General features: G+C 63.0%; 46 protein-coding genes and 3 pseudogenes (1 of these 49 running past the window's edge). 23 read left to right on the forward strand and 26 right to left on the reverse strand.

The genetic code is table 11. The features are described from left to right. Window positions 1–312 precede the first annotated feature (312 nt). The 3 genes from AC07OK_RS25710 (at window position 313) to AC07OK_RS25720 (ending at window position 3,780) form a co-directional block, all read left to right on the forward strand. Entirely contained in the window at window positions 313–1,671 is a 1,359-nt protein-coding gene (locus AC07OK_RS25710; RefSeq protein ID WP_494692924.1) for a sensor histidine kinase, read from the forward strand. Between the two features lie 81 nt (window positions 1,672–1,752). Next, window positions 1,753–2,520 (forward strand): LytR/AlgR family response regulator transcription factor, encoded by a 768-nt coding sequence (locus tag AC07OK_RS25715; protein WP_026335193.1) that lies wholly within the window; start codon window positions 1,753–1,755, stop codon window positions 2,518–2,520. Window positions 2,521–2,619: 99 nt separating this feature from the next. Continuing rightward, a complete protein-coding gene (locus tag AC07OK_RS25720; protein ID WP_494692925.1) occupies window positions 2,620–3,780 on the forward strand; it encodes a sensor histidine kinase in 1,161 nt (386 codons plus the stop codon). A gap of 6 nt (window positions 3,781–3,786) precedes the next feature. Here the strand turns inward: AC07OK_RS25720 and AC07OK_RS25725 are convergent, their stop codons facing one another. The 3 genes from AC07OK_RS25725 to AC07OK_RS25735 form a co-directional block, all read right to left on the reverse strand. Beyond that, a complete protein-coding gene (locus AC07OK_RS25725) occupies window positions 3,787–4,878 on the reverse strand; it encodes a porin (protein ID WP_494692926.1) in 1,092 nt (363 codons plus the stop codon). Window positions 4,879–5,034: 156 nt separating this feature from the next. Further along, complete coding sequence (locus AC07OK_RS25730) at window positions 5,035–5,688, reverse strand: class I SAM-dependent methyltransferase (RefSeq protein ID WP_217940532.1); 654 nt, start codon at window positions 5,686–5,688, stop codon at window positions 5,035–5,037. 15 nt (window positions 5,689–5,703) lie between these two features. Continuing rightward, window positions 5,704–6,645: a CysB family HTH-type transcriptional regulator gene (locus AC07OK_RS25735; RefSeq protein ID WP_492931788.1), complete on the reverse strand. Its 942-nt coding sequence runs from the start codon at window positions 6,643–6,645 to the stop codon at window positions 5,704–5,706. A 150-nt stretch (window positions 6,646–6,795) separates the two neighbouring features. Between AC07OK_RS25735 and AC07OK_RS25740 the strand changes: the two genes are divergently transcribed. From AC07OK_RS25740 to AC07OK_RS25775, 8 genes are read left to right on the forward strand one after another with little or no spacing between them, the layout of a single operon-like run. After that, a complete protein-coding gene (locus tag AC07OK_RS25740; protein ID WP_492931786.1) occupies window positions 6,796–8,487 on the forward strand; it encodes a nitrite/sulfite reductase in 1,692 nt (563 codons plus the stop codon). Beyond that, a complete protein-coding gene (locus AC07OK_RS25745) occupies window positions 8,480–9,076 on the forward strand; it encodes a DUF934 domain-containing protein (RefSeq protein WP_494692927.1) in 597 nt (198 codons plus the stop codon). Before AC07OK_RS25740 ends, AC07OK_RS25745 begins: the two co-directional genes overlap by 8 nt. An 11-nt stretch (window positions 9,077–9,087) precedes the next feature. Next, window positions 9,088–9,807, forward strand: a complete 720-nt coding sequence (locus tag AC07OK_RS25750) for a phosphoadenylyl-sulfate reductase (protein ID WP_494692928.1) — start codon at window positions 9,088–9,090, stop codon at window positions 9,805–9,807. Window positions 9,808–9,837: 30 nt separating this feature from the next. Then, on the forward strand, window positions 9,838–10,770 hold the full coding sequence (gene cysD / locus AC07OK_RS25755) for a sulfate adenylyltransferase subunit CysD (protein ID WP_026335191.1): 933 nt from the start codon (window positions 9,838–9,840) through the stop codon (window positions 10,768–10,770). Further along, a complete protein-coding gene (locus AC07OK_RS25760) occupies window positions 10,770–12,086 on the forward strand; it encodes a sulfate adenylyltransferase subunit 1 (RefSeq protein WP_494692929.1) in 1,317 nt (438 codons plus the stop codon). Before cysD ends, AC07OK_RS25760 begins: the two co-directional genes overlap by 1 nt. 12 nt (window positions 12,087–12,098) lie before the next feature. Beyond that, a complete protein-coding gene (cobA, locus tag AC07OK_RS25765; protein WP_494692930.1) occupies window positions 12,099–12,860 on the forward strand; it encodes a uroporphyrinogen-III C-methyltransferase in 762 nt (253 codons plus the stop codon). Window positions 12,861–12,899: 39 nt separating this feature from the next. Continuing rightward, on the forward strand, window positions 12,900–13,637 hold the full coding sequence (locus tag AC07OK_RS25770) for a hypothetical protein (protein ID WP_494692931.1): 738 nt from the start codon (window positions 12,900–12,902) through the stop codon (window positions 13,635–13,637). Beyond that, window positions 13,637–14,416, forward strand: coding sequence for a glutaminyl-peptide cyclotransferase (locus tag AC07OK_RS25775; protein ID WP_494692932.1), 780 nt, complete (start codon window positions 13,637–13,639; stop codon window positions 14,414–14,416). Before AC07OK_RS25770 ends, AC07OK_RS25775 begins: the two co-directional genes overlap by 1 nt. Before the next feature lie 6 nt (window positions 14,417–14,422). On the opposite strand, the gene AC07OK_RS25780 is transcribed toward AC07OK_RS25775, so the two are convergent. Then, window positions 14,423–15,523, reverse strand: coding sequence for a GGDEF domain-containing response regulator (locus AC07OK_RS25780; RefSeq protein WP_494692933.1), 1,101 nt, complete (start codon window positions 15,521–15,523; stop codon window positions 14,423–14,425). A 150-nt stretch (window positions 15,524–15,673) separates the two neighbouring features. Between AC07OK_RS25780 and AC07OK_RS25785 the strand changes: the two genes are divergently transcribed. Beyond that, a complete protein-coding gene (locus AC07OK_RS25785; RefSeq protein ID WP_494692934.1) occupies window positions 15,674–16,996 on the forward strand; it encodes a hybrid sensor histidine kinase/response regulator in 1,323 nt (440 codons plus the stop codon). Here AC07OK_RS25785 and AC07OK_RS25790 read toward each other — a convergent pair. Beyond that, complete coding sequence (locus tag AC07OK_RS25790; protein WP_494692935.1) at window positions 16,993–17,850, reverse strand: LysR family transcriptional regulator; 858 nt, start codon at window positions 17,848–17,850, stop codon at window positions 16,993–16,995. The genes AC07OK_RS25785 and AC07OK_RS25790 overlap by 4 nt on opposite strands. Window positions 17,851–17,944: 94 nt before the next feature. Between AC07OK_RS25790 and AC07OK_RS25795 the strand changes: the two genes are divergently transcribed. Continuing rightward, the gene (locus AC07OK_RS25795) at window positions 17,945–18,436 is read left to right on the forward strand and encodes a lipocalin-like domain-containing protein (RefSeq protein ID WP_494692936.1); all 492 of its coding nucleotides are present in this window, start codon (window positions 17,945–17,947) and stop codon (window positions 18,434–18,436) included. Here AC07OK_RS25795 and AC07OK_RS25800 read toward each other — a convergent pair. The 3 genes from AC07OK_RS25800 to lptF are packed head-to-tail and all read right to left on the reverse strand — an operon-like array spanning window position 18,413 to window position 21,111. After that, window positions 18,413–18,808, reverse strand: coding sequence for a sirohydrochlorin chelatase (locus AC07OK_RS25800; RefSeq protein ID WP_494692937.1), 396 nt, complete (start codon window positions 18,806–18,808; stop codon window positions 18,413–18,415). The two genes, AC07OK_RS25795 and AC07OK_RS25800, sit on opposite strands and share 24 nt — an antisense overlap. Further along, a complete protein-coding gene (lptG, locus tag AC07OK_RS25805; protein WP_494692938.1) occupies window positions 18,809–19,978 on the reverse strand; it encodes an LPS export ABC transporter permease LptG in 1,170 nt (389 codons plus the stop codon). Beyond that, window positions 19,975–21,111 (reverse strand): LPS export ABC transporter permease LptF, encoded by a 1,137-nt coding sequence (gene lptF / locus AC07OK_RS25810; RefSeq protein ID WP_494692939.1) that lies wholly within the window; start codon window positions 21,109–21,111, stop codon window positions 19,975–19,977. Before lptF ends, lptG begins: the two co-directional genes overlap by 4 nt. Window positions 21,112–21,211: 100 nt before the next feature. On the opposite strand from lptF, the gene AC07OK_RS25815 reads away from it, so the two are divergent. After that, on the forward strand, window positions 21,212–22,705 hold the full coding sequence (locus tag AC07OK_RS25815) for a leucyl aminopeptidase (protein ID WP_494692940.1): 1,494 nt from the start codon (window positions 21,212–21,214) through the stop codon (window positions 22,703–22,705). A 10-nt stretch (window positions 22,706–22,715) separates the two neighbouring features. Here the strand turns inward: AC07OK_RS25815 and AC07OK_RS25820 are convergent, their stop codons facing one another. The 3 genes from AC07OK_RS25820 to AC07OK_RS25830 are packed head-to-tail and all read right to left on the reverse strand — an operon-like array spanning window position 22,716 to window position 23,821. Then, window positions 22,716–23,159, reverse strand: a complete 444-nt coding sequence (locus tag AC07OK_RS25820) for a hypothetical protein (RefSeq protein WP_494692941.1) — start codon at window positions 23,157–23,159, stop codon at window positions 22,716–22,718. 60 nt (window positions 23,160–23,219) lie between these two features. Next, window positions 23,220–23,408 carry a DUF1653 domain-containing protein gene (locus AC07OK_RS25825; protein WP_494692942.1) on the reverse strand — a complete coding sequence of 63 codons (189 nt, stop codon included), beginning with the start codon at window positions 23,406–23,408 and terminating at the stop codon, window positions 23,220–23,222. A 5-nt stretch (window positions 23,409–23,413) separates the two neighbouring features. Next, window positions 23,414–23,821 (reverse strand): phiTE_015 family protein, encoded by a 408-nt coding sequence (locus AC07OK_RS25830; protein WP_494692943.1) that lies wholly within the window; start codon window positions 23,819–23,821, stop codon window positions 23,414–23,416. Window positions 23,822–24,239: 418 nt separating this feature from the next. On the opposite strand from AC07OK_RS25830, the gene xth reads away from it, so the two are divergent. Continuing rightward, on the forward strand, window positions 24,240–25,004 hold the full coding sequence (gene xth, locus AC07OK_RS25835; RefSeq protein ID WP_494692944.1) for an exodeoxyribonuclease III: 765 nt from the start codon (window positions 24,240–24,242) through the stop codon (window positions 25,002–25,004). Here xth and AC07OK_RS25840 read toward each other — a convergent pair whose 3' ends face one another. From AC07OK_RS25840 to prpB, 8 genes and pseudogenes are all read right to left on the reverse strand, one after another. Beyond that, complete coding sequence (locus tag AC07OK_RS25840; protein WP_494692945.1) at window positions 25,005–28,643, reverse strand: sensor domain-containing protein; 3,639 nt, start codon at window positions 28,641–28,643, stop codon at window positions 25,005–25,007. A gap of 178 nt (window positions 28,644–28,821) precedes the next feature. After that, window positions 28,822–29,480 (reverse strand): annotated as a pseudogene (locus AC07OK_RS25845) (sodium:solute symporter family transporter); the annotation flags it as partial. 49 nt (window positions 29,481–29,529) lie between these two features. Further along, window positions 29,530–29,616, reverse strand: a pseudogene (locus tag AC07OK_RS25850) (hypothetical protein); the annotation flags it as partial. A gap of 4 nt (window positions 29,617–29,620) precedes the next feature. Then, window positions 29,621–29,845, reverse strand: a pseudogene (locus AC07OK_RS25855) (AMP-binding protein); the annotation flags it as partial. A gap of 90 nt (window positions 29,846–29,935) precedes the next feature. After that, the gene (gene prpF, locus AC07OK_RS25860) at window positions 29,936–31,126 is read right to left on the reverse strand and encodes a 2-methylaconitate cis-trans isomerase PrpF (RefSeq protein ID WP_494692946.1); all 1,191 of its coding nucleotides are present in this window, start codon (window positions 31,124–31,126) and stop codon (window positions 29,936–29,938) included. A 2-nt stretch (window positions 31,127–31,128) separates the two neighbouring features. Beyond that, entirely contained in the window at window positions 31,129–33,726 is a 2,598-nt protein-coding gene (gene acnD, locus AC07OK_RS25865) for a Fe/S-dependent 2-methylisocitrate dehydratase AcnD (protein WP_494692947.1), read from the reverse strand. Continuing rightward, complete coding sequence (gene prpC / locus AC07OK_RS25870) at window positions 33,726–34,871, reverse strand: bifunctional 2-methylcitrate synthase/citrate synthase (protein WP_494692948.1); 1,146 nt, start codon at window positions 34,869–34,871, stop codon at window positions 33,726–33,728. The genes acnD and prpC overlap by 1 nt, the downstream gene beginning before the upstream one ends. A 16-nt stretch (window positions 34,872–34,887) precedes the next feature. Beyond that, window positions 34,888–35,787, reverse strand: a complete 900-nt coding sequence (gene prpB, locus AC07OK_RS25875) for a methylisocitrate lyase (RefSeq protein WP_494692949.1) — start codon at window positions 35,785–35,787, stop codon at window positions 34,888–34,890. A gap of 152 nt (window positions 35,788–35,939) precedes the next feature. On the opposite strand from prpB, the gene prpR reads away from it, so the two are divergent. The 5 genes from prpR (at window position 35,940) to AC07OK_RS25900 (ending at window position 42,265) form a co-directional block, all read left to right on the forward strand. Continuing rightward, window positions 35,940–37,607, forward strand: coding sequence for a propionate catabolism operon regulatory protein PrpR (gene prpR, locus AC07OK_RS25880; RefSeq protein WP_494692950.1), 1,668 nt, complete (start codon window positions 35,940–35,942; stop codon window positions 37,605–37,607). Window positions 37,608–37,738: 131 nt separating this feature from the next. Continuing rightward, window positions 37,739–38,635 (forward strand): alpha/beta fold hydrolase, encoded by an 897-nt coding sequence (locus AC07OK_RS25885; RefSeq protein WP_494692951.1) that lies wholly within the window; start codon window positions 37,739–37,741, stop codon window positions 38,633–38,635. A 7-nt stretch (window positions 38,636–38,642) separates the two neighbouring features. Further along, window positions 38,643–39,683, forward strand: a complete 1,041-nt coding sequence (locus AC07OK_RS25890; RefSeq protein WP_494692952.1) for a sensor histidine kinase — start codon at window positions 38,643–38,645, stop codon at window positions 39,681–39,683. Further along, the gene (locus AC07OK_RS25895) at window positions 39,683–40,411 is read left to right on the forward strand and encodes a LytR/AlgR family response regulator transcription factor (RefSeq protein ID WP_494692953.1); all 729 of its coding nucleotides are present in this window, start codon (window positions 39,683–39,685) and stop codon (window positions 40,409–40,411) included. Before AC07OK_RS25890 ends, AC07OK_RS25895 begins: the two co-directional genes overlap by 1 nt. A gap of 138 nt (window positions 40,412–40,549) precedes the next feature. Continuing rightward, window positions 40,550–42,265, forward strand: coding sequence for an isochorismate synthase (locus AC07OK_RS25900; RefSeq protein WP_494692954.1), 1,716 nt, complete (start codon window positions 40,550–40,552; stop codon window positions 42,263–42,265). 93 nt (window positions 42,266–42,358) lie between these two features. On the opposite strand, the gene AC07OK_RS25905 is transcribed toward AC07OK_RS25900, so the two are convergent. The 6 genes from AC07OK_RS25905 to clpS all read right to left on the reverse strand — a co-directional run bounded on the left by AC07OK_RS25905 (window position 42,359) and on the right by clpS (window position 55,579). Continuing rightward, window positions 42,359–43,276 carry an EDSAP-1 family PEP-CTERM protein gene (locus AC07OK_RS25905; RefSeq protein ID WP_494692955.1) on the reverse strand — a complete coding sequence of 306 codons (918 nt, stop codon included), beginning with the start codon at window positions 43,274–43,276 and terminating at the stop codon, window positions 42,359–42,361. A gap of 333 nt (window positions 43,277–43,609) precedes the next feature. After that, window positions 43,610–46,054 (reverse strand): ABC transporter permease, encoded by a 2,445-nt coding sequence (locus AC07OK_RS25910; protein WP_494692956.1) that lies wholly within the window; start codon window positions 46,052–46,054, stop codon window positions 43,610–43,612. A gap of 140 nt (window positions 46,055–46,194) precedes the next feature. Then, window positions 46,195–49,506: a S41 family peptidase gene (locus tag AC07OK_RS25915; RefSeq protein ID WP_494692957.1), complete on the reverse strand. Its 3,312-nt coding sequence runs from the start codon at window positions 49,504–49,506 to the stop codon at window positions 46,195–46,197. 9 nt (window positions 49,507–49,515) lie between these two features. Continuing rightward, on the reverse strand, window positions 49,516–52,860 hold the full coding sequence (locus AC07OK_RS25920; protein WP_494692958.1) for a S41 family peptidase: 3,345 nt from the start codon (window positions 52,858–52,860) through the stop codon (window positions 49,516–49,518). A gap of 113 nt (window positions 52,861–52,973) precedes the next feature. Next, window positions 52,974–55,280: an ATP-dependent Clp protease ATP-binding subunit ClpA gene (clpA, locus tag AC07OK_RS25925; protein ID WP_494692959.1), complete on the reverse strand. Its 2,307-nt coding sequence runs from the start codon at window positions 55,278–55,280 to the stop codon at window positions 52,974–52,976. Next, window positions 55,277–55,579, reverse strand: a complete 303-nt coding sequence (gene clpS, locus AC07OK_RS25930) for an ATP-dependent Clp protease adapter ClpS (RefSeq protein ID WP_008446470.1) — start codon at window positions 55,577–55,579, stop codon at window positions 55,277–55,279. The genes clpA and clpS overlap by 4 nt, the downstream gene beginning before the upstream one ends. A gap of 324 nt (window positions 55,580–55,903) precedes the next feature. On the opposite strand from clpS, the gene cspE reads away from it, so the two are divergent. The 3 genes from cspE (at window position 55,904) to AC07OK_RS25945 (ending at window position 56,992) form a co-directional block, all read left to right on the forward strand. Continuing rightward, window positions 55,904–56,107 (forward strand): transcription antiterminator/RNA stability regulator CspE, encoded by a 204-nt coding sequence (cspE, locus tag AC07OK_RS25935; RefSeq protein ID WP_008446468.1) that lies wholly within the window; start codon window positions 55,904–55,906, stop codon window positions 56,105–56,107. 221 nt (window positions 56,108–56,328) lie between these two features. Then, window positions 56,329–56,736, forward strand: coding sequence for a glutaredoxin family protein (locus tag AC07OK_RS25940; RefSeq protein ID WP_494692960.1), 408 nt, complete (start codon window positions 56,329–56,331; stop codon window positions 56,734–56,736). A gap of 82 nt (window positions 56,737–56,818) precedes the next feature. Then, entirely contained in the window at window positions 56,819–56,992 is a 174-nt protein-coding gene (locus AC07OK_RS25945) for a hypothetical protein (protein WP_494692961.1), read from the forward strand. 52 nt (window positions 56,993–57,044) lie between these two features. Here the strand turns inward: AC07OK_RS25945 and chrA are convergent, their stop codons facing one another. Continuing rightward, a protein-coding gene (chrA, locus tag AC07OK_RS25950; protein ID WP_494692962.1) for a chromate efflux transporter crosses the window boundary here: on the reverse strand, window positions 57,045–57,671 show its 3' end. The gene runs 711 nt beyond the window's last position; the window shows 627 of its 1,338 coding nt (coding positions 712–1,338); the start codon falls outside the window, past its right edge; the stop codon is at window positions 57,045–57,047.

The following is a 57,671-nucleotide window of genomic DNA, read 5'->3' on the forward strand; positions in this document are numbered from 1 at the left end:
TTGCTGCGGAGCGTTGTGTCCGTCAGCGAAGAAGAAAGAGTATGAAGCGTTTAGATCGTTTCGTCAACCCCTACTTTCTCCAACTCCCCGCGCTTCTCTGCATTTGCATGCACCGTTTTGCAGGGAGGCGAACTATAGCAAGGCGCCCACAGGATTGGCAAGGCCTATTTATCTATTCCCTGTCTCACACCGTCCAATCCCCATTTCTTGCAGACTGTCGCAATAGCTTGGCGCGTGGCCGCACCTATAGGTACAGTTGCATCATCAAAAAATTAGTTACACTTGCTTCGTGCACAAGAGTGAAAGTCTTACATGTTTCCTATGCCTAAAACGCAAGATACCTTGAAAACCGCCGGCGCCTGGCTGCACCGCGGCTTCGACTCTACCGCCACCTGGGTCACTCAGCTGTCGTGGTGGAAGTTCCTGGTCTTCGCGGTGTTGACGTTGATCGCCGGCTCCATCCTGCAGGACGAGCTGTTCTCGTCCAGCCCGGACGAAGAAGTCGTGATCAAGAACGACAAGCATCCCAAACGCAAAAACGGCGACACCAATATTCTGATCGACGACAGCGGCATCCACTTCAACCCGCGCGGCAAGATCCGCAACAAGGATGCCGACAAGGCCGATAAAAGCGATTCCTCCGATTCCAGCAACGACGACAATAGCTCGCCGCACGTTCCGCCGGTAGCGCCGCCAGCCGAGCCGGCCAATGCGGCACCTGCAGCGCCCCCAGCACCAGCGGCCCCGGCAGCCCCGCCCGCCAAGATAGGTAAGCCGGGCGCAGCATCCCTCCCCGCCCTCCCCGCCTTGCCGGGCGAAGAAGTCCATATCGACCTGCCGCCGCAAATCGGCGAAGAGCTGTCGAACGCGATTGAAGAAGCTGTCGACGACGCCGCCGAGCAAAAAGTCACCCGTTACCATCGCCAAGCCTCGACCTGGTTCAAGAGCTTCGTCTCGCTGCTGGTGCTCGCGCTGTTCGGCACCAAGGCGCTGATGGGCGGCAAAAAGCGCGCCGAAGCCGAAACCCTGACCGCCAACGCCGCCGTCGAACGCGAATCCATGCAGCGCCAGCTCAGCGAGGCGAAGATGCAGATGATGCAGGCCCAGGTCGAGCCGCACTTCCTGTTCAACACCCTGGCCTCGGTCGAGCACCTGATCGAAACCGACCCGCCGCGCGCTTCCGCCATGCAGCGCAGCCTGATCAAATACCTGCGCGCGGTGCTGCCGCAAATGCGCGACAACGCCCTGATCACCAACCTGGGCCGCGAGGCCGACATGGTGCTAGCCTACCTGAACCTGCTGAAGATGCGCATGGAAGAACGCCTGACCGTGGACTTCGACATCCCCGACGGCCTGCGCACCGCCGCCTTCCCGCCGATGATGCTGCAATCGATGGTGGAAAACGCCATCAAGCACGGCCTGGAAGCCAAACCCGAAGGCGGCACGCTGAAAGTGCGCGCCGACGTGGCCCACAACAAGCTGCGCGTGATCGTCACCGACAACGGCCTCGGCTTCGGTGCCGTGCCCAGCGACGGCACCGGCCTGGGCCTGATGACCATCCGCGAACGCCTGAAACTACTGCATGGCGAACAAGGCCAGTTGCTGATCGCCGCCAACAGCCCAAGCGGCGTGATCGCCACGATCGAAGTCCCGTACCAGCTGTCCAAATAAGAACGATTGATTATTACGACGATTCGTTGAATAATCCCTTGAATAACTAACTAAATAATTAACACTACACACCCTACCACGATGCCTACTGCGATTATTGCCGACGACGAAAGACTGATGCGCGACCAACTGCGCATGCGCCTGGGCCAGGTCTGGCCCGAGCTGGAAATTATTGGCGAAGCCAAGAACGGCGACGAAGCGATCGAACTGGTCGACCAGCTCAAGCCGGACTTCACCTTCCTCGATATCCGCATGCCCGGCAAGACCGGCATGGAAGCCGCCTCGGTGATCGGCAACAAGAGCCACATCGTGTTCGTGACCGCCTACGACGCCTACGCGGTGGAAGCGTTCGAGCGCGGCGCGGTGGACTACGTGCTCAAACCGCCCGAGCAGGAACGCCTGCAAATCACGGTCGACCGTCTCAAGACCCGCATGAGCAAGCCGGCCGCGGCCGCCGACGTCAACGCCAGCGTGACGGCCATGCTGTCGCAACTGGCGGAAAAGATCGCAACGCCGAAACCCGCCTACCTGCAATGGATACAGGCCAGCATCGGCCAGGACCTGCGCATGATCCCGGTCGAGGAAATCCTGTTCTTCCGTTCCGACGAAAAATACACCTGCGTGCAGACCGAACGCTACGAAGCGCTGATCCGCAAGCCGGTGCGCGACCTGGCCGAGGAGCTCGATCCCGCACTGTTCTGGCAGATCCACCGCGCCACGCTGGTCAACGTCAACGCCATCGAAGGCGTGACGCGCGACATCCGTGGCCGCCATCTCGTCATGATCAAGGGCAAGCCGGACAAGCTGGAAGTGAGCCGCAGCTTCCTGCACCTGTTCAAACAGATGTAATCCCGCCACAGACGCCGACCGCGTCTGAGGCAGATCAAGCCCCTGCCCTGCACTTACTTTAGTGTGTACCCACGCGGCCCCTGCCGCATGGGGAAGCGCATGGCCCGTATCCGATCACTGTTGATGCTCAGCGGCGCTATCGCGCTGGCCGGCCGCCTGTCCTGGCGCATGGGCTGGCAATGCGCGCGCACAGCCATCGCGCACAAGCGCAGCCGCGGCATCATCCAGCATGCCAGCGATGCCATCATTTCCACCGATGAACACCAGATCATCCTGCAAGCCAACCCCTCGGCCGCCACCATGTTCGGCACCACGGTGCAGGCCATGGAGGGCTCGCCCTTGCAGCAATTCATCCCGCGCGACCAGCGCCTGAGCAACGAGCCGGCCAGCACCCGCTACTTCGGCAACACCGGCATCCGCCTGCGCATGAAGGGCCGGCGCGCCAGCGACTATGCCGTGACCGGCCAGAAAGCCAGCGGCCAGCACTTTCCATTGGAAGGGTCGATCTCGTCGCTGGCGGAAAACGGCCACCGCATCCACACCATCATCCTGCGCGACATTACCGAACGCAAACAGGTGCAGGAACAGCTGGAACAATCGTATTCCCAACTGCGCGAACTGTCGGCAGCGCTGCAAACGATACGGGAAGAGGAACGCAAGCACATCGCCCGCGAGCTGCACGACGACCTCGGCCAGCTGCTGGCGACGCTGCGCGTGGACCTGGCGCTGCTGCAGCAACAGCACAACAACGACGTGGCGGCCCGCAAGCTACAGGCGGGCATGGATGAGCTGCTGATGTCGGCGATCACGTCGCTGCGGCGCATCGCCAGCAACCTGCGGCCGCGCGCGCTCGATGAGGGAGGCTTGTATTTTGCGCTGGAGAGCTTGCGCCAGGAATTCGTCGCGCGCTACGGCATCGCCTGCACGCTGGACGCGAATGAAGAGGATTTGATACTGGACGACGCCTACAGCACAGCCATCTTCCGCATTGCGCAGGAAGCGCTGACCAACATCACCCGCCACGCCGAAGCGCGCAAGGTCTTGTTGTCGCTGTACCGCACCGACGGTCTGCTGCAAGTCACCATCCATGACGACGGCCGCGGTATCGCCGAAAAGGACATGGACAAAGCATCGTCCTTCGGCCTGATCGGGATGCGCGAACGCGTCTGGGCACTGCATGGCGACATCGCCATCGTCAGCGACGGCGGCACCCGGATCATGATCCGGCTGCCGCTGCCGCCTCAGGAAAACGCCGCCTGATCCTGCTTAGAACGCGTGACGCATGCCGACGTTGAAGGCCTTGTCGCCGCTACCAGCTTCGTTGTTGTTACCAACGGTGTAGCCGGCGCCGTTCTTGTTCTTGATCTTGGCGTAGGCGACATACACGCCGGTACGCTTCGACAGCGAGTGCAGGTAACCCAGCGCCCACTGGTCGGCGTCCTGGTTGTTGACGGTCTTGTCGTTCTTGCGGATGTACGAAGCCATGATGGTGCCGCTAGGAGCGACTGGCACTTGCACGCCGATCAGCAGGTCGTTGCTGTCCAGGCTGGCCTTAGGCGCCACGGTGTAGCCGTAGGCGTTAGCCGATGGCAGGGCCGCGCTGTTCACGCCCTTGTCCGCGCCATAGGCGAAGAAGGCTTTGGCAACCACGAAATCATAGTTGATCGCGAACAGGGTGTTGCGGCCGCTGTCTTGCAGCTTGGCCGGGGTGGCGCCGACGGCGGCGGTGTCGTTGTTGCGGTTGTTGTACACCAGGCGCGCGTTCAGCGGGCCGTTGGCGAAGTTCAGGCCGAAGCCGAACTGGCGGCCGGCGGTCGAGCTGCCAGCCTGCTCGCCCAGCGAGTACAGGCCGTCGGCGCTGAAGCCTTCCATCACCGGGGTCGAGTAGACCAGGGCGTTGCTGGTGCGGGTGTTCGCGCCGGCTGCCGGGAACAAGTTCTTGATGCTGCCTGCGTAACCGGCGCCGAATGGATCGGCAACCTGGCTCATGGCGTTGTACAGCATGGTGTATTGGCGACCGATGGTCAGGGTGCCGGCTTCCTTGCTTTTCAGGCCGACATACGATTGACGGTTGAACAGGGCACTGTTGGCGTTGTCCAGCGCGCCATCGTCCACTTTCAAGCCGGTTTCCAGGGTGAAGATGGCCGACAGGCCGTTGCCCAGGTCTTCGGTACCGCGGAAGCCCAGACGCGACTGGCCACCGATACCGCTGGTGACTTTGGTCACGCTGCCTGCCGCGCCGCCGCGCTCGCTGACCAGGCCGGCATCAACCAGGCCATAGATCGTGACATTCGATTGAGCTTGGGCTTGCGCTGCGAAACCGCCGATGATCATTGCTACCAGAGTAAGTTTTTTCACTTGATGTTCTCTACTTAAGGTTGGAAGAAGTAACTGCATGTAATCAATCTACGGGGCGAATCATGCCTATCAATTACTTCAACAATGTGACATCAACCATTTGTTGTAAATCGGCATCACAATGAACAAAGCCGCGAAACGCGGCTTTTTGGGAGGTTATTTCAAGCGACAGTTGAGCAGGTAGTAGTACTCCAGCCGCTCGATGCGGATCTGCCGCGCCGACGTCGCGAAACGCTTGCGCAGCGTGCTGTCGGTCAGGTAGTTCTTCATCACTTCGTAGCGCTGCTCGTCGTCGGCGGTCAGGATCTGGAAAGTATTGCCTTCCAGATCGGTACGGGCGAACACCATGCTGTCGCCATCGACATAGGTCTCGTCCAGCAGCACCAGCAGCACGTCCTTGCCCAGCTTGGCGCGCAGGGTCTTCAGGTATTTCTCCTGGTCTTCGCGCTTGACGTGGGTCCACAGGCCGGCCGCGAACACCGCCGTGTACTTGCCTTCCAGCCCGTCCGGCAGGTTGAAGGCGTCCATCACGCCGAAGGTCACCACATCCTCGTCCAGGCCGCGGGTCTCGGCCAACGCGATCATTTCCGGCACCAGGTCGGTGGCGTGCACCGATTCCGCCACTTCGGCGATCAGGTCGGTCCAGTACGCGGTGCCGCAGGCCAGTTCCAGCACCTTGTGGCCCTGGAACAGCTCGGCGACCATTTCCTGCAAGTCGTCCAGATCGTCGAAGCGCTCTTCCCGCGCGTAGATCTGGTCGTAGTTATCGGCGTTGACGGCATAAAATTGTGCCAACTGGTTGGTAATCATGTCTTACTTTCTAATTTACAGTTCGTAGTGTTCTTTTGCACCGCTCATGGCCTGCTCGATCAATTTACGGTTGAGCGTAGGCGCCAGCAGTTCGATAAAGGTGTAGATATAGCTGCGCAGATATGCCCCCTGCTTGACCGCCACCCGCGACACATTCATGCCGAACAGGTGGCCCGCAGGAATGGCGCGCAGCGATTTGTCGCGCTCGGCATCGAAGGCCATGCCCGCTATGATACCAATCCCCATGCCCAACTCCACATAAGTCTTGATCACGTCGGCGTCTATGGCTTCCAGCAACACGTCCAGCTTCAACCCGCGCAGGGAGAAGGCATGGTCGATCTTGCTGCGGCCGGCAAAGGCAGCATCGTAAGTGATAATCGGGAAAGCGGCAATTTCTTCCAGCGTAATCTGCTTAGATTTCAGCAATGGATGGTCTGGCGCCACCACCACCACATGTTCCCATTGATAACATGGCAAAGTTATCAAACCGGTCACGCCGGCGATGGATTCGGTGGCGATGGCCAGGTCGGCCTGGTCGCGCTGGACCATTTCGGCGATTTGCTGCGGATTGCCTTGCAATAAAGACAAGCGCACCTTGGGGAACTTCAGCATGAAGGCCTGCACCACTTTCGGCAGCGTGTAGCGGGCCTGCGTGTGTGTGGTGGCGATGGTAAAACTGCCACTGTCCTGGGCCGCATATTCCTTGCCGATGCGCTTGAGGCTGTCAATTTCCTGCATAATTAACTCCACCGATTCCAGCACCAGCCGCCCTGGTTCGGTCAGGCCACGGATACGCTTGCCGTGCCGGGTGAAGATATCGACGCCCAGCTCCTCCTCCAGCTCGATAATCGCCTTGGACACGCCCGGCTGCGACGTAAACAGCGCCTTGGCGGCGTCGGTCAGGTTGTAGTTCTGGCGTACAGCTTCGCGCACGAAGCGCAGTTGGTGAAGGTTCATTGCAGGTCCAGGCCCATCAAAAATTATTAAGCTTGCTTATACCCGATACGTATATAAGCAAATAAAGACTAAGTCGTATGGAATAAAGACGAAGTTTATTACTATTAGCGCTAGTTTGGGGGTTCTAGCAAGCGACTATCTAGGAAGAATATGTATCAATACGACCAATATGACCATCTCATCGTCCGCGAACGCATCGCCCAATACCGGGATCAAGTGCGCCGTCGCCTGTCCGATGAGCTGACCGAAGCAGAATTCCTGCCGCTGCGCCTGCAAAATGGCCTGTATATGCAGCGGCACGCCTATATGCTGCGCATCGCCGTCCCATACGGCTTGCTGGCATCGAAGCAAATGCGCATGTTTGCGCACATCGCCCGCAAGTACGACCGCGGCTATGGCCACTTCACCACCCGCCAGAACATCCAGTTCAACTGGATCGAGCTGGAGCAGACCCCGGACATCCTGGCCGACCTGGCCTCGGTGGAGATGCACGCCATCCAGACCTCGGGCAACTGCATCCGCAACACCACCTCCGATCCCTACGCCGGCGTCGCCGCCGACGAGATCATCGATCCGCGCCCGTACGCCGAGGTGCTGCGCCAGTGGTCCACCTTCCACCCTGAATTCATCGCCCTGCCGCGCAAGTTCAAGGTCGCCATCAACGGCGCCGTCGAAGACCGCGCCGCCATCGCCGTGCACGACATCGGCCTGACCGTGGTGCGCAACGACGCCGGCGAGATCGGCTTCAAGTTCATGGCCGGCGGCGGCATGGGCCGCACCCCGATCCTGGGCAGCGTGATCCGCGACTTCCTGCCATGGCAGCATCTGCTGACCTACACCGAAGCCGTGATGCGCGTGTATAACCAGTACGGCCGCCGCGACAACAAGTACAAGGCCCGCATCAAGATCCTGCTGAAGGCCATCGGCGTCGAAGAGTTCACCCGCCAGGTCGAAGCCGAATGGGTGGACCTGAAAGACGGCCCGGAAACGCTGACCGTCGAAGAGATGCAGCGCGTGATCGACTACTTCCAGCCGCCGGCCTACAAGCAGCTCGACGACAGCGACGTGGTCGCCGCCCACGCCGGCAACAAGGCCTTCGCCAACTGGGTCAACCGCAACGTCAAGCCGCACAAGCAGCCAGGCTACGCCGCCGTGGTGCTGTCGCTGAAGAAGACCGGCGTGCCGCCGGGCGACGCCACCGCCGAGCAGATCGACTTCATGGCCGACCTGTCGGACCGCTACAGCTTCGGCGAACTGCGCGTCACGCACGAGCAGAACATCGTGTTGGCCGACGTCGAGCAGTCGCAGTTGTTCACGCTGTGGGAGCAAGTCAAGGCCAAGGGCCTGGCGACGCCCAACATCGGCCTGCTGACCGACATGATCTGCTGCCCTGGCGGCGATTTCTGCTCGCTGGCCAATGCGAAATCGCTGCCGATCGCCGCCGCCATCGCGGAGCGCTTCGACAATATCGACTTCCAGCACGACATCGGCGAGATCGAACTCAATATCTCGGGCTGCATCAACGCCTGCGGCCACCACCACGTCGGCAGCATCGGCGTGCTCGGTGTCGACAAGGACGGCAGCGAATGGTACCAGGTGTCGATCGGCGGCTCGCAAGGCAACAACGCCGCCATCGGCAAGATCATCGGACCATCGTTCTCCGCGCTGCAAATGCCGGAAGTGATAGGCCGCCTGCTGCAAGTGTATGTGCGCGACCGCTACGAAGACGAATCGTTCGCCGACTGCGCGCAGCGCCTGGGCGTCGCGCCGTTCAAGGAATTTGTGTACGCCACGCCGATCGTCGAAGCCGGTCGCCTGGTTGGAGAGGATGAATATGTCTGAAGCCGTGAAAAACCTGATCATCAAAGGCCGTGTAGTGGTCGAAGACACCTGGCACGTGCTGCGCGCGCCGGAAGCGGCCGACGGCGGCGTGGCCCCGGAAGCCGACGCCATCGCCGCCCTGCCCGTCCCGGCGGGCAAGGTGATCGTGCCGGTCGCCGTCTGGAACGCCCAGCGCGACACGCTGCTGGCGCGCGCCGCCGCCGGCGAGATCGGCGTCTGGATCGCCAGCGACGAACGCCCGGAAGCACTAAAGGACGACCTGTCCCAGTTCGCCCTGGTCGCCGTCGACTTCCCTAAATTCACCGATGGCCGCGGCTATTCGATCGCCTACAACCTGCGCACCCGCCTGGGCTGGACCGGCGAACTGCGCGCCATCGGCGACGTGCTGCGCGATCAACTGTTCTCGATGCAGCGCGTCGGCTTCGACGCCTACGCCACGCGCCCGGACCGCAACATCCACGACGCGCTGAAAGGCCTGTCCGATTTCTCCGAGACCTACCAGGCATCGGTGGACCAGAAGGCGCCGCTGTTCCGCCGCCACGCCCGCAACGTCGGCGTCAACCCCGGCGACGCCGGCTACGGCATCTGATCGGAGCAGCCATGAGTGACCTGAACAAGCTGATTGCCGACACCAACGCCACGCTGGCGCGCATCGTCAAGGACCACAGCCCGGCGGTCTTCGCCTCCAGCCTGGCGGCCGAAGACATGGTGCTGACCGACTTGATCTTGAAGGGCAAGCTGGAAATCGGCATCTTCTCGCTCGAAACCGGACGCCTGCATCCAGAAACGCTGGCCATGCTGGACCGCGTCAAGGAACACTACGACGGCTACCAGATCGCGCTGTACAAGCCGCAGACCGAAGCGGTCGACGCCTACGTCGCGCAGAACGGCCTGAACGCCTTCTACGACAGCGTCGAGATGCGCCGCGAGTGCTGCCGCATCCGCAAGGTCGAACCGCTGGGCCGCGCCCTGGCCGGCAACAAGGCCTGGGTCACCGGCCAGCGCCGCGCGCAGTCGGCCACCCGCACCTCGCTGATGGTGGAAGAAGACGATCCGGCCCATCTCATGACCAAGTTCAATCCACTGGCCGACTGGTCGGAGGCGGACATCTGGAACTACATCCGCGACAACGGCGTGCCGTACAACGCGCTGCACGACCAGGGCTATCCATCGATCGGCTGCGCACCCTGCACGCGCGCCATCGAACCGGGTGAGGATGTCCGCGCCGGCCGCTGGTGGTGGGAGAACCCGGATTCGAAAGAGTGCGGCCTGCACATGGTCGACGGCAAACTGATACGCATTAAATCCGTGGCGGCGTAAGCGCGCCACCCAAAAGAATAGGCATAGTCCATGAACGCTTTAGTTGAAAACCACGCCGCGCACGTGAATTCGCGCCACCTCGACGCTTTGGAATCGGAAGCGATCCACATCATGCGCGAAGTCGCGGCCGAGTGCAGCAACCCTGCGCTGCTGTTCTCGGGCGGTAAAGACTCGGTGGTCTTGCTGCGCATCGCGGAGAAGGCTTTCCGTCCCGGCAAATTCCCGTTCCCGCTGGTGCACGTCGACACCGGCCATAACTTCGCCGAAGTGATCACCTTCCGCGACAAGCGCGTGGCCGAACTGGGCGAGCGCCTGATCGTCGGCTCGGTTGAAGAGTCGATCAAAAAAGGCACGGTGCGCCTGCGTAATCCGCTGACCGATTCGCGCAACGCCGCGCAGGCGGTCACGCTGCTGGAAACCATCGCCGAACACGGCTTCGACGCCTGCATCGGCGGCGCCCGCCGCGACGAAGAGAAGGCCCGCGCCAAGGAGCGCATCTTCTCCTTCCGCGACGAATTCGGCCAGTGGGATCCAAAGTCGCAGCGCCCGGAACTGTGGGACCTGTATAACACCCGCGTCCATCCGGGCGAGAACATGCGCGTGTTCCCGATCTCGAACTGGACCGAGCTCGATGTGTGGATGTACATCGCCCGTGAAAAGCTGGAACTGCCGCCGATCTACTTCGCCCACGAACGCCAGGTCATTCCGCGCAACGGCCTGCTGGTGCCGCTGACCGACCTGACCCCGGCGCGCGAAGGCGAGACCGTCGAAACGCAGGTGGTGCGCTTCCGCACCGTCGGCGACATCTCCTGCACCTGCCCGGTGTCGTCGGATGCGGCCACGGTGGACCAGATCATCGCCGAAACCGCAGTCACGCAAATCACCGAACGCGGCGCCACCCGGATGGACGACCAGACCTCCGAGGCTTCGATGGAAAAACGTAAAAAAGCAGGATACTTCTGATGAACGCACTCACCGACCACCACGAACAAAAAACTGAACGCGGCCTGCTGCGCTTCATCACCGCCGGCTCCGTCGATGACGGCAAGTCCACCCTGATCGGCCGCCTGCTGTTCGACAGCAAAGGCATCTTCGCCGACCAGCTGGACGCCATGTCGCGCTCCAAGCACAAGCGCACCGTCGGCGACGCCGTCGACCTGTCGCTGCTGACCGACGGCCTGGAAGCCGAACGCGAACAAGGCATCACCATCGACGTGGCCTACCGCTACTTCGCCACGCCCAAGCGCAAGTTCATCATCGCCGACACGCCGGGCCATGAGCAGTACACCCGCAACATGGTCACCGGCGCTTCGACCGCCGATGCCGTCATCATCCTGATCGACGTCTCGAAAGTGAAGCTGCACGAAGACGGCGGTGTGGACCTGCTGATCCAGACCAAGCGCCACTCGACCATCGCCCACCTGCTGCAGATCGAGCACGTGGTGGTCGCCGTCAACAAGATGGACCTGGTGAACTACGACCAGGCGATCTACGACCGCATCGTCAAGGCCTACCGCGAGTTCGCCGAAACGCTGGGCCTGAAGGACATCACGCCGATCCCGCTGTCCGCCCTGACCGGCGACAACGTCGTCAGCGCCAGCGAAAAACTGAGCTGGTACAAGGGCCCGACCTTGATCGAGCTGCTGGAATCGCTGTCGGTGTACGACGAATCGCACAATGCGCCGTTCCGCTTCCCGGTGCAGCTGGTGGCCCGCCACAACGGCCACGAAGCCAACGACTTCCGCGGCTACATGGGCCGCATCGAGGCCGGCAAGGTCTCGGTCGGCGACACGCTGGTGGTGCAGCCATCCGGCCAGACCGCGACCGTCAAGGACATCGTCACGCTGGAAGGCTCGCATCAATCGGCGGTGGTCGGTCAATCGATCACGCTGCTGCTGAACGAATACCTGGACATCTCGCGCGGCGACCTGCTGGCCGGCGCCAGCCAGCCCGCGACCCTGCTCAAGCAGTTGAAGGCGGACGTCTGCTGGATGTCCGACGAGCCGCTGGACCAGCGCCGCAAGTACTGGATCAAGCACGGCACCAAGCAGACCTCGGCCAAGATCACCGGCATCGACTCGCTGTTGGACATCAACACCCAGCAGCGCCACAGCGCCGAAGGCTTGAAGCTGAACGATATCGCCCGCATCGGCCTGACCGTGCAGCAGCCGCTGGCGGCCGACGCCTACGCCGACATCCGCGCCACCGGCGCCTTCATCCTGATCGATGAAGTCACGCACCAGACCGTCGCCGCGGGCATGATCCGCCTCGGCGAATAAGAGGAAACGGCAATGGCAACTCGCGGAAAAGTCTACCTGATCGGCGCCGGCCCAGGCGCCCAGGACCTGATCACCCTGCGCGGCGCGCGCCTGCTGGCGCAAGCCGACGTGGTGCTGCACGACGCCCTGGTGACCGACGAGATGCTGGAGCTGTGCCCTCGAGCCGAGAAAATCCCGGTCGGCAAGCGCTGCGGCCAGCTGTCGACCGCGCAGCAGTTCATCAACAAGCAGATGATAGACAACGCCCACAAGTTCCCGCTGGTGGTGCGGCTCAAGGGCGGCGACCCGATGCTGTTCGGCCGCGCCGACGAGGAACTGCGCGCGCTGGAAGAAGCAGGCATCGAGGTGGAAGTCGTCCCCGGCATCACCACCGCGCTGGCCGCGGCGGCCGCCAGCAAGCAGCCGCTGACCAAGCGCGGCGTGGCGCGCAGCGTCGCCTTTTTCACCTCCTCCACCGCGCCGGAACACACCGAACACGACGCCATCCCCGACACCGACACCCTGGTGCAGTACATGGGCGGCCGCGAAGCCATCGCCACGGCGGAACGCCTGCTGGCGCAGGGCCGCCGTCCGGACACGCCGGTGGTCGTCATCGAAAATTGCAGCCGCCCGGACCAGCATATCCGCCGCCTGACCATCGCCTCGCTGGCGCAAGGCCTGGGCGCGGCCCACGGCCCGGTGCTGGTGATGCTGGGCGACGCGATGAAAACCCGCGCCCACCAGCACCGCGACGAAGCACAACTCCCTTCAGCAGTACAGCTACTGAGCGCCTGATCCGTAATAGAATGTCCATTCATACCAAACGAGGTAGCAATGGACACTGTTCACGAAGTGCTGGAACGCGCATGGAAGGCCCACTCCGACGGCGCTTTCGATAGCGCGCTCAAAGACTATATCTGGCTGTTCGACGCCAGCGCCGCCGACGCGGAGACCGCGCCGCTGCGCCTGTCCTATGTGCTGGGCGCCTGGGCCAAGCTGGCGGAGGAACACCTGCCGGCGCGCCGCGCACTGGTCGATCTGCGCGACCGCGACAGCCAGCGCCTGCTGGCCCAGGCCGACGGCGATGCCGCCGAGGTCCTGTTCAACGACATCCGCGCCATCAACGACAAGCTGGGCGACCTGCAAAACACCTACCATCTGTTCCAGCAACTGCCGCCAGCGTTGGCGCGGCAATGCGCCCGCTCCGCAATGCCGGCGATGATGGCCTGCGGCGACTACGCGCTGGCCGGCAGCCACCTGCCGCAGCCGATGCAGCACCTGGCGCAGGCGGCGGCCCTGCTCAACGAGCGGCGCGCCGGCTTCAATGTGCTGACCACCGCCGGCATCTCCGCCCTGCTGGCCGAGGTGTACAACTACATCAACGAACTGGCGCTGGTGCTGGACTTGCTGAACGGCTGCGGCGATACTGCTGCAGCGGAAGCGGCGCGCGCCCAGGCGGTGACGCTGGTGCAGTCGCCGGAAGCGCGCGCCTGCGTCCAGGCGGAACTCGACACCCCCGGCACGACGCTCGAAGCCATGATCGAACTCGAAAACTCCTCTGCGAACGAATAGTGAAAACGAACTACGCCCAGACCCTGCTCCTTTTTGCCCTGCTGCCTGCCGCCGCCAGCGCTGGCGCCGCCATCCCGACTTACGATTTCAAGGTCGTCCACGCCTACCCGCACGATCCGCAAGCCTTCACCGAAGGACTGCTGTACCGCGACGGCTTCCTGTACGAAAGCACCGGCCTGAATGGCAAATCGTCGATCCGCAAAGTGAATCTGGAGACCGGCAAGGTCCTGCAGAGCAAGGACATCCCGCCGCAGTACTTTGGCGAAGGCCTGGCGGTATGGAAGGACACGCTGGTCGGCCTGACCTGGCAGACCCAGACCGGCTTCGTGTTCGACCTGGCCACCTTCGAGATGCGCAGCCAGTTCGCCTACCCCGGCGAAGGCTGGGGCCTGACGCAAAACGGCAAGGAACTGATCATGAGCGACGGCACCGCCACGCTGCGCTTCCTCGATCCCAAGACCTTCCTCGAAGTGCGCCGCGTGAAGGTGACGGCGGACGGCATCCCGGTCGACCAGGTCAACGAGCTGGAAGTGGTGGGCGACGAGATCTTCGCCAACCTGTGGCACACCAACACCATTGCGCGCATCGACCCGGCCAACGGCAAGATCACCGGCTGGATCGACCTGGGCAAGCTGTTTCCCGGCGCCGGCAAAGGCCTCAACGGCGAAAACGTCATGAATGGCATCGCCTGGGACGCCGAGAAAAAGCGCCTGTTCGTCACCGGGAAATTGTGGCCCAAGCTGTACGAGATTAAGCTGGTGCCGCGCGCGGGGCACTAGACGGCACTAGGCGGCGACGCTGCCCACGTCGGACTCGCCGGGCAGTTCGGCGGTCACCACGCAGTTGCGCCCGCCCTGCTTGGCCGAATACAGCGCGCCGTCGGCCCGCGCCAGCACAGTCTCCAGCCGTTCGCCCGCCATCAGCAGCGTGACGCCGAAGCTCGATGTCACCGGAATCTCCCCCTGTTCGATTTCAAATGGCGAGCAGTGGATGCAGCGGCGTATCCGCTCGCACACCCGGCCTGCATCGTCCATGCCGGTGCCGGGCAACAGCAGCACGAACTCCTCGCCGCCGATGCGCGCCATGAAGTCGCGCGGCCGCAACTCCCCCTGCACCAGGCTGACCAGGCTGCGCAACACCGCATCGCCCGCCGCATGGCTCCAGGTATCGTTGATCTGCTTGAAGTGATCGATATCGAGCATCACCACCGCCAGCGGACCACCATTGCGCTCGCTGTCGGCGATTTCCACGGCGGCCCGCTGATCGAGATGGCGGCGGTTGCCGGCCCCCGTGAGCGGGTCCAGCATGGCCAGCTTTTCCAATTCTGCGGTACGCATCTGCACCCGCATCTCCAGCTCCGCATTGAGCTGGTTGAGACGGGTGATGTAGTCGTGGGCGCGCAAGGAAGCGATGACGCAGGTGGTCAGCTTCTGCGCCGAGAGCTCGGTCTTGGCCTTGTAATCATCGATTTCGTAGGCCAGCACCACGTCCTGCTCCGGCACGTCGCCCGGCTGGCCGGTGCGCAGCACGATGCGCATGGCGCGCTCGCCCAACTCGTCGCGGATATGGCGCACCAGGTCAAGTCCGGCCGTGCGCGTCTCCATGATCACGTCCAGCAGCGCGAACGCGATGTCGCGGTGCTCTTGCAGCACCGCGCGCGCCTCCAGGCCCGAGGTGGCGTGCAGCAGCAGCACGCCGCGCCCGAGAAAATTCAGGCTGCGCAGCACCAGGTCGGTCACCTGCTGCACCTGCGGGTCGTCATCGACGATCAGCAGCTTCCACGGCGGCAGCGAGGCATCGGGCAAACATGGGCCTGGGCTATCCTCGACTATCCAGCTGATGTTGTCGAGTAGAGACATCGAAGAAGGCAGTTCATCATCCTGCATATTCAGGCTCCACTTGACGACCACGGAAAACACTCGTACCGTTGCAAGAACAATTTTAAGGCAGAAGGTAGTAAAAAACCATTTCTTTATTGCAAACTACCACGGACTGTTGTTCACAATGTCCGGGACAATCCAGCCAGGAGAGCCGCGTTGACTACCACCTCCGATAGCACAAGCCAGGCCGCAGCGGCGCCGGTGGTACTGGTGACGGACGATTCCGCCAGCACCGTCATGGTGTTGCGCGAGATGCTGGAGCTGTCCGGGATGCGGGTGATCGTGGCCCGCGACGGCGGCGCGGCGTTGGCGCTGGCGGCGCAGCAGCCGCCGGACCTGATCCTGCTCGACGTGATCATGCCCGGCATGGACGGCCACACCGCCTGCCGCCGCCTCAAGGCGAGCCAAAAGCTGCGCAATATCCCGGTGATCTTCATGACCAGCCTGACCGACGAAAAGTCCAAGCTCGAATGCTTCGACGCGGGCGGCGTCGACTACATCGCCAAGCCGCTGCATCTGCAGGAAGTGTTGGCGCGCGTGCAGACACACCTGGAATTGAGCGCGATGCATCAACAACTGGCGCTGCAGAACGTCGCGCTCCAACACGAAGTGACAGCGCGCGCCGAAGTGGAGGCGTCGCTGGAGCAGTTGGTGGCGCGCCGCACGGCGGACCTGGCGCAGCGCACCCTGGCGCTGGAGGAATCGCTGGAGCGCCAGCAGCACATGCAGGAACAGCTGGTCAAGACCGAGATCATGGCGTCGCTGGGACGGCTGGTTGCCGGCTTGGCGCATGAAATCAACGCGCCGGTGGGGGTCAGCTACACCGCCGCCACCCAGTTGGGCGAAGAGCTGCGGCGATTCCGCGCCAACGTGGACGCCGGCCAGATGACGCGTTCCAGGCTGGAGCAGTTCACCACCAATTGCGTCGAGCTGGTTGCGGCGCTGACCGCGAACTGCGAGCGGGCGGCGGAACTGGTGCGGCGCCTGAAGTCCGGCGCCACGGACCGCAGCAGCGAGCAGCGCCGCCAGTTCCTGCTGGGGGACCTGGTGCGCGAAACCATGGCCAGCCTGGAGCCGCAACTGCGCCAGCAGGAGGTCACGGTGCTGATCGAGGCGGAGCAGGAGACCATGATGGACAGCTATCCGGGCGCCTTGTCGCAGGTGCTGATCAACCTGACGACCAATGCACTGGACCACGCGTTCGGTGCCGAGAGTGGGCAGATTCACATCCGCCTGACGGCCGGCCCCGCCGCCGCAACGCTGTCGTTTGCCGACAATGGCCGCGGTATCGCGGCGGTGGATTTGCCCCGCGTGTTCGAGCCCTTCTTCAGCACCCGCCGCAACGCCGGCAACTCCGGTCTCGGCATGCACATCGTCTCCAGCCTGGTGACGGCGACGCTGGGCGGCACGATCGCCCTCGCCAGCCAGCCGGGCCAGGGCGCGACCTGCACATTGACACTGCCGCTGGCCGCGCCCTAGCCCGACGTAAACAGGGCGATCAATTCATCGGCCACCGCGCGCACCGGCGCGGCGCGGCGCACATCCTCGTGCATGACGATCCATAGCTTGCGCTTGATCGGACAGGCCGGCGTGTCGATGGCGACCAGGTCGCCGTGCCGCATATCGAAGAAGTACTCCGGCAGCACCGCCACGCCGCAGCCGGCCAGCGCCGCCTGGTACAGGGCGCCCAGGTCATTGGCGCGCAGGCAGTAGCGACGCCCATGGCGTATCTTCTCCAGCCATCGCTGCTGCGGCGTATCCTGCATCAGCTCATCGTAGCCGACGAATTCCCATTGCTCAGGCGTGCGCGCAGCGAGATAGGCGGCGCTTGCGTACAAACGATAGGCCACGGTTGTCAGCGCCCGCACCGCCAGCCCCGGCGCGACAGGCCGATTGAAGCGCAAAGCGATGTCCGACTCACGTCGCATCAGGTCCGTCTCGCGCGCTTCGCCGCGCAAATCCAACTCAATACCCGGCAGGCGGAATAGCGCCGCCTTCAGGCGCGGCGCCAGCAGATACGCCGCCAGCGCCGGAGGCGCCGATACCCGTACCTTGCCGTTCAACGTGGCGGCGCCGCCGGCTGCCCGCATCAACCCGTGCAGGTTCTCTTCCATCATGCGCGCATGCGGCACCAGCGCCTTGCCGGCCACCGTCAGCGACCATCCCTTGGGGAAGCGGTCGAACAGCGTCACCGCCAGCGCGGCCTCCAGCGCATCGATGCGCCGCGCCACCGTGGTGTGTTCGACGCCGGCCGCGCGCGCGGCGCCGCTCAAGGTGCCTGCGTCGTGCAGGGCCAGGAAATAACGGAGGTGATCCCAGTCAGGTTGGTTCATTGTGCAATTATGCACATATATCGGGCGGATTTCGCTAATTTCGTTCAGATGGCTTTGGCGCTATCTTGAACGTATCGTCACCAAGGAGATCGCCATGAAACTGCTGAACCGATTATTTTTCCTCGTCATGTGGGTGCCCGCCACGCAAGCCGCCGGCGCGGCGCCGGACTTTCCACTGGCCGGTACCTGGACCCTGGTCGCCGCCGACCGGATACTCCCGGACGGCACGCGCGTGCGCGACTACGGCGAAGCACCGGCCGGCCTGATGATGATCGACAAGCAGGGACGTTACAGCGTGCAGATCTACCGCGCCGACCGGCCGCGCTTCGCCGGCGGCGACAAAAAGAACGGCACGCCGGTGGAGTTCGAAGCCGCCGTACTGGGATCGAGCACCCACTACGGCACCATCGCCCTCGACGGCGAAGCGCATACGCTGACCTTCAGCATCGCCGGCGCGGCCTTTTCAAACTGGGAGGGAACGCAGCAAAAACGCAGCTACGAATTGAACGGGGATGAACTCAGCTACCGCGTGCCGGCCAGGCCGGACGGGCAAATTCCGCTGTCAGTCTGGCGCCGCCTGCGCTGACAGCGAAAGCGAAGCAACGCAGTAGTCGGACAAGGCGTTGAGCACGGCCGCGTTCTCGCCGGCCGCTTCGGCCACGTTGATCGTCGCCTGCGGATAATCGATGCGCAACTGCTCGACCATCAGCGGCAGGTCGCGCAGCACATGCCCGCCCTGCCCGAGGAATACCGGCACCACGGTGATCCGCGTGACGCCGTCGGCGGTCAGCTCGGCCACCAACTCCGGCAGGGGTGGCGTCATCAGCTCAAGGAAAGCCAGCGCCACGCGCACCTCAGGCATACGCGCCTGCGTCAGCTCGCGCAGCCGCTCGAACGGCGTGGCCCACGAAGCGGCGCGGGCGCCGTGCGCAAACAGAACCAGGGCTTGTTTGTTCATTTAATGTCGCTCCACCCACCACAAGGCGCCCAGCGCCAGCAGCAGGAATAACAGGCTAGGGGCGATCGCCGTGACCACCGCCGGCCAGGTGCTCAGCAGGCCCAGATGCGAGAACAGCGTGTTCACCAACTGGAAGCTGACACCGATCATGATACCGACAAAAATCTTCAGACTCACGCCGCCGCTGCGCGTGTGCAGGTAGCCGAACGGCAGCGCCAGCGCCATCAGCACGAAGATCGCCAGCGGGTCGAACAGCTTCTTCCAGAACGCGATCTTGAAGCGCTCGGTCTCCTGCTTGTTCTCCTGCAGGTGGCGGGTGTAGACCGCCAGTTCGTTGGCCGACATGCGCTCCGGATCGGAACCGGCCACCGACAGGATCTTCGGCGTCACCTCGGACAGCAGGTCCTTGGTGGCGCTGTGGCGGGTTTCGATCAGGCTGGTGTCCTGGGCGAAGTTGTTGGCCAGGTTGGCCTCGCTGCCCGGCTTGAGCAGCGCCGGGTTGGTGAAGATATTTTCCGTCACATCCGACAGCTGCCAGTTGTTATTGCCCTTGAAGGTGCCGATCTTGGCCAGGGTGATCGAGCGCAGGCGGAAATTGGTGTCGAACTCGTACAGCTTGACGTCGACCAGCGTGCCGTCCGGCTTCACCTGGCGCACGTTGAAGAAGCGCGAGCCGGTCACGCTGCCGCTCATGCCGTCGGACTTGACGATATCCTTGGTCCACAGGCCGGAGCGGAACTCCGACGAGATCGCGGCGCCGCGCGCGCTCAGCTTGATCTTCTCGGCCAGCGGCGCGGTGCGCGGCGCTATCAGTTCGCCGAAGATGAAGGTGACGACCACCAGCACGAAGCCGATCTTGGCCAGCATCCACGCCACCATCCCGGTCGACATGCTGGAGGCGCGCATAATGGTGAATTCGGACGTCGCCGCGAACTGCGCCATCGTGTAGATGGTGCCAATCAGCGCCGCAATCGGCATCACCTCATACACGTGCGCCGGCAATTGCACCAGCACGTACAGGAAGGCGTACTGGATAGCGTAGCCGTTCTTGCCGACCGACGGCAGCTCGCCCGTCAGGTCCATGAAGGCTTGCAGGCCAAGGAAGGCGACCAGCACAAAGGCCACCGCCTGCAGGATCGAGACGGCGAAATAGCGTTGCAGGATTTTCATGGCGTGACAGCTTTCTTGGCGGCTGCGCGCGAACGCTTCAGCGCCGCCAGCAATGCCAGCGGATGGTAGCGATGGTTGAGGTTCAGGCGCCAGGCAAACAGCGCGAACACCAGCAACGCCGCGAACACGTGCAGCGGCCACCAGGACAGCGCGAACGATGACTTGCCCTGCTTGACGCTGGCCTCGACCAGCTTGACCACGTTGCTGTAGCTGAAGAAGATCAGCAGTGCGATGATCAAGTTGGCCGAACTGCCGGCGCGCGGATTGACAAAGCCCAGCGGCACCGCCAGCAGGATCAGGATCAAACAGGTGGCCGGCGACGAGATGCGCCACAACAGCTCCGCGCGGCCGAAGGCGGTGGTGTCGTGCAGCAGCGCCATGATAGGCTCGGCGTCGGTGTTACGCTCGGACTCCAGGTCCTGGGTCTGGCTGGTCACGCGCATGCTGTAGCTTTCGAACTCCATGGTCTGGAAGTCCGACTGGCCCGGCGTACCCTGGTAGCGGCGGCCGTTCTTCAGCACCAGATAGCGCTCGCCCTTGGCGCCGGTGTTGATCACGCCCTCGCGCGCGACGATGACGGCGGTGCCGTGTTCGTCGACCGTGTTGACGAACACGTTCTGCACCACGGCCGTCTTGCCGGCCACGCCTTCGACGAAGAAGATGCGGTTGGCCGACGCCGATTCCTTGAACTGGCCCGGCGAGACCTTCTGCAGGTCTTCGCGTTTTTCGAAGCGCTCCACGTATTCCGAGCTTTTCTGCTTGGCCCACGGCGTGGCGACGAAACTCAGGGCGCCTGTCAGCAGCACCATCGGCAGGCCGAAGCTCAGTACCGGGGCTATCCACTTGGTCAGGCTCAGGCCCGAAGCGAACCACACCACCATCTCGGAATCGCGGTAGCTGCGCGTGACCACCATCAGCACTGAAATAAAGCTGGTGAGGATGAGGATAGTTGGCAGATAATTCAGCGTTGCGAATGCGATCAGCGCGATGACGTCACTGGAGGCGACCTTGCCGCCTGCGGCCCGGCCCAACACGGCGATCAGGGTCCAGGTAACACATATGCTGAACAGCACAGTGAAGGTGGCGCCGGCGGCACTTGCCATTTCACGTCGTAGGGCGCGTTGAAAGATCATTCGAAAGTTATAATTCGGTAGTTAAGGGCCTCGCAGGGCCACAAGTTAAATAACAGCCTGTCAAACAGGCTGGCAATTCGTACACGACACGGAGAATCAAATGGACTTTAGCATAAAAGCATTCGACACAAAAAACACCATCGCTTCGGCCAAAGCCGGCGTTGTCGCCGTCGCGGTCTTTGAGAACAAGAAGCTGTCGCAGGCCGCCAAGGCGCTGGACGGTTCCGGTGAAATCACGGCTGCGCTGAAGTCCGGCGACATCTCCGGCAAAGCCGGCACCACCCTGCTGCTACGCGGCGTGAAAGGCGCAAGCGCCGAACGCGTGCTGCTGGTCGGCCTGGGTAGCGACGATGGCGTCAGCGAGAAGAATTTCGCCAGCGGCGTGTCCGCGGTGCTGAAGGCTTTCTCCGCCCTGGGCGCGAGCGACGCTATTATCGCACTGCCGATGACCGAAGTGAAAGAGCGCGACGTCAATTGGGCAATCCGCTGCGTGGTGCAAAGCGCGCACGAAAGCGTGTTCCGCACCGACGGCCAGAAGAGCAAGAAGGATCCGGCGCCGACCGGCGTGAAGAAAATCGCGCTGGCCGTGCCAAGCACCGCCGCCACCAAGCTGGCGCTGGCCCAAGCCGAGGCGATCGCCAACGGCATGGACCTGACCAAGGAACTGGGCAACCTGTCGGCCAACATCTGCACCCCGACCTACCTGGCCAACACCGCCAAGAAGCTGGGCAAGGACTACAAGTTCGACGTTGAAGTGCTGGACCGCAAACAGCTGGAAGCGCTGAAGATGAACAGCTTCCTGTCCGTGACCAACGGCAGCGAGCAGCCGCCGAAGTTCATCATCCTCAAACACATGGGCGGCAAGCCCAAGGATGCGCCGGTGGTGCTGGTCGGTAAAGGCATCACCTTCGACACCGGCGGCATTTCGCTCAAGGCCGGTCCAGGCATGGACGAGATGAAGTACGATATGGGTGGGGCGGCGTCTGTCCTCGGTACCTTCCGCGCCATCGGCGAGATGAACCTGAAGCTGAACGTGATCGGCGTGATTGCCGCCTGCGAGAACATGCCTTCCGGCCGCGCCACCAAGCCGGGCGACATCATCACCTCGATGAACGGCCTGACCATCGAGATCCTGAACACCGACGCCGAAGGCCGCCTGGTGCTGTGCGATGCGCTGGCCTACGCCGAGCGCTTCAACCCGGCCGCCGTGATCGACATCGCCACGCTGACCGGCGCCTGCATCGTCGCCCTGGGCCACCACAAGAGCGGCCTGTTCACGCGCGACGACGACGTCCACAACAAACTGGCCGACGAGATCATGGCTGCGGGTAAAGCCGCCGGCGACACCGCGTGGCGCCTGCCGATCGGCGAGGAGTACAACGAGCAGCTCAAGTCCAACTTCGCCGACCTGGCCAACATCGGCACGCCGGGCGGCGCCTCGTGCACCGCCGCAGCCTTCCTGGAGAACTTCACTCGCAAGTACACCTGGGCCCACCTGGACATCGCCGGCACCGCGTGGAAATCGGGCGGCGCAAAAGGCGCGACCGGCCGTCCGGTACCGCTGCTGTCGAACTTCCTGATTAATCGCACCTAAGCGCGCGTAATCAGTACAAAGTAACACCCGCAGCCGGCGGCGGCAGCGCATCGCGCTCCACCGCCGGGTGCATCACCACCGTCAGCGTGGCAGGATAGTCATAGGCCGCGCCGGTGTTCTTGTCGATGAAATAGCCGACACCGGCCGTCAGCGCCAGATTCCCCCACAGATTCCCGTCCACCTTGGAGTCGACCTTTTCGTAGGCCCAGCCCGTGCCCTCTTTCTGGCAGTCGATGCGCAGCGCGCCCGCGCTCTTGCGCAGCGTAATGCGCGCCGGCGTGGTCACGAACCATTTGCCGACGTCGTTGTACAGCACGCAGCCGACGCCCGCGATCTCGCGATGATCGAGCACGGTTTGCACCAGCACGTTTTGTTGGGTGGATTCAGTCAGGGAAGCACAGCCGGCCATCAGGGCCGGCAGTACAATTGCCGCTGCAACGGGGCGGAAATACATGGTCTGCCTCAGGGTTAGTGGGTCAGACCAGTGTAGCAGCCCGCGAGTGGTTCTAAATGCTCAATCAAGCGGCGTAAAGCGTTGCACTTTTACGCCATCGACTTCGACAATTTCAAAAAACACGTCTTTCGGCCGGGTCCAGATGGATCCGTTCGCGGCGCGATAAACGATCATGGTACTCAGGTCGGATTCCAGGGTGGCCTCGCACACCAGCTCGTAGAGGCCCCCTTTGTAGTGCTTGAAGCGCATCCGGGTCAGGCGTTATGCCGTACCGGCTCGGCCGCAGCAATGCGTTCTTCCGCCTGCTCCAGCTGCTTCTTCTTCAGACCCTGTACCACTTTCAGGATATCGTCCATGCCGCGCTCGCCGCCCAGGGTGGAGAACGCATCCAGCACTTCGTTCAGCACCTGGTTGCGCACAGCAGCCTCGTCGGAATTGATGGCCGGCGGACGTTGAACGGCAGCCTTGGCCTTTTCCAGCGCGGCGGCTTCCTTTTGTGCAGCCGTCTTGCGGCCGCCCGGCGTTTTGCCGTGCTCCAGCGCAGCCTGCCAGATGACCCAGCGGCGTTGCGTTTCAAAAACCAGATACTCTTCTGGTTTGTCTTCCCGGCGTCGGACGATGTGACCGTCTTTCTGCGCCCACGTCTCGAATGCAGCTCGCATTTTAATTCCTTTGCAAATGCGCTACGCGCAATTCACTGTTAAAACCACAAGTAATTTCCCTATAGTACCATTTCTTGTTGAGTTACAACACAAAAATGAACCCTGGACACTACTATTTTTGATTGCTCGACGGAAATACAAGTTTTCCACCCAATTTGTATCAGTATATTTCTCTTTTGCTTATTTTGTCTTTATTTACCGTTCTATTTTGACAACAAGGAGACACTCCTAGCAATTTTTTTTTAATTTCACACATTTTGCAACATTTTAGGCGCTGACAGTGCCCGCACGAAAGACTTTTTCATGTTTTTTTATAAAAATCGTCAAATTAACAATCGTATGTGTTAAATCAAGATGCTGTAAGATTCGCTGATATAGGCTAGCGCCTCCCCCAAAACCCGCAAGGACACTGACTCAGATGAAAATAGCCACATGGAATGTTAACTCACTCAACGTTCGCCTGACGCACGTCTTGAAATGGCTAGAGGAGAACCCCATCGATGTCCTCTGTATTCAAGAAACAAAATTAACAGATGACAAGTTTCCGGTGGCCGCCATCGAGGCTGCCGGCTACCACGTCGCCTACAGCGGCCAGAAGACCTACAACGGCGTGGCCATCCTGTCCAAACTGCCGATCGCCGACGTGATCAAGAACAATCCGCGCTATGAAGATCCGCAGCAGCGCATCCTGGCCGCGACCATCGACGGCGTGCGCGTGGTGTGCGCCTACGTGCCTAACGGCCAAAGCGTCGACTCCGACAAATACGAGTACAAACTGGGCTGGCTGTCGTCCTTCCACGACTGGATCAAGGAAGAAGCCGCACTGCATCCGCAACTGGCGGTGCTGGGCGACTACAACATCGCGCCGGAAGACCGCGACGTCCACGATCCGGCCGCGTGGGCCGGCCAGGTGCTGGTGTCCGACAAGGAACGCGCCGCCCTCACCCGCTTGCTCGACATCGGCCTGACCGATTCCTACCGCCTGTTCGAGCAGCCGGAAAAATCGTTCAGCTGGTGGGACTACCGCGCGCTGGGCTTCCGCCTCAACAAAGGCCTGCGCATCGACCACATCCTGCTGTCGCCGGCGCTGGTGGCCCGTTGCAGCGCCTGCGTGATCGACCGCGCGCCGCGCAAATGGGAACAGCCGTCCGACCACGCTCCGGTGATCGCCACGCTGGATTAACTAGAGCCTTGGCAGCAGCAGCTGGGCCGTCGCGTGCGGCACCGGCTGCGAGAACAGATAGCCCTGCGCGTACTGGCAGCCATTGCGCTGCAGGAGCGCGTACTGGCCTTCGGTCTCCACGCCCTCCGCCACCACCGACAGCTGCAGGCTGTCCGACAGCGCGATGATCGCCGCCACAATCGCGCGGTCTTCCGCGCTCTCTTCCAATTCCTTGATGAAGGCGCGGTCGATCTTGATCTTCTTGACCGGGAAGCGCTTCAGGTAGGCCAGGCTCGAATAGCCGGTGCCGAAATCGTCGATCGACAAACGGATGCCCATGGCGTTGATCTGGCCCAGGATGTCCAGCGTCTGCTCGCCGTGCTGCATCAGCGCCGTCTCGGTGATCTCGAATTCGATCAATGACGGATCGATGCCGGTCTCGTCGAGGATGGCGCGGATCGACTCGATCAAGCCGCGATGCATGAACTGGCGCGGCGACAGGTTCACCGCCAGCGGCACCGGCGCCAGCCCGGCGCGCTGCCACGCCATGCTTTGCTTGCAAGCCTGGCGTATCACCCACTCGCCGATCGGCACGATCAGGCCGTTCTCCTCGATGATGGGGATGAAGTGGTCCGGCAGCACCAGCTCGCCGTCCCCGCGGCGCCAGCGCAGCAGCACCTCCATCGTATGCAGGCGGCGCGTGCCGATGTCCATGATGGGCTGGAAGTGCAGCTCGAACTCGTCCTGCGCCAGCGCGCCGCGCAGGCTGGACTCCAGCTCGAAGTGCGCCGCCGCCGTCTGGTTCATCGCCTCTTTGAAGTACTGGTAATTGTTCCTGCCGCTGGCCTTGGCGTGGTACATGGCGGCGTCGGCGTGGCGCATCAGCGTCTCGACGTCGCCGCCGTCGTCCGGATACACGCAGATGCCGATCGACGGCGTGATGTGCAGGTTGCGGCCTTCGAGCGGGAAGCTGTCCGACAGCGCCTCGATGATCTTCTCCGCCACGTGGCTGGCCTCCTCCGACGAACGGATGCCCGGCACCAGCACCACGAACTCGTCGCCGCCCAGGCGGGCCACGGTGTCGCTGGCGCGCACCGCGCGGCACAGACGGCTCGCCACTTCCTTCAGCAGCTGGTCGCCGGTCATGTGGCCCAGCGAATCATTGATGGTCTTGAAGCGATCCAGGTCGATGAACATCACCGCCAGCCGGCGTTCGGAACGCTGCGCCGCCAGCATGGCGCGGTCCAGCCGGTCCGACAACAGCGCGCGGTTCGGCAGGCCGGTCAGGCTGTCGTGGTAGGCCATGTGGTGCACGCGCGCCTCGGCCTGGCGGCGTTCGACGATCTCGCCTTGCAGCAGCGCATTGGCGCCGGCCAGCTCGGCGGTACGCTCCAGCACCCGCACTTCCAGGTCGTCGCGTGCGCGGCTGACCGCTTCGGCCGCCTCGCGCCGCTCGGTGATGTCGTCCACCAGCCATACCGAACGCCCGGTGGCCTGCGCCAGGTCGAACGGCCGGCCGGACAGGCGACCCCAGAACGTGCTGCCGTCCTTGCGCACCAGCTGGTACTCGGAGGCGTGCACGCGGCCGGCGTGGAAGTCGTCGGCGGTGGCGGCGCGCGCCGCTTCCCACGCATCCTTGTCGGCATAGAAGGCCTGCACGCTCAACTGGTTCATCTCGCCGGGCGCGTAGCCGAACAATTCCTCCATCTTGGTGTTGCAGCGCAGGTTGCGGCCATGCTCCACCACCGAGATGCCCAGCACCGCGCTGTCCAGGATGGCCTGGTTTTCCAGCAGCGCGTTGCGCAGCGATTCCTCGGCGTTCTTTTGCTCGGTGCGGTCCTCGATCACCCAGATCGTGCCCTGGGTCGGGTCGTCGGGATTGACCACGTAGCCGATCAGCTGCGCCCACATCAAGGTGTCGTCGGAGCGCCGCATCTCCATCTCGATCTGGAACGGCTTGCCGACCGACAGGAAGGGATAGGCCTGCGCGCCCAGCTTGTCGTAGGACTCCTGCGACGGATACAGCGCGCGGCCGGGCAGGCCCAGGCCGGCGTCGCCCTCGTAGCGGAACATCTCGGCGAAGCCGCGGTTGTAGCGCGTGATGACGCGATTCTTGGTGAACAGGATGCTCATCGAGGCATTGGTCATGATGGCCTCGACCTCCATCTGCGTCTGGCGCGTGCCGGTCACGTCCTCCAGGATCCAGATGGTGCCGCCTTCGCTGTGCGCGTCGTCCACCGCCTTGGCGCGCACGCGGCACCAGAACACGCTGCCGTCCTTGCGTTTGAACTCGTATTCCTTTTTCTCGAACGGCTGGCCGGTGCCCAGCAAGGGCGCGGCCTCGCGGCCGAATTCCTCGTAGCGCTCCTGCGACGGGAACACCATCGCCGATGGATGCCCCACCATTTCGTCGATGTGATAGCCGAACATCTCCGCCATGCGCGGATTACAGCTCAACATGACCTGCGCCTTGCTGAACAGGATGCCGACCGAGGCGTTGTCCAGGATCGCCTTCTGTTCCAGCAGCAGCTGGCGGGTCGCCTCTTCATGCCGCTTTTGCGCGCTGCGGTCGTCGAAGATCCAGATGGTGTCCTGCTGCGTGCGGCCCGGATTGATCACGTAGCCGAAAGCATGCGCCCAGAAGGTCGAGCCGTCCTGGCGCCGCATCTCCATCTCGGCCTGGTATGGTTTGCCGCGCGCCAGCAGCGGCCGCGCCTTGCGCACCACCGCGTCGAACGCTTCCTGCGACGGATACAGCGTCGACGTCAGCTGGCCGACGCCGCCATCGTCGTTGAAGCCGAAGAATTCGGCGAAGCGGTGGTTGTAGCGCAGGATGCGGTTATCGCGCTGGAAGCCGATTGCCAGCGGCGCGCTGTCCATGATGGCCTGCATCTCCAGCAGCGCGCGGCGCAGCTTCTCTTCGTCGATGCGGTGCTCGTTGATATCTTCCATGATCCACACCGTGCCTTCGGCGGTGTGGATAGGATCGATGGCGCGGCCGAACAGGCGGGCCCAGAACAGCGTGCCGTCCTTGCGGCGCATCTGCGCCTCCTGCATGAAGGACAAGCCCTGCGACAGCGGTGGACTGGCCTTGCGGCCCAAGTCGATGAAGTCCGCTTCGCTCGGATAGACCTTCACGCTGGACACTCCTTCCAGCTCCTGGCGACTGTAGCCCAGCATTTCGGCACAGCGGATATTGCACTCCTGGATAACCCCGTCCTTGGTGAACAGGATGCCGACGGCGGCGTTCTCCAGGATGGCCTGTTGCTCCAGCAGCGTCTTGCGCAAGGCGCGCTGGTCGCGCTCGACCGCGCTGATGTCGTGGAAGACGATGGTGCCGCCCGAGGCACCGGCTGGCAACGCCTTGGCCTTGGCCTGAACCGACAGATATTGTCCGTTCGCGCAAGTCAGGCAGCTGTCCCAGCGCATGCCAAAGGTCCCGGACAGCATGGCCGTATCGAGATGCTCGGCGCTGGCGGCACGCACGTGGCGCGCAAACAGCTCGATGACGGGCTGTCCGCAAGGGTCGGCCCCCAGCAAATCGATCAGTTCCCAATTGGCGGCCAATACTACGCCCTCATCGCTGTAGGCGCACGCGGGAACGCCGATCAGCGCCAGCGCATCCGCCACAAAATCAGGATTAGTCGAAGCTCGATTCATGTACACCAAAGGCACCCAAAAGAAGATGCCACCTCGCCCGTTACTTCTCGGCAGCATAGTTGGCAGATCATAAACCACATTGGGCGCATTAGCCATCGCGCGCGCAGAGCGGCGGCCCTAAAAACGACAATGCCCGGAGAGCCGGGCATTGTCGTCATCCGATCACTTGACAATTAGATCAGTGCGCGGCGGCTCCAGCGGCTCCGATACCGGTCTCGGAGCGCATCTCCTGCGCCTCGTAGCCGGCGCGGTCGACGCGTACGGGAACAGCGCGTCGGCATGACCCAGCACATCGACCCAGACCGATTTCGACACCACGGTCAGCACCACGGCGGTGGTCAGGCCGATAAAGCCGCCCATGGTGGCGCCGCGGGTGGTGCAGTTCTTCCACAACACCGACATGAACAGCACCGGGAAGTTGGCCGAAGCGGCGATGGCGAAGGCCATGAAGGTGGCGCCGCCGAGCAGCATCACCTCCTTGATGATCTGCACCCAGGTGGTGGCGGCCATGCCGCCGAACAGCACGTAGATCATCATCAGCGAGCCGACCAGCGCCACCGCGATCCAGTACTCAAGACCGAACAGCAGTTTGATCAGCTGCCCCGCGCCGACCATCTGCGCGATCAGGTAGAAAGCCACCACCACCAGCGTGCCGGAGGCGGAGAAGATGCGGATCGGCGCCTGCTTGAAGCGGTAGGCGGCGACGTCGGCAAACGTAAAGCGGCCCAGGTTGCGCAGGCGCTCCGCCATCAGGAAGGTGATCACCGGCCAGCCGACCAGGAAGCCGATGGCGTAGATCAGGCCATCGTAACCGTTCAGGAAGACCGCAGCGGAGATGGCCGGTTTCGGTCTGCCAGTAGTTGTCGATGATGGGCACGCGCAGCTCGTCGTGTATCCATTGCGACGTGGTCTCGTCCAGCGGTTCGCCGGCCAGGTACAGGGTGCGCAGCGACGACAGGTCGTACTTGCGCATGAACTCCGGCCACCACCGAGTGGATCGCGCCGATGCGGGCGCAGGCCAGCATTGCAAACGCTGCTTCGGCGATCATCGGCATGTAGATCAACACGCGATCGCCACGGCCGACGCCCAGCGCCAGCATCATCGCGGCGCAGCGTTCGACCTCGGTGCGCAGTTCGTTGAGCGAGTAGCTACGCTCCGTATTGGTTTCGGTGGAAATGGCGATCAGCGCGGGCTGGTCGCCCTGGCTGACGCACCAGCGGTTCAGGCGTGACGATAGAGCGCTGATAAAAATCAGCGTAATTCATTTCTCCTCCGTTATGGTGTGTTCAGCTTAGAACGTGTCGCCGGGGATGCGTACCCAACCTTCCATCAACACGCGGGCGCTGCGGCTCATGACCGCCTTGGTCACGCTCCACTCGCCGTTCTGCTGCGTCGCTTCCGCGCCAACCCGCAAGGTGCCGGATGGGTGGCCGAAGCGCACCGCATCGCGCGCGCCGCCGCCCGCTGCCAGGTTCACCAGCGTACCCGGTATCGCCGCAGCGGTACCGATAGCCACGGCGGCCGTGCCCATCATCGCGTGGTGCAGCTTCCCCATCGACATCGCGCGTACCAGCAGGTCAACGTCGGTGGCGGCGACCTGTTTTCCGCTGGACGAGGTGTACGGCGCCGGCTTGGCGACGAAGGCCACCTTGGGTGTGTGCTGGCGCGTGGCCGCATCGTCGATGTGCTTGATGAGGCCCATGCGCAACGCACCGTGGGCGCGTATCAGTTCGAAGCGTGCCAGCGCTTTTGGATCGCTGTTGATGGCATCCTGCAGTTCGGTGCCGAGGTAGCCGATATCTTCCGCGTTAACGAAGATGGTCGGGATGCCGGCGTTGATCATAGTCGCCTTCATCGTGCCGACGCCGGGCACGACCAGCTCATCGACCAGTTGACCGGTCGGGAACATGGAGCCTCCAGCGCCCTCTTCTTCCGCCGCCGGGTCCATGAATTCCAGCTGGACTTCGGCTGCTGGGAAGGTGACGCCGTCGAGTTCAAAGTCGCCGGTCTCCTGTACTTCGTCGTTGGTGATCGGTACGTGGGCGATGATGGTCTTGCCGATATTGGCCTGCCATACACGCACCACGGCCATGCCGTCGCGCGGAATGCGGTCTGCGTCCACCAGACCGCCGCTGATGGCGAAGGCACCAACCGCAGCGGACAGGTTGCCGCAATTGCCGCTCCAGTCGACGAAGGCCTTGTCGATGGAGACCTGGCCGAACAGGTAGTCGACATCGTGATCCGGCTTGCTGCTCTTGGACAGGATCACCGACTTGCTGGTGCTGGAGGTGGCGCCGCCCATGCCGTCGATCTGCTTGCCGTAGGGGTCAGGGCTGCCGATCACGCGCAGCAGCAAGGCGTCGCGCGCGGCGCCCGGCTGCTGTGCCGCTGCCGGCAGATCCTGCAAGCGGAAGAACACGCCCTTGCTGGTGCCGCCACGCATATACGTGGCGGGGATCTTGATTTGCGGTGTATGAGCCATGATCAGGCTGCCTTCACGGATTCGAGGAAGTCCTGGGCGAAGCGCTGCAGCACGCCGCCCGCTTCGTAGATCGACACTTCTTCCGCCGTATCCAGACGGCAGATCACCGGCACTTCGACGCGCTCGCCGTTGCGGCGGTTGACCACCAGCGTCAACGTCGAACGCGGGGTGCGCTCGCCGATCACGTCGTAGCTCTCGGTGCCGTCCAGCGCCAGCGTCAGGCGGTTCACGCCAGGCAGGAACTCCAGCGGCAGCACGCCCATGCCCACCAGGTTGGTGCGGTGGATGCGCTCGAAGCCTTCGGCCACGATCGCCTCCACGCCCGCCAGACGCACGCCCTTGGCCGCCCAGTCGCGCGACGAGCCCTGGCCATAGTCGGCGCCGGCGATCACGATCAGCGACTGCTTGCGCTCCATGTAGGTCTCGATAGCTTCCCACATGCGGGTGACTTTGCCTTCCGGCTCCACGCGCGCCAGCGAACCGGCTTTGACCTTGCCGTCGGCGTCGCGCACCATCTCGTTCTTCAACGTCGGGTTGGCGAAAGTGGCGCGTTGCGCGGTCAGGTGGTCGCCGCGATGGGTGGCGTAGGAATTGAAGTCCTCTTCCGGCAGGCCCATTTTCGCCAGGTACTCGCCAGCCGCGCTATTGAGCATGATGGCGTTCGACGGCGACAGGTGATCGGTGGTGATGTTATCGCCCAGGACCGCCAGCGGCAGCATGCCTTTCAGCGGACGAGCGCCAGCCAGCGCGCCTTCCCAGTACGGTGGACGGCGGATGTAGGTGGTCTGCGGACGCCAGTCGTACAGCGGCTTCACTTTGATGCCGTCGTCTTCCTGCTTGGCGAACATCGGGATGTAGACCTTGTTGAACTGCGCCGGTTTGACGCTGGACGCGACCAGCGCGTCGATCTCTTCGTCGGTCGGCCAGATGTCCTTCAGCGTGACCGGCTGGCCTTTGCTGTCGATGCCCAGCACATCTTTTTCGATATCGAAGCGGATCGTTCCGGCGATGGCGTAGGCCACCACCAGCGGTGGCGAAGCCAGGAAGGCCTGCTTGGCGTATGGATGGATGCGGCCATCGAAGTTGCGGTTACCCGACAACACGGCGGTGGCGTACAGGTCGCGATCGATCACTTCCTTCTGGATCACCGGATCGAGCGCACCGGACATGCCGTTGCAGGTGGTGCAGGCGTAAGCGACCACGCCGAAGCCCAGCTGCTCCAGCTCAGGCATCAGGCCCGCTTCCTCCAGATACAGCGTCACGGTCTTGGAGCCGGGAGCCAGCGAGCTTTTCACCCATGGCTTGCGGGTCAGGCCGCGCGCGTTGGCGTTACGGGCCAGCAGGCCTGCGGCGACCATGTTGCGCGGGTTGTTGGTGTTGGTGCAGCTGGTGATGGCGGCGATGATGACCGCGCCGTCAGGCATCAGGCCAGGCTCGTTCTCCACCACGCCGCTGATGCCGCGCGCGGCCAGCTCGGAGGTCGGCACGCGGTTGTGCGGGTTCGACGGACCGGCGATGGTGCGAACCACCGTCGACAAGTCGAACTTCAGCACGCGCTCGTATTCGGCGGTCTTCAGGGCTTCGCCCCACAGGCCGGTTTCTTTCGCATAGGTCTCCACCAGCTTGACCAGTTCATCATCGCGGCCGGTCAGCTTGAGGTACTTGATGGTTTGCTCATCGATGTAGAACATCGCTGCGGTGGAGCCGTATTCCGGCGCCATGTTGGAGATCGTCGCGCGGTCGCCCAGGGTCAGGTGCGAAGCGCCTTCGCCGAAGAACTCCAGGTAGGACGACACGACCTTCTGCTTGCGCAGGAATTCGGTCAGCGCCAGCACGGTGTCGGTGGCGGTGATGCCGGCTTGCGGCTTGCCCGTCAGCTCAACGCCGATGATGTCCGGCAGGCGCATCCACGAGGCGCGGCCCAGCATGACGCTCTCCGCTTCCAGGCCGCCGACGCCGATGGCGATCACGCCCAGCGCATCGACCATCGGAGTGTGCGAATCGGTGCCGACCAGCGTATCCGGGAAGGCCACGCCGTCCACCGATTGAATCACCGGCGACATGCGCTCCAGGTTGATCTGGTGCAGGATGCCGTTACCCGGCGGGATCACGTCGACGTTCTTGAACGCCTTCTTGGTCCAGTTGATGAAGTCGAAACGGTCTTCGTTGCGACGGTCCTCGATGGCGCGGTTCTTGTTGAAGGCGTCGGGATCGAAGCCGCCGCATTCGACCGCCAGCGAGTGGTCAACCACCAGCTGGGTCGGCACCACCGGATTGACCAGCGCGGGATCGCCGCCTTGCAGCGCGATCGCGTCGCGCAGGCCGGCCAGGTCGACCAATGCGGTCTGGCCGAGAATATCGTGGCACACCACGCGCGCAGGGAACCACGGGAAGTCCAGGTCGCGCTTGCGCTCGATCAGCTGCGACAGCGAGGCGTTGAGCGTCGCCGGATCGCAGCGGCGCACCAGGTTTTCAGCCAGTACGCGCGAGGTGTACGGCAGCTTGGCCCAGGCGCCAGCCTGGATCGCGTCGACAGCGGCGCGCGCGTCGAAGTAATCGAGCTTGGTGCCAGGCAGGGGTTTGCGGAATTGGGTGTTCATTATTTGCGGTCCTTGATCGGGACGAACTTCAGGTCCTCAGGACCGACGTAGTTCGCGCTTGGACGAATGATCTTGTTGTCGATGCGCTGTTCGATGATGTGCGCGGCCCAGCCGGACGTGCGCGAGATGACGAACAGCGGCGTGAACATCGCGGTCGGCACGCCCATCATGTGGTACGACACGGCCGAGAACCAGTCCAGGTTCGGGAACATCTTCTTGATGTCCCACATCACGGTTTCCAGGCGTTCGGCGATGTCGAACATCTTCATCGAGCCGGCTTCCTGCGACAGCTTGCGCGCCACTTCCTTGATGACGACGTTGCGCGGATCGGAGATGGTGTACACCGGATGGCCGAAGCCGATCACGACTTCCTTGTTGGCGACGCGGTTGCGGATGTCCGCTTCGGCTTCGTCGGCGTTTTCGTAGCGCTTCTGGATCTCGAAGGCGAATTCGTTGGCGCCGCCGTGCTTAGGGCCGCGCAGCGCGCCGATCGCGCCGGTGATGGCGGAGTGGATGTCCGAACCCGTGCCGGCGATGACGCGGCTGGCGAAGGTGGAGGCGTTGAACTCGTGTTCCGCGTACAGGATCAGCGAGGTGTGCATCGCCTGGACCCAGCTCTCGGATGGCTTCTCGCCATGCAGCAGGTGCAGGAAGTGGCCACCGATGGAGTCGTCGTCGGTTTCCACGTCGATGCGCTTGCCGTTATGGCTGAAGTGGTACCAGTACAGCAGCATCGAACCGAAGGAAGCCATCAGGCGGTCGGCGATGTCGCGCGCGCCTGGTGCGTTGTGGTCGTCCTTTTCCGGCAGCGTGCAGCCGAGGACCGAGACGCCGGTGCGCATCACGTCCATCGGGTGCGCCGATGCGGGCAGTGCTTCCAGCGCGGACTTCAGCGCTTGCGGCAGGCCGCGCAGCGAACGCAGTTTGGATTTGTAGCCTTTCAGCTCGGCGGCGGTCGGCAGCTTGCCGTGTACCAGCAGGTAGGCGATTTCCTCGAACTCGCAGGTGCTGGCGACGTCCAGGATGTCGTAGCCGCGGTAATGCAGGTCGTTGCCGGTTTTGCCGACGGAGCACAGTGCGGTATTACCAGCGGTGACGCCGGACAGGGCGACGGATTTTTTTGGTTTGAAAGTAGCTTCGGTCATTTTATAGGTCTCCTGATTATTTCTTTTGTGCGGAATGTTGAGCCGCAAACAGTGCATCCAGCTTCTGCTCGAAGCTGTGGTAGTTGATGCGTTCATACAGTTCGGCGCGGGTTTGCATGGTGTCGACCACGTTCTGCTGCGTGCCGTCGCGGCGGATCGCGCCGTAGACGTTTTCCGCAGCCTTGTTCATGGCGCGGAAGGCGGACAACGGATACAGCACCAGGCCCACATCGGCGCCGCGCAGTTCGTCCACGGTGAACAGCGGCGTTGAGCCGAATTCGGTGATGTTGGCCAGTACCGGCACCTTGACGGCGGCGGCGAATTTTTTATACATATCGAGGCTGATCATCGCTTCCGGGAAGATCATGTCGGCGCCGGCTTCCACGCAGGCCACGGCGCGTTCGATCGCGGCGTCCAGTCCTTCGACGGCCAGCGCATCGGTGCGGGCCATGATGACGAAGTTCTCATCGGTGCGCGCATCGACGGCGGCGGCGATGCGGTCGACCATTTCCTGCTTGGAGACGATCTCCTTGCCCGGACGATGGCCGCAGCGCTTGGCGCCGACCTGGTCTTCGATGTGCATCGCGGCGGCGCCGAACTTGATCATCGACTTGACGGTGCGCGCCACGTTGAAGGCGGAGGCGCCGAAGCCGGTGTCGACGTCGACCAACAGCGGCAGGTCGCACACGTCGGTGATGCGGCGCACGTCGGTCAGCACGTCGTCCAGGCTGGAAATGCCCAGGTCCGGAAGGCCGAGCGAACCCGCCGCCACGCCGCCACCCGACAGGTAGATCGCCTTGAAGCCGGCGCGCTTGGCCAGCAGGGCGTGATTGGCGTTGATCGCGCCGACCACCTGCAATGGGGATTCTTCTTGGACGGCTTTGCGGAACGCGGCGCCTGCGGAGTATTGGCTCATGTTAGACCTTTCAATGTTGCAGTGAAGTTGGGGTATCTAGTGCAAGGGGCGTGCCAGACCATCACCCTATATAAATCAAACATTTACGTATTTCCAATATTTCAACGACGTTTCAATTTGAAACAACGAAACAGATGAACTACAATTGAAACATGCGCCACTCCACTCCCCTGCCCTTCGATGCCAACGACAAACCGGTGATCTGGACGGTATCCGTCTCGCGTCTGTACGACCTGTTCCGCGACATCACGCTGGAATACGACGACCTGGCCACCATCGAACCGATCAACCTCGGCTTCGACGAGGCCGCGCGCCATATCCGCGAGCGCATGGCCACCGAGCGTTGCGACGCCGTCATCGCCGCCGGCTCCAACGCGGCCTACTTGAAGGGCCGGCTGTCGGTGCCGGTGGTGATCGCCAAGTTCAGTGGCTTCGACGTGATGCAGGCGTTGGCGCGGGCGCGCCGCATATCGGAACGCATCGGCATTGTCACCTACCAGGAGCGCCTGCCGGAGCTGGCCGAATTTGCCGGCACCTTCGGCTTCGATGTCGAACAGCGCACCTACGCGACAGAGGAAGACGCACGCGCCCAGATCAACGACCTGAAAGCGGCCGGCATCAAGGCCATCGTCGGCGCCGGCCTGATTACCGACCTGGCCGAGGAGGCGGGATTGACCGGCGTATTCGTCTACTCCGCCGCCTCGATCCGCCACGCCTTCGACGATGCGCTGGAGATGGCGCGGCTGACGCAACTCGAATCGAACCGCAGCCGCACGCGCGGCGCCGTGGTGGCCGACACGCTGCGCGCCAAGCACGGCATCAACGACCTGCGCGGCGATTCCGAGGCGATGGAGGCGCTCCGCCAGTCCGTGGTGCTGTATGCGAAATCGCCGGCGACCGTGCTGATACAAGGCGAAACCGGCTGCGGCAAGGAGCTGGTGGCGCAGGCCATCCATCGCGAGAGCCCGCGTACGCTGGGCCAGAACCGGCCCTTCGTCGCCGTCAATTGCGGCGCGATTGCGGAATCGCTGCTGGAGTCCGAACTATTCGGTCACGAGGAAGGCGCCTTCACCGGCGCGCGGCGCGGCGGCCACGCGGGGCTGTTCGAAGCGGCCAACCGCGGCACGCTGTTCCTCGACGAGATAGGCGAAATGCCGTTGACGCTGCAAACCCGTTTGCTGCGCGTGCTGGAGGAACGCGAGGTGGTGCGGGTGGGCGGCACGCGGCCGATCGCCGTCAACGTGCGCATCATCAGCGCCACCCACTGCGATCTTGAGCAGCGCGTGCGCGAAGGCAGCTTCCGCGCCGACCTGTTTTACCGGCTGGCGGTGCTGCGCCTGTCGCTGCCGCCATTGCGCGCGCGGCAGGAAGACGTGATGACGCTGGCCGAATGGTCGCTGAAGAACGCACTGGCCTCGCTGGGCGCGCGCCCGCATCCCAACCTGCACGCCGAGATGGCGACCTGCGCTCCGCTGCTGCAACGCTACGACTGGCCCGGCAACGTGCGCGAACTGCGCAACCTGACCGAGCGCCTGGCGCTGTTCCTGGCCGCCGAGCCCCTGCAGGCCTTGACCCCGCCCTTCGTCCTCAGCGTGGCGCCGGAACTGGCGACGCGCACCAGCGCCCTGCCCGGCGCCGGTGCGCAAGCCATCGGCTTGGCAGCCGGCGCGCCGCCACTGGCGCTTGCGCCGCCCCGCGCGCCCTCCGAAAGCGTCACCGATGTGCTGGCCCGCTTTGGCGGCCGGCGTGACGCCGCCGCCGATTATCTCGGCATCAGCCGCACCACGCTGTGGCGCAAGCTGCGCGCCGAAGCCGGTTAGGAAGGCGGTACTGCCCAACTACCGTTCATCCTTTCAAAAAACCGCTCATCCAGTAGCCGTCGTCGGCGCGATGCCGGTTCGATAGCATGGCCTCACTTATTTGACACAACGTCACAACCAAGGAGGTCACCATGCAACGCTCGCTCATCCAACGTATCGCCACCATCGCCGCCAGCCTGGCGCTGGCCTACGCCGCAGCACCGGCCGTCGCCGCCGGCACTGCCGCAGCCGCAGCTCATCCGGCCTTCAAGGTCGAAGTGACCGGCAAGGGTGAACCCGTGATCCTGATCCCCGGCCTGGCCTCGTCCGGCGAAGTGTGGAACGGCACGGTCGCGCACTACTGCGGCAGCCGCCAGTGCCACGTCGTCACGCTGGCCGGATTCGCCGGCGTGCCCGCCATCGAAGGACCGCTGCTGCCGGCCGTGGAGCAGCAACTGAGCGACTACATCGCCGCCAATAAATTCGACCATCCCATCGTCATCGGCCATAGCCTGGGCGGCTTCCTGGGCATGAAGCTGGCCGTGGACCATCCCGACCAGGTAGGCCGCCTGGTCATCGTCGATACGCTGCCGGCACTGGCGGCCATCCAGATGCCCAGCATTACCGGCGCGCAGATGAAGGAAATGGCGGCAGGCATGCGGGCTCGCATGGAATCCATGGACGCGGAAGCAAAGCGCAGCAACCAGATGAAAACCCTGCGCTCCATGATCACCAAGCAGGAAGATATCGATCGCGCCACCGGCTGGGGCAAGCAGTCCGACCCGGCCACGGTCACCAACGCGATGGTCGAGATGATGAGCGAAGACCTGCGCCCCGAAGTCAGCCGCATCAAGGCGCCGACGCTGGTGTTGGGCTCCTGGATCGCCTACAAGGACTACGGCACCAAGCCGATGTTCGAGCAGTTGTACAAGACCCAGTACCAGCAGCTGCCCAACGTGAAGGTGGAACTGGCCGACAACGCCCGCCACTTCATCATGTACGACGATCCGGCTTGGATGTATGATCGCATCGACAACTTTTTAAAATAAACCCATCATGACCAACGACCGTCCACTGCTCGCGCGCCTGAACTGGTACTGGCTGTGCCAGCTCGCCGGCTGGAACTTCCTGCCGCTGCTGATGCTGACCATGAGTCCGGGCGCCAACCACACACCGCGCCTATATGCCATAGCCGCTTGGGGCGTGGTGGCCGGGCTGCTGATTTCCGATGTCTGGCACCGGCTGCTCAAGCGCCAGATTCGCAATGGCGTGCGAATCAGCTGGAAGATGATGGCGGTCGCCATCCTGGTACTGGGCGCCCTTCACGCTGGCGTGCAGACGATAGGCTATCTGGTCATCAAACCGATGGGCGAAGTGCACGGCCTGGCCTGGGTGCCGGGTGTGTTGATGTTCTGGTGGGGCGTCTATTTGGTGTGGAACACCTTCTACATGGCGGTGCAGTCGCTGCGCCGGGCCAACCGCTTCGAACAGGAGGCGCTGCGGCTGGAGATCAGCGCCAAGGATGCCGAGCTGCGCGCCTTGCAGGCGCAGGTCAATCCGCATTTTTTCTTTAACAGTATGAACAGCGTACGTGCGCTGATTTACGAAGACCAGAACGCCGCCGCACAGATGATCGACCAGTTGGCCAGCGTGATGCGCTACGCGCTGCAATCGGGCCAGCACGACACGGTGCCGCTGGCGGCGGAAATCGAAGCCGTGCAGGCCTATCTGGCGATTGAAAAAATCCGCTTCGAGGAACGCATGCGGGTCAGCGTGGACATCGGACTGGGGCTGGACCAGGTGCGCATTCCGCCGATGGCCTTGCAGACGCTGGTGGAAAACGCCGTCAAGTACGGCGTCGAGACCAGCCCCACGGGCAGCGAGATCCGCATCCGCGCGCAGCGCATGGACGACGGCAAGATCCATATCGAGATCGCCAACCTGGGCGCCATCCTGCCGTTTGCAAATTCCACCAAGGTTGGCCTGGTCAACACCCGCAAGCGCCTGGCGCTGGCGCTGGGCGCCAACGCCAGCCTGGATCTGACTGAAAACAGTGGCTGGGTACGCGCCACGATGACCTTGCCGGAGGCCGCCTGATGCGCGCATTGCTGATCGACGACGAACGCCTGGCGCGCGCAGAGCTGCGCCGTTTGCTGGCGGCACACCCTGAAGTGCAAATCGTCGGCGAGGCGGTCAACGCGGCCGATGGCATCCAGCAGATCACCGCGCTCAAGCCGGACCTGGTGTTCCTCGACGTGCAGATGCCGGGCGGTAGCGGCTTCGACATGCTGGCCGCGCTGGAGGAAGCGCCGGAGGTGATCTTCACCACGGCGTTCGACCAGTACGCGTTGCAAGCCTTTGAAGTGAACGCGCTGGACTACCTGCAAAAGCCGATCCAGGCCACGCGCATGGCGGCGGCGCTGCAGCGCTGCGCGCTACGCTGCCGGCGCGCGCTGGAATACGCGGCGGCCGGCATCAGCGCCGTCGCGCCGGTGGCGGCAAAGAAACTCTTCATCAAGGACGGCGAGCGTTGCTGGTTCGTCGCCCTGCAGGATGTGCGCCTGTTCGAATCGGACGGCAACTATACCCGCGTGTATTTCGACCGCCACAAGCCGCTGATGCTGCGCTCGCTGAACCAGTTGGAGGAACGTCTGGATCCGCAACGCTTCTTCCGCGCCAGCCGGCGCCATATCGTCAACCTGGACTACGTCGAACGCGCCGCCCCCAACGAGGCCGGCGGCCTGGACCTGACCCTGCGCGACGCCTTGATGGTGGAAGTCTCGCGCCGCCGCGCCGCGCAATTCAAGAGTCTGGCCAGCTTGTAGGGCAACGCTGAGGACACACTGACTAAACAATCAAGACCTTCGATCGGAACTTTCTACGATCGGGCCCGTCTAACCCCTACCGATAACAGTATATGCGGTACTGATTATGTCAACTCATCTTGATTTGGAATAGTCAACATGAAACTTCCAAAAGAATGTCAGAGTTTGGACGATGTACGCACGGAGATTGACCGGCTGGATTCGCAGATTATTGCCGCGCTTGGCAGCCGCCTCGATTACGTCAAAGCCGCATCGGCATTCAAGGCCGATGAAAAAAGTATACCAGCGCCTGAGCGGGTGGCGGCGATGATACCGCCAAGACGCATGTGGGCCGTGAAAGCCGGACTTGAGCCGGACTTTATCGAAAGAATATTTCGCGAACTGATAGCCTGGTTTATCAATGAACAGATACTCTATTATCGATCGACAGCGCGCGGCTTGTCCCTGGATCGCGGCAACCTAAGACAGGCGCTGGACGCGGGACATGAGCGGGCAAAAGCGGCAGGCCGCCCGGTGTTGGTCAGCGTAACCCAGCGCATCGACGCTTTCGATCCGATCAAGGTGTTCGACGCCGCCCGTACTTCAGCAAGCCCGACGTTTTTATGGACGCAGGAAACAGCCAACTTCGCGATGGTCGGTGTCGATGCCGCCCGGGTGCTCGAAGGCCAGGGCCAGGACAGGTTTGCGCAAGTCCTTGCCGCCTGGCGCACCTTGCTGGACGGGGCCTTGATCGACAAGCCGGCAGGCGAACTGAACGCCGGCCCCATGCTCTGTGGCGGATTTTCTTTCGATCCAGAACAGACCAGGACGTCTCGTTGGCACGGGTTCGCGGATGCCTCGTTGATACTTCCGAAATTGCAATTAACGAAAGCGCTGGACGCCAGCTATTTGACGGTGAATATCATCGTCGAGGCGGACCAGCAGCCGGCGACGGAAGCGGCGCGGCTGGAACAGCTCTGGCAGCATATACTTGGCCGCACTGAACCGGATGCGGAAGTGGCAAGCACACCGGATCAGCTACATTACCGCAACGTCCTGCCTCCCACGCAATGGAAACAGCTGGTGCGGGATGCGGCGGCCACCATACGCGGCGGTGCCATCCAGAAAGTGGTACTGGCGCGGGAAGTACAAGCGGTCGGCACACGGCCATTCGCCGTCAGGCACGCCTTGCAAAGGCTGCAAGACATTTACCCGCAGGCCTACCTGTTCGCTATTTCGCGGGGAGAAAGCTGCTTCCTGGGCGCCACGCCAGAAAGGCTGGTGCGGCTGCACGCGAAAACGGTGGACGTCACCGCGCTCGCCGGCACTTGCCGCCGGGGCCGTTTTGTCCAGGAAGATCAACTGCTGGGCGAGCAACTGCTGAACAGTAACAAGGACAGGCACGAGCACGCGCTGGTGGTGGAAATGTTGCGCAACGCGCTGGATGCCTACTGCGAGAATCTGGACATCCCCTCGCAGCCGGTCCTGCTTAAACTCCAAAACGTACAGCATTTGTATACCCCGATCGCCGGGCGCTTGCGTAGCGACGCCCATGTGCTCGACCTGGTCGCTGCGCTGCATCCCACCCCTGCCGTCGGCGGACTTCCACGCTCGACGGCGCTGACGTATTTGCGCAACCACGAGCAGCTCGATCGCGGCTGGTTTGCGGCGCCGGTGGGATGGATGGACGCGCATGGACAAGGAGAATTTGCTGTGGCGCTACGTTCTGTACTGGTGAAAAATAATGAAGCATCCTTATTCGCTGGCTGCGGCATCGTTGGCGATTCGGAACCGGAAAGCGAATTCGCGGAAACGGAACTCAAGCTGCGTGCGATGAAGTTCGCCCTCGGGCAGGATGAACGACAGATGCAGTAAGCGCGGAAACGCCGCGGTATCCCGCACCGGCGAAAAATCCGGAAAATCCCGGATTTTTAGCCGGATATGCCAGTAGTGAGGCAAGCAATGCGGCTAGCAATGCGCCGCACTACGGCGCCGCACGAACGCCATCGCGCCCAAGCCGCCGCCGAGCAAGAGCAGGGTGGCCGGTTCCGGCACGGCCGCCAGCGATGTGACAGTCGCCGCGCTGCTGGTCAGCAGGCTGACGGTGTAATTCCCGGCGTTCAGCAGTCCCGAAGTGTCCGAGAACGTTCCGCTGAGCGGACCCGAGTCGCAAACGCTGGGCACACCGCTGTTGGAAGCGCAATTCACGTTGAGCACTGGCTGGCTGTCGTTGAAGACCGTATTGCCGGCAGCATCGTTAATCGTGAAGATGTTCGCAATCGTGCCCTGCGCGCCTTCGCCGTTGGCGGTGGTGGACGCGTAATACCGGAATGCGTCACTGAAATTGAAGGTGATGCGGCCCGGGCCCGTCAGCACAAAAGAAAACGCGATGGCGGCGTTCGCGGTATTCATCCCTCCCGACGATCCCGCTTTACCGGCCCCGGTGGTGACCCGCGCCTCGGCGACATTATTCACTTGGGGAACTCCGGCGGGAGAGAACGGGTTGCCGGCCGATGTATCGCTATCGCCGCGGGAGCCAACCATACCGCCACTGGATCCCGCCAAAAAAACGTAGTTGTTCTGGCCGGGCACGGGCCCCGTACCCGAAAAAGCTTCCAGCGCATTCGAAGCGCTCCCCAGCGGCACAGGGTCTTGAAAGACCGCCCCCGGGAAACCGGTGAACGTCGCAAAGTTGCTGGTATTGCGTTGCGGCGTACCTGTCACGCTAATGTTGGATCCCAGGCTCGACGTTATCGCAAAATTTGTCAGCATGTTTTCAGCAAACGCTATGGCGGTCGCTTGCGCACTGCCGGCAGCCCCGAATCCTGCAACCGCAATACCGATGGCGGCGGCTAGCGTTTTTTTCTTCAGTATTTTCGCATTCATGATGGTCTCTCTTATTTAAAATTTCCGAAGTAAAAATTTATAATGAAGAACAAGGCAAACAGAAACCCTTCCTTCAAAAATAGAATAAGCAGGAATCGCTCCAGTATTTTATTCCATATAAATCAATCACTTACGAAAAATAATAAATATTATTGGAGATCACTGTAAAAAAATATGACCAAGTAATTATTTATTATTTCCGGCTTTACTTTGCCTTATCCTGAAAGTAAAACGGGGGCAAAAAACGGGGTCAAGTCTGACATTCGGACACGAACTCAACCGTAGCGGTCCGCAAGGGCCGAGCTCGTGTCCGAATGTCAGACCCCGTTGTGACTACGTCCGCAACGCCTCGGCCGGCACCATGCGCATGGCGATCCAGGTGTGACGGGCGATGGCGATGAGGGCGATGACCAGCGTCAACGACAGGGCAAACAGCAAGGTCCAATAGCCTATCGGCGCGTGTTCGACATAGCGCGACAGGTAGCGGCGGATCGCGATCACCGCGATCGGCAACGCGATCACCGCCGCCGCCAGCACCAGCATGCCAATTTCCCGCACCACCAGCAAGCCAATGTCGGCGCCGCGCGCGCCGTGCAGCTTACGCATGACGATCTCCCTGGCGCGCCGCTGCACCGTGTTCGCCGACAGCACATAGGTGCCGAAGGCGGCGATCGCCAGCGCGATGCCGGTGGCGACCGACATCAACTTGGCCAGGCGGGCGTCATCCGCATAATTGGCAGCCAGTACATCGCCGGCGCGGATGATCTTGGGGATCGCATCCGGGAAAAAGCTGGGCCACAACGCCCGCGCGCTGCGCTCGACGGCCGCCGGATCCGTCGCTGCACGCACGCTCAACACCGTCCCCGCCGTCCACAGTTCATAGGCCGTCGCGATCGGCTTGTCGCGCAGCGAATGGAATCTCAACTCCGGAGCGATGCCGACGATGCGCTTGGAGATCACCCTATTTTCGAATCCCTTGAACAGCAAGGTCTGGCCGATTGCCGCCTCGGCGCTGGCGAAACCCAGCTCGCGCGCAGCGACCGCGTTCAGCACCACCGGCACCCGGTCATCCTCCTTGTCCACAGACGCCTGGAACAAACGTCCGGCCAGCGGCGCGATGCCGTAAAGCTCGAAGAAGTTCGCGCTGACCGATTTCATTTCCATCCCCGCGCTCTGCCCGCCGGGACGCGTCATGTCATGGGTCCAAGCCCAATCGAGCCGGCCCACCGGATCTTCCGATATCGCCACCCCGGCCACGCCTGGCTGCGCCGCCAGTGCCGAGTAAAAGCGCCGCGCCTGCTCGCTGTCCTTGACCCGTTCCGGCATATCGACAATCACGAACGGCGTCGGATCAAAACCGGGCGAGGCGTGCATCGCATAATGGGTTTGCCAAGCGACGGCAATCGTTACGCTGGCAAGCCCCATCGCGACCGACACCTGCAGCACAGTCAAGGCGCGCCGGCATTGCATGCTGGCGCGCGACTCCGTGTCGGGACGGCCGGCCAGCACCTGGGTCGGGTGTACGCGCAGCGCCACCCAGGCCGGATAGATCGCCGTCAGCACGCCGAGCAAACCACCAAGGCCGAACGCCGCGACCACGTTCCGCAACGAGAGCAGGCCATCGAGCTGGCGGTTGACCAATTGCGAAAAGACCGGCAACGCCAGCCAGGCCAGCACCAATCCAAGCGCGGTGGCCGTCAGCGCCACCAGCAGCGATTCGAGCAGGAACAGCAGCATGAGCTGCGCCACGCCGGCGCCGAGCACCTTGCGCATCGCCACTTCGCGCTGGCGCCGCAGCACGCGGACCATGCTCAGGTTGACGTAATTGATCGCCGCCATGGTCAGGATCACCACCGCCAGCACCGCCAGGGCGGCGACCAGCGCAGGATTGGCCCTGTCGCCGGGCGCCGATACAAAGCTGTTCTCCATCTTGTAATCAAAATAGGCATCGCGCAGCGGTGACATGGTGAGCTCAATCGCCTTGCGCTTGCCGAGGCGGGCGCGCGTCTCCGGCGAAAAATTCTGCATGCTCGGCGCGCTGTCGACCACTTGCTGCAAACGGTCGATGATCGCCGGCAGCGAGGCGCCGGGCTGCAGGCGCAGCAGCATCTTGCCCATCCAGCCATGCTCGCCGGTCAGCATCTCATGCCGGATATCCGGCCCGGCCACCAACGAGTTGACGCCGAAAAGCAGCTCGAACGGGATCGTCGTGTTGGCCGGCGGCGTCGGCACCACGGCGCCCACCTGCACGGTGTTCCCCTCCGCCAGCATGGTGCGACCCACCGCGTTGGTCGTGCCGAACAGACGCAACGCGCCGGCCTCGGTGACCACAAAGCGGTCAGGCTTGTCCAGCGCATCCGCCAGGTTGCCCTGCAGCGCGCGCAGCCCAAGCATCTCGGCAAAGCCTGGCATGACGGTCAGGCCGCGCACCGCGAAGATATTGCGATTGATCCGTACCGTCAGCGGCGTGATCTCCGGCCGCGCCGGGATGTAGACCACGGCGCCTGCCACGCCTGGCGTCTTCAGCGCAGGCTCGCGCAGGAACATCGGCACCACCTCTTGTAGGGGCGACGTCGGATCGACGTTGAAATGCTGCTTGACGACGTAGACCCTGTCCACATCCGGAAAATGGGCGTCGTACTCCATCGAGTAGCGCACAAAGCCAAGCAGCAGCAGGCACGCGGCCAGGCCGACGCCCAGGCCCAGCACCACCGCCAGCGTGTAGGCCGGCTCCTGCACCAGCGCGCGCCAGCCGATACGAAAATCTCTTAGCTTCATGTGATTGAAAATCCGTGGTGGGAAAACCCATAGCGTTTGCAACATCCATGCCACGGTTATCCAGGCGCTTGTATGGCCGCATTCGGGCGGCCGATGTTCGGAAGTGAACGTTATGGCTGTTCACTTCCGAACACTTTGCCTTACTTCGCCTTGATCGGGAAGGCCGGGTGCACCGGCCGCACCGGCGGGTTCTTCGCCAGTTCGGCCTTGATGACCTCTATCGCCTTTTCCAGCTGAGGATCGCGGCCGGCGATGACGTCGGCCGGATTCTGGTCGATTTCGATATCCGGCGCGACGCCTTCGTTCTCCACGCCCCAACCGCCGTCGCGGGTCCAGAAGGCCAGGTTGGGCGCGGTGATGCCGCCGCCGTCCATCAACGTCGGGAAGCCGAGGACGCCCACCAGGCCGCCCCAGGTGCGCTTGCCGATCAACGGCCCCATTTGGTTTTTGCGGAACATCCACGGCAGCAGGTCGCCGCCCGAGCCGGCCGTTTCGTCGATCAGCATCGCCCGCGGTCCCTGGATCGAGGCCGACGGCGTTTTCATGTCGGCGCCGTAGCGCATGGTCCACCAGGCGATTTCCTTCTTCTGTAAAATCTCCAGGTAGTAGTCTGCCACGCTGCCGCCGCCGTTGAAGCGTTCATCGATGATGACGGCGTCCTTGTCGGCCTGCGGGAAGAAGTAGCGCTTGAAGTAGGTGTGGCCCAAGGTCGCGGTGTTCGGCACGTACACATAGGCGACCTTGCCGCCGGTGGCCGCGTTCACCTTGCGGATGTTCCCTTCGATCCAGTCGCGGTTGCGCAAGGCGTCCTCGGTCGCTACCGGCACCACGGTGATGGTGCGCGATTTGCTGCCGTCCGCGTTCGGGCCGACGGTGATGTCGATGGCCTTGTTGGCGGTGTTCTCGAAGGCGCTGTACAGGTTCGTCGGCACCAGCAGCGGACGGCCTTCCACCGCCAGCAGATATTCGCCGGCTTTGACGTTCAGGCCAGGCTCGGTCAGCGGCGCGCGCAGCGCCGGGTTCCAGTTCAAGCCACCGTAGACTTTCTTGAAGCGATAGTGACCGTCGCTGACCTCGTAGTCCGCGCCCAGCAGGCCGCCCGACACCGCCTTGGCGTCGGTGAAGAAGTCGCCGCCTCCACCGCGATGGTGGCCCACGCCGATCTCGCTGCACAGCCACTGGATCAGGCGATTCAGGTCGCCACGGCTGGACAGCTCGGGCAGGAACTGCGCGTACTTGGCGCGCATCTTGTCCCAGTCGGCGCCGTGCATGCCGGGGTCGTAGAAGAAGTCGCGGTTGATGCGCCACGCTTCGTTGAAGATCTGCGTCCACTCGGCGCGCGGTTCGGCGTGCACCTCGATCGCTTCGACCTTGATCTTGCCTTCGCCCGGCGTCAGCGTCTTGGCGGTGGCGCTGCCCATGGCCCAGGCTTCTTTGGCGCGGTACAGGATCTTTTTGCCGTCGGCGGAAACTTCAAAGTCGTCGGCTTCGGCCAGCAGGGTTTCGGCCTTTCGGTCCTTCAGGTCGAAGCGCTGGATGGCTTTCTTGCCGTCGTTCTCGCGCAGGAAGAAGATCTGCCCTGCTTCGCCGGTTCCCAGATCGGACAAGGCGGCAGCAGGAATGGGCAGGTCTACGATGCGGGTTTCGATGCCGTCGAAGTCGATCGAGATCGGCGCCACCGGCGCGACCGTCACTTTCGGATCGTCGCGGCCCGTCTTCGGATCGACCTTGGCCGGTTCCGGCTTGGCCGCTTCCTTGGCGGTGGCCGGCGCGGAGGCCGCTGCGCTCTTTTCCTCGTCGCTCTCCTTGATCAGCGGCGACGGCAGGTCGCGCCGCAGCACCGCCATCCACACGGTGCGGGTCACGCGGTTGTCTTCGTTTTGCTGCGAGAACCAGTTGTTGCTAGGCCCGGCGTTGGTCGAGGCGAAGAAGTACAGATACTTGCCGCTCTTGTCGAACACCGGATCGACGACGTCGGACAAGCCATCCGTCACCGGCCACGATTTGTTCTGCTCCAGCGAGTAGATGTAGGCGCTGCGGGTGTAGGTCATCGAGTTCAGCGCGTAGGCGATCCAGCGCGAATCGGGCGCCCAGGCGGCGCGCAGCGTCTTGTTCACGCCGTACAGCGGTTCGCTGGCGATCTTCTTGATTGTGCCGCTCGCGACGTCCAGCACATACAGCGTCCACGCGTTGTCGGTATAGGCGATCTTTTTGCTGTCGGGCGACCAGACCGGGTTGTCGTAGAAGCCGGCGCCGGTGAGTTTGAATTTGCGCGGCTCGCCCTTGCCGTCCTGCGCGCGGATGTGCAGCGCGTATTCGCCCGATTCGTCCGAGAAGTAGGCGACGGAGCGGCCATCCGGCGACCACGCCGGCGAACGTTCATGCGCGGCAGGCGTTTGCGTCAGGTTGCGCACATCGCCTTTATCTGCAGGGATGGTGACGATCTCGCCGCGAAACTCATACGCCACGCGCGCGCCGGACGGCGAGATCGACGCATTGCGGATGTACTTGGCGCCGCTGACCCAGCGCGGGCGCGACGCGCCCAGGTCGCTGTTGACGCCGATGGTCAGCTTGCGCGACTGTCCGCTGGCCAGGTCCAGCGCATGCAGATAGCCGGCCTGCTCGTAGACGATGCCACCGCCATTGGCGGCGATGTTCAGCACCGGGAAGTCGGTATGCCGGGTCAACGCGCGCACGGCCTTGGTCTTGACGTCGTAGGCGTACAGATTGAATTCGCCGTCGCGGTCGGAGCGGAAGTAGACGGTGTCGCCTATCCACACCGGATCGACGTCGTTCGAGTGCGTGGCCGGCTGCGGGATCTGCTGCACCGATTTGTCCGCGCGGTTGAACAGCCACAGGATGGAGTTGGTACCGCCGCGATAGTGCTTCCACTGCATGAAGGCCGGCGAGAACGGGTTGTAGGCGATCTGCTTGCCGTCCGGCGACCAGCCCGCGCGAGCGGCGTTGGGCACTTCCAGCTCGGTCTCCACGCCGCCGGTCACCGGTACCGTGAACAGCTTGCGATAACGGTTGTTGAACGCCGCGCGCGGCGACGTGAACATCACCGCCTTGCCATCCGGCGTGAAGCCTTGCGCCACGTCCGCGCCGGGATGGTAGGTCAGCCGCTTCGGCACGCCGCCTTCAACCGGCAGCAGGTAGACATCGGTATTGCCGTCGACCTGGGCGCTGTAGGCGATCGATCTGCCGTCCGGCGAAAACACCGGGTTCGATTTCTCGCCCGGATCGGAAGTGAGGCGACGCGGCGACGAGCCGTCGCGGTTCGCCAGCCAGACGTCGCCGGCGTAGATAAAGGCCAGGTGCTGCGCCGACAATGCCGGCTCGGTCAGCATGCGGGTGTCGCTGGTGCTCGGCAGCGCCAGCGCGCCGTGGCTCATCGTCAGCAAGGCGGCAGCAACGGCAGCGGATAACGCTGCGGATAACATCTGTTTCATCGTCTCTCCTTATTTGAGCGCGGGGATGGCTTGCGGCTGATAGGCCTTGATCGGCTGCGCCTTCAGCTTCTTGTCCAGCAGGTCCAGCGCCACTTCCAGCTGGCGGTCCTGGCCTTGATAGGTGGCGTGAGGTGGGTTGTCCACTTCCACATCCGGCGAGACGCCCACGCCTTCGATCAGCCACTGGCCGTCGGCCGTGTTGAACTGGCCGTTTTCGGCCACGCGCGCCATGCCGTTGTCGCTCAGGCGGTTGTTATCACTGAGCCAGACGCCGGCGCCCGCCGTGCGCTTGCCGACCAGCGGCGCCAGTCCCAGCGCCTTGATGCCGGCCGCGAAGGTCTCGCCGTCCGAATACGTGTATTCGTCCACCAGCACCACCAGATGGCCGCGGAAGGTGTTCTGCATGTTCGGCGCGGGCAGCGCGCCCGGCGACGACCAGAAGGCCCAGGCCTTGCGCAGCAGCTTCTCGATCACCCAACTGTCGATGTTGCCGCCGTTGTTGCGGCGCACGTCGATGATCAGGCCTTCGCGGTTGACGTTGGCGTAGAAGTCGCGCGCGAACGAGGCGATGTCGCGCGGGCCCATGGCGCGCAGGTGCAGGTAGCCGATGCGGCCCTTGGATACGTCCTCCACCTGGCGCGCGCGGCTCTGTTCCCAGTCGCTGTAGCGCAGGCCGGCCTGCTTCGCCATGTTGACCGGCGTGACGATCACCGAGCGCACGCCACCCTCTTTGCGCTTCACCTGCAGCAGCATCTGCTTGTCGGCCTGGTTCAGCAGCAGGTCGGCGATGTCGCGCGCCTCCAGCACCGGCTTGCCGTTGACGGCGGTGATGATGTCGCCCTCCTTCACGTCCACGTCCGGTTGCAGCAGCGGGCCGCGTTCGGACGGCAGCTCCGGCTCGCTGCGGTAGATGTGGTCGACGCGGTAGCCGTCGGCGGCGCGCGTGAGCAGCGCGCCCAGGCCGGCCGGCGAGCCTTCCGGCGCGGGACGGCGCAACTCGCCGGGCGCGATCTGCGAGTGCAGCGCGCCCACTTCGCTGATCATCATGCCCAGCACGTCGTTCAGTTCCGCGCGGTCGGTGACACGCTCGACGAGCGGCGCGTACTTGGCGCGCACGCCGGTCCAGTTCACGCCGCGCATCTTGGCGTCGTACAGGAAGTCGCGGTGCATGCGCCAGGCGTCGTTGAACATCTGCGTCCATTCCAGGCGCGGATTGGAAGTGAAGGTCCAGTCGTCCACCTTGACCTTGGCCTTGGAGACGTCCGTCGGCGCCTTGGCGCCCGCCTCCACCACCAGCATGTCGCCAGGACCGCTGGCGGCGAAGCTGCGGTAATACAGGTGCTTCTTGTCGAAGGCCAGGTCGTATTCGCGCACGCCGCTGGCGAAGACTTCGGGCTGCGGGCCGTTGGCGGCGATCGCCAGCGTTTTCAGGTTGGCCTTGCCGTCGCTGCCGTCGGCGTCGAGGAAGTACAGGCGCTTGTCGTCGATTTGCAGGTTGCGGTAGTTACCGGCTGCCAGCGGCACTTCGAACAGACGATCCGCCAGGCCGGCGTAGACGATGGCCGGCAGCGCCTTGCCGGATTTTTTCTCCGGCACCGCCTTGGCCACGGCTTTTTCCACCGCCTTCTCGGCGGCCTGCTCGACGGCTTTCTCGGCCGCGCCTTCGGCCGGTTTGTCGCCCGGCTTGTTCAGTTCATCGTCCGGCTTGAACGGGAAGCGGTTGCCCGGCTGGAGCGCCAGCGCATACACGCCGGTGCGCTTGTCGAACACCGGCCCCATATTGCGGTCGCCCCAAGGCGAGCCATTCGCCAGCTGGAAGTTACGGGCCGAGAGGAAGTACAGCCATTTACCGTCCGGCGAAAACGCCGGCGAGCGCGAGTTGTAGCGGTCGCCGGTGACGAAGGCCAGCTGCTTCGAATCGAGGTTGTACAGGCCGATCTGGTTGCGCTGCTCGGTGCTGGCGGCGCGCACCAGCACCAGGTTCTTGCTGTCGCCGGACCACAGGATTTCGTCGTGCCGGTCCGAGCCTACCTTGCTGCCGTCGTCGATGACGGTGTTGGCCCTGGTGGCCAGGTCCAGCATCCACAGGCGGCCCTTCTTGTCGGTGTGGGCCAGCCAGCGGCCGTCCGGCGACGGGTACAGCTGCCAGCGGTGGTTGTTGCCATCCTTGGTCAGCTGCTCGCCCTTGCCGGAGCCGTCGGCGGCGAATTTCCAGATTTCGTTTTCGCCGGTGCTGTCGACGATGGCGTAGACCCATTTGTCGTCGTGGCTGAACACGGCCTCGCGGGCGCGCGCGCCTTCCGGCACCGCGATCTCGACCCGGCGCTGCGAGCCGGTGCCGGCCACGCTGACGCGGCCGCGCGCGGTCAGCACCAGGCGTTCGTCCTTGCCGGAGATTTGCACGTTGGTCAGGTTCTCCAACGGCGAACGGATCTGGCGAGCGCGCTGCTGGTCGAAGTCGGAGACCAGGCCGATGGCCAGCTGTTCATCCCTGGCCGCGGCCAGGTCCAGCACATGCAGGTCGGCGCCCAGCTGGTAGACGATGCGGCCGTCGCCTAGCGCGGCGTTGCGCACGTCCCAGTCGGTGTGGTTGGTCAGCTGACGCGGATCGCCGCCGTCGGCCGCCATCGACCACAGGTTGTCGGAGCCGCCACGGTCGCTGATGAAGTAGACGCGGCCCTGCCACCACATGGGGCGCTTGTTGTTGCCGGCGTCGGAGGCCAGCAACGGCGCGGCTTCCGTGCCGCCGGCCAGGTCATAGCGCCACAGCTGCGCGTGCGCGCCGCCGCGATAGCGCTTGACGTTGTCGTTGGTCAGGGCCAGGCCGTTGCGGGTGAAGTACAGCGTCTTGCCGGCGTCGTCGAGGACGGCGTCGTTGGCGTCGGCCACGGCGAACACGCGGCGTTGCAGGTCGTTCGGCTTGACGGCGGCGATGACGTTGTTGCGCGACGGGCCTTTGCTATCGAGCGTGGTCACCAGCACCTCGCCCTGCGCGGTCCAACCCAGCACATTCACCGCGCTGTTTTCAAAGGTGATGCGCTTGGGCAGGCCGCCCTCCACCGGCATCACGTAGGCTTCCTGCCCGCCTTCGTAGGAGGCCGAGAAGGCGATCCATTTGCCATCGTGCGAGATGGCGGCATTGGTTTCGGTGGCCGGGTGGGTGGTCAGGCGCTGCGCGGCGCCGCCGTGGGCGCCGGTCTTCCACAGGTCGCCCTCGGCGGTGAAGACCACGGCGTCGCCACGGATGGCGGGGTATCGGTAGTAGGCATCGGCGGCGGAGGCGGTGCCGGACAGCAGGCCGGCGGACAGGAACATCAGGGCGAGAGGACGAAGGCGGAGAGAAGTCGGGATCATGGGACAGTTTCAATGTTTGTCAAATGGAACGACAATTCTGGCATACCTTTAAGCCTAAAAGAAAAAAACCCGCTCCACTTGCGTGGGCGGGTCTTTGATGAGGGCTAAAAGGCTTATTCGACTTCGACGGTTTCCGGTGGCGTCGTCGGAGCGGCGTCCGGCGGTTCCGGGAACTCCAGCTTGACCTGGTCTTTCTCGTCCAGGTCGACCGTCACGCGGCCACCGGTGACCAGGCGGCCGAACAGCAGCTCGTCGGCCAGCGCCTTGCGGATCATGTCCTGGATCAAGCGCGCCATCGGACGTGCGCCCATCAGCGGATCGAAACCTTTCTTCGCCAGGAACTTGCGCAGTTTCTCGCTGAAGATCGATTCGACTTTCTTCTCGTGCAGCTGCTCTTCCAGCTGCATCAGGAACTTGTCGACCACGCGCAGGATGATGTCCTCGTCCAGCGCGCGGAAGCTGATGGTGGCGTCGATACGGTTGCGGAACTCCGGCGTGAACATGCGCTTGATGTCGGCCATCTCGTCGCCTGCCTGCTTGGAATTCGTGAAGCCGATCGAGGTCTTCTGCAAGCTCTCGGCGCCCGCGTTGGTGGTCATGATGATGATCACGTTGCGGAAGTCGGCCTTGCGTCCGTTGTTGTCGGTCAGCGTGCCGTGGTCCATCACCTGCAGCAGGATGTTGAAAATGTCCGGATGGGCTTTTTCAATCTCGTCCAGCAGCAGCACCGCGTGCGGTTTCTTGGTGATGGCTTCGGTCAGCAGGCCGCCCTGGTCGAAACCAACGTAGCCCGGCGGCGCGCCGATCAGGCGCGACACGGCGTGACGCTCCATGTACTCGGACATGTCGAAACGAATCAGCTCGATGCCCAGGATGAAGGCCAGCTGCTTCGCCACCTCGGTCTTGCCGACGCCGGTAGGACCGGAGAACAGGAAGGAGCCGATCGGCTTGTCGGTCTTGCCCAGGCCGGCGCGCGCCATCTTGATCGCCGAGGCCAGCGCTTCGATCGCCGGGTCCTGGCCGAACACCACGTTGCGCAGGTCGCGGTCGATGGTCTGCAGCTTGCTGCGGTCGTCCTGGTTGACGGTCTGCGGCGGGATACGCGCGATCTTGGCGATGATGTCCTCGATCTCGGTCTTGCCGATGGTTTTCTTCTGCTTCGATTTCGGCAGGATGCGCTGGGCTGCACCGGCTTCGTCGATGACGTCGATGGCCTTGTCCGGCAGGTGGCGGTCGTTGATGAAGCGGGCCGCCAGTTCCGCCGCGGTCGACAGCGCCGACGCCGAATATTTGACGCCGTGGTGCTCTTCGAAGCGCGACTTCAGGCCGCGCAGGATCTGCACGGTCTGCTCGACGGTAGGCTCGTTGACGTCCACTTTCTGGAAGCGGCGGCTCAGCGCGTGGTCTTTTTCAAACACGCCACGGAACTCGGTGTAGGTGGTCGCGCCGATGCACTTCAGCTGGCCGTTGGCCAGGGCTGGCTTGAGCAGGTTGGACGCGTCCAGCGTGCCGCCCGAGGCCGAACCGGCGCCGATGATGGTGTGGATCTCGTCGATGAACAGGATGCCGTTCGGATTGTCCTTCAACTGCTTGAGGACAGCCTTGAGGCGCTGCTCGAAATCGCCGCGGTACTTGGTGCCGGCCAGCAGCGCGCCCATGTCCAGCGAATACACGACGGCATTCGACAGGATTTCCGGCACGTCGTTCTGGGTGATGCGGTAGGCCAGGCCTTCGGCGATGGCGGTCTTGCCGACGCCGGCCTCCCCCACCAGCAGCGGATTGTTCTTGCGGCGGCGGCACAGGATCTGGATCACGCGATCGACTTCGTCCTCGCGGCCGATCAGCGGATCGATCTTGCCTTCGGCGGCGGCCTTGTTCAGGTTTTGCGTGAACTGGTCGAGCGGGCTTTCCTTGGTCTGGCCTTCGCCGCCCGGTGCGCCCTCTTCCACGCCTTCCGAGGCCTTGGCGGCATCGGTCTGCTGGTCCTTGCGCACGCCGTGCGAAATGAAGTTGACCACGTCCAGGCGGGTCACGCCCTGCTGGTGCAGGTAGTAGACCGCGTGCGAGTCCTTCTCGCCGAAGATGGCCACCAGCACGTTGGCGCCGGTGACTTCCTTCTTGCCGTTAGAAGCGGACTGCACGTGCATGATGGCGCGCTGGATCACGCGCTGGAAACCGAGCGTCGGCTGGGTGTCGACTTCGCCCGTGCCGGGCACGGTCGGCGTGTTGTCGCCGATGAAGTTGGTCAGCGTTTTACGCAGGTCTTCGATGTTGACGGCGCAAGCACGCAACACTTCGGCAGCCGAAGGATTGTCAAGCAAGGCCAGCAGCAAGTGCTCCACCGTGATGAATTCGTGCCGTGCCTGCCGAGCTTCGACAAACGCCATGTGCAAACTTACTTCTAATTCCTGCGCAATCATACTTCCTCCATCACGCATTGCAGGGGATGCCCCGCCTTGCGTGCATGCGTTAAAACGAACTCCACTTTGGTACAGGCTATATCTTTTGAGAACACGCCGCACACTCCTTTGCCGTAGCGATGAACACTGAGCATTATCTGCGTGGCCGTTTCACGGTCTTTGTTGAAATACTCCTGGATGATGGCGACCACAAACTCCATCGGTGTGTAGTCATCATTGAGCAGCGCCACCTGGTAAAGAGGTGGCGGCTTCAGCGTTTGCCGCTCCAAGAGGGTTTCGGTGTCATGCTTGGTTGCCATACGCTTATATTCTAATGCTTTCGGGGTTGATGCAATGTGCATTTCACTATACACATTCAATTGTTTTCCATCTTACGCGTTTTCTGAACTTGACGCAGATGGCGCCCCATTCGCCAAAATCAAGAGTTGCTTTTTCACCAATTGGCTTAAAAGTAGCAAAATGCATACAAATCTGCTTGACTTTAGAATTTGGTCCGCTAACAATGCGTTATCGACTGCGTGCAGAAATGTACAAGGTGATAAGAAGTGAGGCGTGAGGAGGGGGCAAGAAGCTTCTTGCTTTTATGGCTCGTGTGATCCGTTTTAATTTTGAAAGTTCTTTTTATGGCAACAGGTACAGTTAAGTGGTTCAATGATTCCAAAGGTTTTGGCTTCATCACTCCAGATGACGGCGGCGAGGATTTGTTCGCTCACTTCTCCGCAATCAACATGAACGGTTTCAAGACCCTCAAAGAAGGTCAAAAAGTTCAATTCGAAGTCACGCAAGGCCCTAAAGGCAAGCAAGCTTCCAACATCCAATCGGCTTAATTTTTTAAGCAGTAGATGTGAAAAACCTCGCGACGCGGGGTTTTTTTTCGTCCCGACCTCAGCGCGACTGTTGCAGAACTCCGACAACCGGCGCCTCCCGCCTCCCCTGTGACAATTCAATAGAATTACCAAAATTGAAAAATGCATAATCTTATGCGTTAAGGTAATAGTGCCTATCAGGCATGCACCACCGCCGCCGTTCGTCTCTTATCAGGAGTCACATGAATAGCATGCACGTCAAGAAAGTCAAGACCGTCGCGATCTATGCCGCCATCCTCGCGCTGGGCCTGGGTGTGGGGCGCGTGGCCTCCAAAGTGCCGCAATGGCTGACGCCGGCCTACGTCGAAGGTAACTTCCAGGCCTACTATCCCGACGCCTCCACCAAGGTGGTGCTGTATGGCACCAAGACTTGCCCTTACTGCCAGCAAACGCGCGCCTACCTCAGCGAGCATCACATCCCCTACGCCGATGTCGATGTCGGCCAGGCCGGCAAAGGCCAGCAGGACTACCGCAGTTTCGGCGAGACCGCTGTGCCGGTGATCCTGATCGGCAACCGCCGCATCACCGGCTTCAAGCTGCCGGTCATCGAGGCCGCGCTCGAACAGTTAAAGCCAGCAGTGAGCCGCTGAGCGCCACCCGGTTTGGGGGCCGTGTATATGGACGGCACGGTTGCAGGCGTCATCTACGTCCAGCCACTTGGAGGAGCACAAAATGAACAAGAAACTGAAACTGTTTTTGTTTGCAATCGGCATCGGCGCTGCATCGGCCCCGGCCATGGCCAGCTGCATACACTACTGCGTGGTCGAATATAAGGCCTGCATAAACTCCGGCCAGCCTGCCGACGAGTGCAACGATGAGCTCACCGCCTGCGAAGACGCCTGCTAAGCACCACCGGGGATGACGGGCCAGCGCCAGCGGCGCTGCCCGTTAATCAGTATCAGGGCATGAACAGCTTGAGCAACAGCCCTGCCCCGGCGCAGACCGCGATCACACGCGGCACCTTTTGCTGGTAGCGCAGCAGCGCCAGCGCCGCCCCCGCCGCGATCAACGCCGCCGCCCAGTCGGGCGAGCCGGCAAAACCAGCCGGCCAGATGACGTGCCAGGCGAAGAACAGCGCCAGGTTGAGGATGACGCCGACCACCGCCGCCGTGATGCCGGTCAGCGGCGCGGTGTAGCTGATATCGTCGCGCGTGGCCTCGACCAGCGGGCCGCCGGCCAGGATGAACACGAACGACGGCAGGAAGGTGAACCAGGTCACCAGCACGGCCGCCACGGCGCCGGCCAGCGGCAGTTGTGCCGCGCCGAACGGCGCCTGCCCCCAGCCACCGACAAAGCCGACAAACGCCACCACCATGATCAGCGGGCCGGGCGTGGTTTCGCCCAGCGCCAGGCCGTCCATCATCTGCGGCGGGGTCAGCCAGCCGAAGTTGACCACCGCGCCCTGGTACACATACGGCAGCACCGCGTAGGCGCCGCCAAAGGTCAGCAAGGCGGCCTTGGTGAAGAACCAGGCCATCTGGGTGTAGCTGTGCTGCCAGCCGGCGGTCAGCACCAGCAGCGCCAT

It is taken from the genome of Duganella sp. GW821-FHT07G03, from assembly GCF_059418605.1.

What these genes read in the sequence shown, in the direction of transcription:
- cysD (WP_026335191.1), top strand. Translation starts at nt 9,838, where the DNA reads ATGAACGCTTTAGTTGAAAACCACGCCGCGCACGTGAATTCGCGCCAC.
- prpB (WP_494692949.1), bottom strand. Translation starts at nt 35,787, where the DNA reads ATGAGCCAATACTCCGCAGGCGCCGCGTTCCGCAAAGCCGTCCAAGAA.
- AC07OK_RS25715 (WP_026335193.1), top strand. Translation starts at nt 1,753, where the DNA reads ATGCCTACTGCGATTATTGCCGACGACGAAAGACTGATGCGCGACCAA.
- AC07OK_RS25800 (WP_494692937.1), bottom strand. Translation starts at nt 18,808, where the DNA reads ATGAACAAACAAGCCCTGGTTCTGTTTGCGCACGGCGCCCGCGCCGCT.
- AC07OK_RS25825 (WP_494692942.1), bottom strand. Translation starts at nt 23,408, where the DNA reads ATGCGCTTCAAGCACTACAAAGGGGGCCTCTACGAGCTGGTGTGCGAG.
- AC07OK_RS25890 (WP_494692952.1), top strand. Translation starts at nt 38,643, where the DNA reads ATGACCAACGACCGTCCACTGCTCGCGCGCCTGAACTGGTACTGGCTG.
- AC07OK_RS25940 (WP_494692960.1), top strand. Translation starts at nt 56,329, where the DNA reads ATGAATAGCATGCACGTCAAGAAAGTCAAGACCGTCGCGATCTATGCC.
- AC07OK_RS25790 (WP_494692935.1), bottom strand. Translation starts at nt 17,850, where the DNA reads ATGAACCAACCTGACTGGGATCACCTCCGTTATTTCCTGGCCCTGCAC.
- AC07OK_RS25735 (WP_492931788.1), bottom strand. Translation starts at nt 6,645, where the DNA reads ATGAACCTTCACCAACTGCGCTTCGTGCGCGAAGCTGTACGCCAGAAC.
- AC07OK_RS25750 (WP_494692928.1), top strand. Translation starts at nt 9,088, where the DNA reads ATGAGTGACCTGAACAAGCTGATTGCCGACACCAACGCCACGCTGGCG.
- clpA (WP_494692959.1), bottom strand. Translation starts at nt 55,280, where the DNA reads ATGATTGCGCAGGAATTAGAAGTAAGTTTGCACATGGCGTTTGTCGAA.
- AC07OK_RS25720 (WP_494692925.1), top strand. Translation starts at nt 2,620, where the DNA reads ATGGCCCGTATCCGATCACTGTTGATGCTCAGCGGCGCTATCGCGCTG.
- cobA (WP_494692930.1), top strand. Translation starts at nt 12,099, where the DNA reads ATGGCAACTCGCGGAAAAGTCTACCTGATCGGCGCCGGCCCAGGCGCC.
- AC07OK_RS25710 (WP_494692924.1), top strand. Translation starts at nt 313, where the DNA reads ATGTTTCCTATGCCTAAAACGCAAGATACCTTGAAAACCGCCGGCGCC.
- AC07OK_RS25840 (WP_494692945.1), bottom strand. Translation starts at nt 28,643, where the DNA reads ATGAATCGAGCTTCGACTAATCCTGATTTTGTGGCGGATGCGCTGGCG.
- acnD (WP_494692947.1), bottom strand. Translation starts at nt 33,726, where the DNA reads ATGAACACCCAATTCCGCAAACCCCTGCCTGGCACCAAGCTCGATTAC.
- AC07OK_RS25815 (WP_494692940.1), top strand. Translation starts at nt 21,212, where the DNA reads ATGGACTTTAGCATAAAAGCATTCGACACAAAAAACACCATCGCTTCG.
- AC07OK_RS25945 (WP_494692961.1), top strand. Translation starts at nt 56,819, where the DNA reads ATGAACAAGAAACTGAAACTGTTTTTGTTTGCAATCGGCATCGGCGCT.
- AC07OK_RS25730 (WP_217940532.1), bottom strand. Translation starts at nt 5,688, where the DNA reads ATGATTACCAACCAGTTGGCACAATTTTATGCCGTCAACGCCGATAAC.
- AC07OK_RS25895 (WP_494692953.1), top strand. Translation starts at nt 39,683, where the DNA reads ATGCGCGCATTGCTGATCGACGACGAACGCCTGGCGCGCGCAGAGCTG.
- prpF (WP_494692946.1), bottom strand. Translation starts at nt 31,126, where the DNA reads ATGGCTCATACACCGCAAATCAAGATCCCCGCCACGTATATGCGTGGC.
- AC07OK_RS25780 (WP_494692933.1), bottom strand. Translation starts at nt 15,523, where the DNA reads ATGCAGGATGATGAACTGCCTTCTTCGATGTCTCTACTCGACAACATC.
- AC07OK_RS25760 (WP_494692929.1), top strand. Translation starts at nt 10,770, where the DNA reads ATGAACGCACTCACCGACCACCACGAACAAAAAACTGAACGCGGCCTG.
- AC07OK_RS25770 (WP_494692931.1), top strand. Translation starts at nt 12,900, where the DNA reads ATGGACACTGTTCACGAAGTGCTGGAACGCGCATGGAAGGCCCACTCC.
- AC07OK_RS25910 (WP_494692956.1), bottom strand. Translation starts at nt 46,054, where the DNA reads ATGAAGCTAAGAGATTTTCGTATCGGCTGGCGCGCGCTGGTGCAGGAG.
- xth (WP_494692944.1), top strand. Translation starts at nt 24,240, where the DNA reads ATGAAAATAGCCACATGGAATGTTAACTCACTCAACGTTCGCCTGACG.
- AC07OK_RS25915 (WP_494692957.1), bottom strand. Translation starts at nt 49,506, where the DNA reads ATGAAACAGATGTTATCCGCAGCGTTATCCGCTGCCGTTGCTGCCGCC.
- AC07OK_RS25820 (WP_494692941.1), bottom strand. Translation starts at nt 23,159, where the DNA reads ATGTATTTCCGCCCCGTTGCAGCGGCAATTGTACTGCCGGCCCTGATG.
- AC07OK_RS25885 (WP_494692951.1), top strand. Translation starts at nt 37,739, where the DNA reads ATGCAACGCTCGCTCATCCAACGTATCGCCACCATCGCCGCCAGCCTG.
- lptG (WP_494692938.1), bottom strand. Translation starts at nt 19,978, where the DNA reads ATGAAAATCCTGCAACGCTATTTCGCCGTCTCGATCCTGCAGGCGGTG.
- AC07OK_RS25795 (WP_494692936.1), top strand. Translation starts at nt 17,945, where the DNA reads ATGAAACTGCTGAACCGATTATTTTTCCTCGTCATGTGGGTGCCCGCC.
- clpS (WP_008446470.1), bottom strand. Translation starts at nt 55,579, where the DNA reads ATGGCAACCAAGCATGACACCGAAACCCTCTTGGAGCGGCAAACGCTG.
- AC07OK_RS25920 (WP_494692958.1), bottom strand. Translation starts at nt 52,860, where the DNA reads ATGATCCCGACTTCTCTCCGCCTTCGTCCTCTCGCCCTGATGTTCCTG.
- AC07OK_RS25905 (WP_494692955.1), bottom strand. Translation starts at nt 43,276, where the DNA reads ATGAATGCGAAAATACTGAAGAAAAAAACGCTAGCCGCCGCCATCGGT.
- lptF (WP_494692939.1), bottom strand. Translation starts at nt 21,111, where the DNA reads ATGATCTTTCAACGCGCCCTACGACGTGAAATGGCAAGTGCCGCCGGC.
- cspE (WP_008446468.1), top strand. Translation starts at nt 55,904, where the DNA reads ATGGCAACAGGTACAGTTAAGTGGTTCAATGATTCCAAAGGTTTTGGC.
- AC07OK_RS25830 (WP_494692943.1), bottom strand. Translation starts at nt 23,821, where the DNA reads ATGCGAGCTGCATTCGAGACGTGGGCGCAGAAAGACGGTCACATCGTC.
- prpC (WP_494692948.1), bottom strand. Translation starts at nt 34,871, where the DNA reads ATGACCGAAGCTACTTTCAAACCAAAAAAATCCGTCGCCCTGTCCGGC.
- prpR (WP_494692950.1), top strand. Translation starts at nt 35,940, where the DNA reads ATGCGCCACTCCACTCCCCTGCCCTTCGATGCCAACGACAAACCGGTG.
- AC07OK_RS25745 (WP_494692927.1), top strand. Translation starts at nt 8,480, where the DNA reads ATGTCTGAAGCCGTGAAAAACCTGATCATCAAAGGCCGTGTAGTGGTC.
- AC07OK_RS25900 (WP_494692954.1), top strand. Translation starts at nt 40,550, where the DNA reads ATGAAACTTCCAAAAGAATGTCAGAGTTTGGACGATGTACGCACGGAG.
- AC07OK_RS25740 (WP_492931786.1), top strand. Translation starts at nt 6,796, where the DNA reads ATGTATCAATACGACCAATATGACCATCTCATCGTCCGCGAACGCATC.